The organism is Rhizobium sp. RAF56, from assembly GCF_052113965.1.
GTDB lineage: Bacteria > Pseudomonadota > Alphaproteobacteria > Rhizobiales > Rhizobiaceae > Rhizobium.
In genome coordinates, this window is the sequence record NZ_JBFRDU010000006.1 from 1 (window position 1) to 55113 (window position 55113).

Consider the following 55113-nt stretch of genomic DNA (forward strand, 5'->3'; position numbering starts at 1 on the left):
CGAGCAGGCCTTCTCCAAGATCAAGCACTGGATGCGAGTGGCCCAGAAACGCACCATCGACGAAACCTGGAGGCACATCGGTACGCTCGTCAACACCATCGGATCAGATGAATGCGACAACTATATTCGAAATGCCGGATACGCTTCCGTCAAAACATGAAAGGCTCTAGCGCAATTCCAGGAAAATAGAGCGCAAAGACACAGCAATATCAGGGGCCGCCGGGAGCGGCCTCTTTTTTGTCCGGTGCGTCGGTGGCTGCAGGCGCGTCGGGCATGACGTAGTAGTCGACCCGCCCCTTGGGTGCTGCCGCCATCTCGCCTCGTTCCACGAGCAGATCGCGCGGCGATTGTGGCTCGCGCGCAAGCGGTTTTGCGCCGCCGAGGAGTTCCGCGCCGCCGTCGAGGTCGGGATCGGAGACGCTGATGGGTTGGGACCGCATGGGCTGGTTTGCCTCGGAGGGAAGAAGCGGGGCGCCCGACGGACCCGTTTCGAGGCGGGCGATATCCGGGCTTGCCTGATCGCCGAGCAGGTGTCGCGCCGGCTTCTCGACGTAGAAAGCAACCTTGCGCCGGCCCGCTTGCGTCAGATTGATGCCGTCTGCGGTTCTCAGCCGCACCTGTTGTCCGTTGACGTCCGAGCCGGTGATGACAAATTTGCCGTCCTCATCGGTGAACCCGTCCCAGATATCGACGAACTGGCCGCCGACACTCTCCACCTGGCTGCGATAAAGCTGGTTGAGCTTGGTTGCATCCGCGCTCATCGCCGGCGAATCGAAAGGCGGCAGGCCGACCCAGATCAGCGGGATGTTTTGACCGGTCACCGCCTTGGCGAAGGCCTGGACCCGCGCCTCGTAGGCCATGAACCACACATCCGTGCCGAATTTTTCCTTGAGCGTGTCGTCGATGATCTGCTGCCGGTCGTTGGCGCCGATCATCACGACGACCATGGCGGGCTTCAGCTCGGCAAGCATCTGCGGCAGCTGCTGTTGCCAGTTGTAGTAATCGCGGCGCACTAGGCCGGACGCAACGTTGCCGCGTGCCGCAACCACGACGCCAGGCGAGGCTTCGAAGGCGGCGTCCAACCCGTCGCCGAGGCCACTCGCCAGGAAGTCGCCGACGACAAGGATCGTCTTGGCGTTTTCCAGCTTCTCCACCTGTGGCGGCGTCTCGGGCTGGGTAACGGTCGGACGGGCTGCCACCGCCGCTTGAGCTGGACGCTTGCGTTGCGGACGGGGCACAACGCGGCGCGGCGGCGGCTGTGGCTCGAGCGGAGCATAGGCGGGTTCCCGCCGGCCAAAGAGCAGTTCGAAGAAAGATCGCCGCTGCTGCTGCGCGTCCGCCTGTTCGATCACGCCGGCAAGCAGAAAGCATGAGGCGAGCAACACCTTTGCGATCGAGGTCGTGGTCTTGGCGGGCTGGCGCTTCATCCTGCTTGGTCCGGTTGCGATGCACTGTCTCACGAGGCGCGTCGGCGCTCAACGGGATTGCCGGCGGAAAAACGTTTCCCGCCACGATTGCGTTAGTTGCGGAGCGCCTTTAGGAGCTGCATGGAGGGCTTGCCGTCGCCGGTCAGTCCAAGCCGCTCCTGGACCGCGGAAATCGCCGCCTTCGATCCCGATCCGAAGTCGCCGTCGACCACGCCGTCATAGTAGCCCATCGCCTTCAGACGGGTTTGCAGCTCGAATTTCTGCTTGATGTCGAGTGTACCTTCCGGCCGCGGCCAGGATTGCTGCAGGCCCCCGGCGCCCGAGATGCTGTCGGCCAGAAGGCCGACGGCCAGCGCATAGGTGTCGGCTGCGTTGTAGCGCTTGATGGTGAAGAAGTTGGCCGTCATCAGAAAGCCTGGTCCATTCGCCCCGGCGGGCATCTTCAGCGTCGCGCGGTCGCCGCCGGCGCGGAAACCCTTGCCGCTCGGGCGCTGGAAGCCGAGCGACGCCCATTCGGAGAGCGTGCGGGTCTTGCCTGCCTGGGCGCTGCCGCCCTTCGGCACCACCACCTCGTATCCCCAGGTTCTGCCGGTGTCCCAGCCGTTCTTGGCGAGCAGGTTGGCGGAGGTCGCAAGCGCGTCCGGCACCGAATTCCAGATGTCGCGCCGGCCGTTGCCGTCGGCATCGATCGCATAGATGAGGTAGCTGGTGGGAATGAATTGCGTATGCCCCATCGCGCCTGCCCAGGAGCCCGTCATTTTTTCAGGCGCCACGTCGCCGTTCTGCAGGATCTTCAGCGCGGCGATCAACTGCTTGCGGGCAAAGCCGGCCCTGCTGGGATCGGAATAGGCAAGCGTTGCGAGCGCGCGCGGCACGTAGTGCAGCCGATCTTCCTTGCCCAAAACCGCGCCATAATTGCTCTCCATCGACCAGATGGCGAGCAGGATATTGCGGTCTACGCCGAATTGCCGTTCCAGTTTCTGTAGCGTGGACCCATATTTAACCGCCATTTTACGGCCAATATCGACAGTATATGGGTTAACCCGAGAGTCCACGTAGTCCCAGACAGGGGTGGTGAACTCCGGCTGGGACGTCGCCTTTTCCAGAACCGTCGGATCCGGTTCGGTGACACCGGCGAAGGCGCGTTGATAGGTTGATTTCGTGATACCGCTCCTGGCGGCAGTGTCGTAGAACTTGGAGATCCACTGTTGGAACCCGGCATCCGCATGAGCGTTAGTGGGCGCAAGCCACGACAGGGTGCTGAGGGCGAACGCCAGTGCGATACCGGAGAAGGAGCTTTTGCTGGTCTCATTCATCAGCCGTCGATTCCGTCATTCGAGGATTTCGGTCTGGCGGTGCTTTCGCATCCACCCGCGTCTGATTCTATCGGGACGAAGTCAACAAATTCTTTACCATGTTACCCGCAGGTCGTCATCAGTGGCAAAATACCGACAGCGCCATTCATGACGAGTTCAGGAACGCTGTAACATTTAGAGGGCCAAGAATTAGCAGCGGCTGAAAAACTTTCGGGTTTATCGCGATCTAGAAATCTCTGTATGCCTCAGGAGGAATGTGTGGGACAGCATAAGAAGGTACGTAAGGCGGTATTTCCGGTGGCTGGACTTGGGACGCGGTTCCTGCCGGCGACCAAGGCGGTGCCAAAGGAAATGCTGACGGTCGTCGACAAGCCGGTCATCCAGTACGTCGTCGACGAGGCGATGGAAGCCGGCATCGAGCATTTCGTCTTCGTCACCGGCCGCAGCAAGCAAGTCATCGAAGACTATTTCGACATCCAGTACGAACTCGAGCAGACGCTCAGACAGCGCAACAAAAACGCCGAGCTGACCTTGCTCAACAACTTGTTGCCGGTCGCCGGCACGGCAAGCTTCACCCGCCAGCAGGAACCGCTCGGCCTTGGCCATGCCGTCTGGTGCGCACGTGAGATCATCGGCGAGGAACCCTTCGCGCTGCTTCTTCCCGACATGATCATGCAGGCGGAGAAGGGCTGCATGCGGGGAATGATGGAGCTTTACGACGAGAGCGGCGGCAACGTCATCGCGGTCGAGGAATGCGATCCGTCGCAGACGCACAAATACGGCATCGTCGGCGTCGGCGAGGCGATCGGCTCGGGCTTTAGAATTACCGAGATGGTGGAAAAGCCGGCCAAGGGCACGGCGCCGTCCAACTTCTTCATCAACGGCCGCTACATCCTGCAGCCCGAGATCTTCTCGATCCTCGAACGCCAGGAGCGCGGCGCCGGCAACGAGATCCAGCTGACCGACGGCATGCTGAAGCTTGCGAAGACGCAGGATTTCGCCGGTTACCATTTCAAGGGCGAGACCTACGACTGCGGCTCAAAGGACGGCTTTATCCTGGCCAACGTCGCCTTCGCCCTGTCGCGCGCCGATATTCGCCCGACCGTCGAGGACGGGTTCAAGGCGCTTCTCAAGGCACTGAAATAACACCGAGCGTCGCTTTCTGGCCCTCTTCCCGAACGCGGGGAGAGGGAACTTGCCCCGCTCGGCCATAGCGACTGCCCAGGTGTAGTGACCTCTAGCGCCTGGCTGTCAGGCCGACGCCGGCGCGTAACTGGTGACTGTCGTCGGCGCCGTCGCGTTTCGTCAGTTCGTAGCCGACATTGCCGGTCAGGTCGAGATACCGGTTGATCCCCCAGGTAAATCCGAGAGCCGCATCGTAGACGGTTTCGTCGCCGTAAAGGCTGGTCGTCGCGTAGTCGCGCCAGGTGGTGCCGCCGGTCACCTTTGCGAGCAGGTTCTCACGCACCTCCTGCGAAAGCGTGGTCGTGAGCTGGTAGGCGACGTAGCCGCTTTCGCCTGGCGTCGTCGATGGTTCGACGCTGGTCGAGAAGCCGATGTCGACGTTAGTGCCGCGGTGCGGCGACCAGAAGATATTGCCGTCGACGGTGGGGGAATCGATCGAGGCAAGCCGCCAATCCTCGAAATCCGTGTGCTGGTAGCCGATGCCAAGTTCGCCTCTCAACTTCTCGCCGAGATCGAATTCCACCCCGACCTTGCCGCCATAGGCGTGGTTAGAGCGCGCGTAGCCCGCCGAATCGTGGTCCTCGTCATAAAGAACCCGGCCGAGATCGACTTCCACGAAAGGGATCAACGCCGGCGACATCTCGTAGCCGATGCGGCCGCGCCAGGTGCCGGCCGTCTGGTCGCGATCGCTGAGCGTGACCGTGGTTCCGTCCGAAAGCACGGCGTCCGAATAGATGGTGCGTACCAGCCCCACCGCCGTTGATCCGCGCAACAGGCCGAAGTCGCGCTCGAGCGAGGCTCCGGCATCGAACTCGTTGACGCCCGACTGCTTTTGCGCGCCGGCAATCGCGTTCGGATCGTCCGTATCCTCGCGGTAGAAGCGATAGCCGGCGGTCAGGTGTGCCGTCGTGTCGGCGGGAAGATCCAACCGGAGATCTGCGTCAAGATTGACGGTCGGCTGTTCCTCTCCGGAGCCACTGACATTCTGTTGCCAGACGCCGTCACCGATGATCGTCAGGGCGTGCCGCGACCAGTCGGACGTCAGCGTACTGCGCAGATCGGTCTGCAGAAACGTACGGTCGTCGCGGTCGCTGCCGGTGCGGTTGTTTTCGGCGTTGTAGGACTGGTTGATCGAGGGTTTCAGCGTGAAGCTGCCGAGGCGTATGCCCTCCGCTTCGGCGCGGTCGGGATCTTGGCGGCCCCTCAGGCCGTCGACACCGGTCTCGCGCAGGTTCACCCGCCGAATGTCTTCGTCGAGGATCGAACCCGTCGTCTCGCCGTAGAACCGCAGCGGCGTGTTGAGGGGAGCCTCATCTGCAGCATCCGTGGCCGTCGTTTTCGCCGCCGCTGTCCTTTTGGCAACGTTGTCGGCGCCGGTGTTCGCATAGGGGTCGGCTGTTGCCGAGCCTGTATTGCTGCTGCCGGATTGCGCAAACGAAGGCACCGCCAGCAGAGCATAGCCAAGAGCAGCCGAGGCGGCATATGCCGTCAGCCTAAGGGGGCGCCCGCCCGCCTTGTCTCTCTTCCTGCCCATCCGTTCCTGTCCGGCATGTTTATAGTTAACTCAACCTAAAGCGATGTGGTTAACGCTTCGTTGCCCGGCGCAATGGCGCCGTATCGGAGAGCACCGCGCCGGCGCGTTCACGGATTTGGCGCATTTTGTGTTCCTAATATTGGCACGGGCAGACCGCGAGGTATTCGCGCATGGACAGTTTTCAAGAAAAGCGTTAACGCTCGGCCATGAACAAGAGAGCTGTCAAACTGATCGAAAATAGCGCCATCGAGTCCGCGATGCGGACGATCGAGACCGAACGGCGAGGTTTGGAAGCGCTGGAGCGGGCGCTTGCCGACGGGCTGGCGGTTCCTTTCGCGAAGGCAGTGGAATTCATCGGCAAGAGCACCGGGCGGGTCATCGTCACCGGCGTCGGCAAGAGCGGCCATATCGGCGCCAAGCTTGCCGCGACGCTGGCATCGACCGGCACCCCGGCCTCCTTCGTCCACGCGGCGGAAGCCAATCACGGCGATCTCGGCATGATCGGACGCGACGACGTCATCATCGCCATGTCGTGGAGCGGGGAAACCGCCGAGCTCAAGAACCTCGTTTCCTATTCGCGCCGCTTCACGATCCCCTTGATCGCCATCACGGCCGGCGAGACATCGACGCTCGGCCGCGAGGCCGATGCGGTGCTGCTGCTGCCCAAGGCCGATGAGGCCTGCCCGCACGGACTGGCGCCGACCACCTCGACACTGATGCAGCTTGCGATCAGCGACGCGCTCGCCATCGCCCTGATGGAGGCGCGGGGCTTCACGGCCGGCGATTTCCATGTCTTCCATCCCGGCGGCAAGCTCGGCGCGAGCCTTACCCATGTCGGCGATATCATGCATACCGGCGACAGTATCCCGCTGGTCGCGCTCGGCACCGCCTTCACCGAGGCGATAACCGTGCTTTCGCGCGGGCGTTTTGGCTGTGTCGGCGTGCTGGACGAGGACGGGCGGCTTTGCGGCATCGTCACGGAAGGCGACATGGCGCGCAACCTGTCGCGCAATCTCGCCGAACTCGATGTCGACGATATCATGACGCGGACGCCGAAGACGATCAAACCGACGGCGCTGGCGACCACGGCGCTCGCACTTCTCAACCAGCACAACATCTCGGCGCTCATCGTCACCGACGAGGACCGCAGGCCGATCGGGCTCGTGCATTTCCACGACCTGCTGCGCATCGGCGTCGCCTGACGAAAAACTGCGTCGCACTTTTCCTGGAATTGCTTAGGAAGCGGCTTCCACCGTCAGGTCGCGGCCGTTGCTGGCGATGATCCTGACGCGGGTTCCGACCGGAAGATCCGGCCCCATAACCGACCAATAGGTGTCATCGAGGCGGATGCGGCCTCGCCCTTCGGCAATCGGCTCCTGCAGCGTTGCGGTGCGCCCCACAAGGCTGGCGCCGCGCTGGTTGAGGAAGGGTTCGTCCGATGTTGTGTGGCTGCGGTAGACGTAGCGTCGGCCGAGTACGGCGAGGATCACCGCAAGCCCGGCAAAGAGCAGCATTTGCAGTTGCCAGGTCCAGAAGACCTGGTGCCATAGCGCGATCGTCACGGCACCGACGATCACTGCCGCGAGACCGATCCAGACCAGGAAGAACCCGGGCACCATCATCTCCGCCGCCAAAAGCGCCATGCCCACCACCCACCACGTCCACGGACCAAGCGCGATGATCAGGTGCATCAGCATAGGTCAGCTTCCTCGGTGCGGCGAAAGGGGATTGATGGGAGGCGTCGTGCGTGCGTTGGTCTGGCGCGCGGGCCGCTCGGCATTTCCGCCGTCGCCGAAGACCTCACGGGCCAGCGCGCCGATGCCGCCGAGCGAGCCGAGGATTGCAGAGGCTTCCATCGGCATCAACACGACCTTGGAATTCGGAGCCGAGCCGATCGCCGACAATGCTTCGGTATAGCGCTGCGCGACGAAGTAGTTGATCGCCTGTACGTCGCCGTCTGCGATCGCCTGCGAAACCATGTGCGTTGCCTTGGCTTCGGCTTCCGCCAGACGTTCGCGCGCCTCGGCGTTGCGGAAGGCGGCCTCGCGCTGGCCTTCGGCCTGGAGGATCGCCGCCTGCTTGGCGCCTTCGGCCCTTAGAATCTGGGCGTTGCGGGCGCCCTCGGCTTCGAGCACCAGCGCGCGCTTTTCGCGCTCGGCCTTCATCTGGCGCGCCATCGCATCGACCAGGTCTTTCGGCGGCTGGATATCCTTGATCTCTACGCGCGTGACCTTGATGCCCCAGGGGCCGACCGCCTCGTCGACGACGCGCAGCAGCCGCTCGTTGATTGTATCGCGGTTGGACAGCAGTTCGTCGAGGTCCATCGAGCCCATGACGGAGCGGATGTTCGTCATCGTCAGGTTGAGGATCGCATTTTCCAGATTGGAAACCTGATAGGCGGCCTGCGCGGCGTTCAGCACCTGGAAGAACGTCACCGCATCCGCCGAGACGCTGGCATTATCCTTGGTGATGACTTCCTGCGTCGGAACGTTCAGCACTTGCTCCATGACGTTCATGCGAGCGCCGATCTTCTCGATGAACGGCAGGATCAGGTTGAGGCCGGGTTCAAGCGTCCGCGTATAGCGCCCGAAGCGCTCCATCGTGTAGCGATAGCCCTGCGGTACCGTCTTCACCCCGGCGAAAAGCACGAGAATGACGAAGATGACGAGCGCGATCACGACGATGTCGAAACCAGTCGGAACCATCAAAAGCCTCCACAGCAGAAGGCGCGTTCGCGCCGAATGTGCTTGTCATATCAGACGTGGGAGCTTCGCGCATCGTTTGCAACACATGCCCGAAAAAAGCGTTAATGCAATCCTTGGGCCCAGCCCTGCAATTCGCGGCGGACGACGGTTTCGAGCACCTTCATGCCGTCGGCGCTGTCGTTGAGACAGGGGACATGGGCGAATTTTTCGCCGCCGTTGTGATGGAAGGTCTCGGCGGCCTGACCGGCGATTTCTTCCAGCGTCTCGAGACAGTCCGAAACAAATCCCGGGTTCATCACCGCGATCCGCTTCACGCCGTCCCTGGCGAGCTTTTCCACCGTCTTGTCGGTATAGGGTTGCAGCCATTCCTCCGGTCCGAAGCGCGACTGGAAAGTGACGATCAGCTTGTCTTCGGAAAAGCCGAGGCGCTTGCGCAGCAGACGCGCGGTCTTCATGCAATGACAGTAATAGGGGTCGCCCTTGTCGAAATAGGACTGGGGAATGCCGTGGAACGAGGTGAGGATCACCTCCGGTTCCCAGTCGAGCGTCGCAAGATGCCGGGTGAGCGAGTTAGCCAGCGCTTCGATATAGGCCGGATCATCGTGATAGGGCGGCACGGTGCGCAGCGCCGGCTGCCAGCGCATGGCCAGCAGCGTCTGAAACGCCTTGTCGTTGACGGTGGCCGTGGTCGCGGCGGCGTATTGCGGGTAGAGCGGGAAGAGGAGGATCCGATCGCAGCCCGCCTGCTTCAAAGCCTCGATGCGCGAGGCGATCGAGGGCTGGCCGTAACGCATGGCCCAATCGACGACGACGTTCGAGAGGTCGCCGAGCGCTTGCGTCATCAGTTCGGCCTGGCTGCGGGTATAGGTGCGAAGGAAGCTTTCGTTGCGCTCCTTGTTCCAGATCAGCTCGTAAGCCTTGCCGACCTTCCTTGGCCGGGTATTGAGGACGATGCCGAAGAGGATGGGATACCACTTGAAACGCGACCATTCGATGACGCGCCGGTCGGTCAGGAACTCGCGGAGGTAGCGACGCATGGAGGTGTAGTCGGTGCCGTCGGGCGTGCCCAGGTTGACGAGAAGCACGCCGACTTTGCCGAAGTTGACCGAGGGGTGTGCAGCCGGCGCGGCGGAGGATTCTGTCATCGGATTGGGTTCCCAAGCATTGCAACTGTTCGCGCCCTTAGTAGGAAGAAAAGCCGGCTCGGGAAAGCCCGAACCGGCTTTTCAAGCGAGGCATATTGTCCCTCAAGCATATTGCCGAAGAAAGCGGAGCGTTTTCGCACGGCATCATGCTCCACTTCTCTGACGCGGATGGAGACTTTAGGTCGATCCGACCTAAAGTCATCCTGATCTAGCGCGCAGGGATCTGCAATTCGCGTCCGACTATCAGCCGGTGCGGGTTCACGTCGTGGTTTGCTGACGCCAGTTTGCGCCAGAGCGTTGCGTCGCCGTAGAAGTGTTTGGCGAGGTCCCAAAGCGTGTCGCCGGCGGTGACGACGTGCGTTGTCGGCGTAGCCGCGGGCGTCGGTGCGGCCGGCGTTGCCGCGGGCGCTTCTGTCGTCGTCGCCGCCGGAGCCGTTGCCGCGGGAGCCGGGGCGGTCGGCTCGGTTGCCGGCGGCGCGGCTGGTGCCGGCGTGGCGGGCGGCGTTGCCGTCGCGGGCTGCTCGTTGGCCGGAACGACCTGCTTGTCTACCGGCTGGGAGGTTGCTGCACCTTCCGTCGCGGCGGCCGCCACGGCGACTGCGGTCACGCGGCCATCGATGTATGGCTTGTAGGGATTGTGGGCGGCGAGATAGTCGGCGACGACGTTTTCCAGGTCCGGGCCGTAATCGTAGGCATTCTTGCCGTTCTTGGCGAAGATCGAGTAGCCGTCGCCGCCGGCGCGCATGTAGTTGTTGCTGACGACGCCATAGGCCTTGGCTGGATCGAGGGGCACGAAATTGTCGCCGTCCTTCACCTCGACCGAGACGACCCGGCTGCCGGCCGGCTTCGACTTGTCATAGGTGAAGCGGATGCCGGCCACCTGCGGGAAGCGACCGGCACCCTCCTCGATCTGGCCGAGGCCGTTTTCCAGTGCGGCGATGATATCGGCGCCGGTCAGCTGGAACGTGGCCAGGGTGTTCTGGAAGGGGAGAACGGTCAGGACCTCGCCGACCGTCACGTCGCCGCCGTCGATCGAAGCGCGCAGGCCGCCGCCGTTCTGGATGGCGATGGCGACCCCCTGTCCCTTCGCCCGGTCGAGCATGGCGTCCGCGACGAGATTGCCCATGGAGCATTCCTGCATCCGGCAGACCTCGCGGGCGCCTTCGATCGGCGCTTCCGTTTTGCCGATCACCTTGCTGCGCAGTTCGGCGATCGGCTTTGCCAGTTCCGCAATTCGGGCGGCCATGGTGGGATCCGGTTCGACGGAGGCGTCGAGCAGAATGGGATCGCCCTTGGCCGCCTTGGCCACGCCCTCGTCGTCAAAGGTGACGACGACGTCGCCGAGATACTTGCTGTATGAGGCGGCGGTTACCACCGGCACCTTGTAACCGCCGGGGTTGTCGACCATGGTCGGGTAGGGGCCAGCCGCCTTCGGGTCGGTATTCGAAAGCAGCGTGTGCGAGTGGCCGCCGACCACGACGTCGATGCCGGGAATCTTCGCGATCGTCTCCATGTCGCGCGGATAGCCGACATGGGTCAGCGCGATGATCTTGTTGACGCCTTGCGCCTTCAGCGCATCGACTTCGGCGTTGATCGCCGCCACGTCGTCGGTGATTTTCACATGCGGACCGGGCGAGGAGAGTTCCGGCGTCTCGTTGGTGACGGCGCCGACGATGCCGATCTTCTGGCCGCCGACGTCAAGCACGATCGAACGCTTAATGCGGTCGCCGAGCGTGGATTCCGAATCAGTCTGGACGTTGGCGGTCACGACCGGGAATTGCACCTTCTCGAGGAAGGGCGCGAGGGCCTTCTCGCCGTCATCGAACTCGTGGTTGCCGACGGTCATGGCGTCGAACTTCATGTCGTTCAGGAACTCGGACTCGGCTGCGCCTTTATAGGTCGTGTAGAAAAGCGACCCCTGAAAATTGTCGCCGGCGTTCAAGAGCAGAACGTTCTTGCCTTCCAGCGCCTTCCGGCGCTGGTCGATCTCGGTTTTCAGCCGCGCCGCGCCGCCGAAACATTCCTTCTTGGCTTCTTCTTCGGCCGAGCAGGTCGAGTCGAATTTATTGATCGATTCGATGCGGGAATGAAGATCGTTGATATGCAGGATGTTCAACTCGTAGTCGGCGAACGCCGCGCTGACGTTGAGCGCCAGCGTCGATAGGGCCAAAATACCGAGCCCAAGAGAGTTCCTCATTGCTTTCCCCTTTGCCGTGACGGTCCTGACGTCCCCAGTTGCACATTATGCCTTGCAACAAGTCATACGTGCCTGTCTGCGCCCGTTCAAGGTTAACCGGCTTCTATTGCGAAAGGTTGTCGCGGTGCGCAAATTTCCAAGGGGTAAAGAACAGAAAAGCCTGTGAGCGGGGAGCCTCTGAGCTGAGCAGTTCTTTTGGGCTAAAAGACCTCAACTTTCGCTCCCTCATGGTCGGGCTCGACCCGGCCACCCATAAGGTGTTGGAAAGTATGGATCCTCGGGTCAAGCGGGATCGAGTATGACGGAAGCTGCAAACGAGCTCCGGCGACCGCTAGCTGCGGCGGAGCGAAAACTGGGAGCCGCTGTCCGACGTGCAGTTCAGCTGGTTGGTGTTGACAAGCGCGCAGTTGACGAGGGAACTCGTGCGCTTGACGTTCGAGTAGAGGTTGATCTGGATAACCCCCCCTGGCGCCGTCGTGTAGGATCCGGACGCCATCTGCGTGTTCGTGCCGTCGGTGGTGCGGGTCTGGAACTGTCCCCCGGAGAAGGTCGACAGGAGACCGTTCGGATCGGCCCAGTTTCCCTCGACCGTCGTCGGCGCGGGCTGCGACGAAACCGGCTGGGGCCTCTGTCCTCCGTCGATGCAGGCGCTCAGCGCGGCTGCGGCGGCGAAAAGGGCGAGGCTGGTTTTGATCTTCATGAATCGTCTCCGCAATAAGAATTGGCATGCGCCGTATGATTTTTCGAGAACATGGAGCGCTCCTTGGTCGAAAACAAGGCTTAGACGTGCGTGAAGCGACTTTATCCCGCCGGCGTAGCAAAAATGCCCGCACTGTCGCGCGGGCATTTCGAAATCGAAGGTTTGTTTAAGTTCAACGAACGAGAATGTTCTTGAACTGCCACGGATCCTTGGTGTCGATGTCCTCGGGGAAGAGGCCCGGACGACCGTCGAGCGGCGTCCAATCCGTGTAGTGGCCCTCGACCGGGCCGAGATAAGGCAGCTGCACTTCCAGGCAGCGCTTGTAGTCGACCTCGTCGGCCTCGACGATGCCGGCCTTCGGGTTTTCCAGTGCCCAGACCATGCCGGCGAGAACCGCCGAGGTCACCTGCAGGCCGGTCGCGTTCTGGTAGGGGGCGATGCGGCGTGTCTCTTCGAGCGACAGGCGCGAGCCGAACCAGTAAGCGTTCTTTTCGTGGCCGTAGAGCAGTACGCCGAGTTCGTCGACGCCATCCTCCAGCTCGTCTTCGTCGAGAACGTGATGGACCGGCTGCGCGGTGCCGCCGTTGCCGAACATCTCGTGCAGCGACAGAACCGCGTCGTTGGCCGGATGGTAGGCGTAGTGGCAGGTCGGGCGGAAGGTGACTTCGCCGTCCTTGTCGCGAACGGTGAAGTAGTCGGCGATCGAGATGGACTCGTTGTGGGTGACGAGGAAGCCGTATTGCGGGCCGGGTGTCGGGCACCAGGTGCGAACGCGGGTGTTCGCGCCGGGCTGTTCGAGGTAGATAGCGGCCTGGCAACCCTTCTTGTGCTTCTTGGCGTTCTTCGGCATCCATTGTTCATGGGTGCCCCAGCCCAGCTCAGCCGGCTGCAGGCCTTCGGAAATGAAGCCTTCGACGGACCAGGTGTTCCAGAAGACGTTGAGCGGCTTTGGATGCTTGGTGCGCTGGGTGTCGCGCTCGGCGATATGGACGCCCTTGACGCCGACCTTCTTCATCAGCTTCGCCCAGCCTTCACGGTCGTGCTGGTCCGGCTCTTCAAACTTCACGCCGATCTCGTTGGCGAGGTTCACGAGCGCCTGCTTGACGAACCAGGAGACCATGCCGGGGTTTGCGCCGCAGGTCGAAACGGCGGTCGCTCCCCCGGGGTTGCGCGCCTTTTCCTTGCGCAGCGTTTCGCGCAGCGCGTAGTTGGTGCGGTCGGCATTCTTCATGCTCTTGTCGAAATAGAAGCCGAGCCAGGGCTCGACAACCGTGTCGATGTAGAGCACGTCGAGCTTGCGGCAGAGCTTCATCAGGTCGACCGAGCCGGTGTCGACCGAGAGGTTCACGCAGAAGCCCTGGCCTCCGCCCTGGGTCAGGAGCGGCTTTAGCAGCTCCTTGTAGTTGTCCTTGGTGACGTGCGCCTGGATATGCTTGACACCGTGCTGGGCGAGAAGGTGCGCTTCGTCGGCGCGCGGGTCGATGACGACCATCCGGCTCTTGTCGAATTTGAAATGGCGCTCGATCAGCGGCAGGGTGCCGCGACCGATGGAGCCAAAGCCGATCATCACGATCGGACCGGTAATTTCGGCATATACCGGATGGGTTTCTTCCGTCATTCTTTTCTCCTTCGAAGGGCAGGACGCCCTTCGTGTACAAAATTTAGATGAAGCTTGCGCGAAAACACAAAAGTGACCGGTTCCTAAGCACAAAATCCTGTCACAATAAAGGGCCGGTGCGCGACTGAGCCTGCGTTCAGGCGCGATTGGCTCGTGATAGTTACCCGGCTTGACAGATCACCTGCGAAGATGGTCTCGAGGCCGCAGGCAAAAAGCCTGCCTCAGTCCTTCAACTTCTCCAGCCCCTCGACGACCGTCGTGATTGCAACTTCCGTGATTTCATAACGGGCGACACCATGAACGGTGAAGGGATCGGCTGCCACATAGGCTTCGACCTCGGCCCGGTCTCCGGCTGAAAGGATCAGGCCGCCGGTGCGCGGGACCTTGCGGCCGGAGGCGAGGAACCATCCGCGATCATAGCCTTCCTTTACCCAGGCCATGTGCGGCTCCATATACCTGTCGGCTTCTTCGTTTGCCTTGAGGTAGGTGAGGGAGAGGATGAGCATCTGGGGATCCTTCGTCGACGTCCGTTTGCATTTCGACGCACCCGGATAGCGCATCGGTCGGGCATAATCCATAATGTCTTCCTAATCTTCAGTCATACAGACGCTGTTTGGTTTTCACACGGGCCTGATTGAGCATGATGATAGACTTGTCGGAGCGGCTGGCCGCGCTGCAGTGTGTAAGTTCGGTTCTGGTTGCGCTCTACGACGAGGGAGATCGGTTGCGCTTTGCGAACGCCGCATTCCGCAGCGCCTTCGCGTTGGAAGAGACGGAAACGCCCCTGTGGAGCGAGCTGATGCGCCGCAACACGTCCGCCGGAAAGGGCACGATCATCCGCACGAACGAGTTTGAAACCTGGCTGGTGTCGGCGCAATCGCGTCGCGGCAAGCTGCCCTTCAGGGCTTTCGAGACCGATCTGGTCGACGGGCGGTGGCTGTGGATGACGGAAACGGTCGACGAGCGCGGCTGGATGCTGTGTATCGCCAGCGACATAACACACATCAGGGCGAACGAGCGGGATCTGCGCCAGGACCGCGACCATGCCGTCAGGGTATCGCAGACCGACGAACTGACCAGCATTTCCAATCGCCGTTTCATGATGGCGGCGCTGGAAAATCTCGTGCTGCGCGATCCCGACGCCAATCCCGGGCGCGGCTGCGTCTGCATCATCGACCTCGATTTCTTCAAGCGGATCAACGATCAGCTCGGCCATCACGCCGGCGACGCGGTGCTGATCGATTTCGCCCGCCGCGTGCAGCCGCTCCTGCGCCGGCGCGACAGTTTCGGGCGCATCGGTGGCGAGGAGTTCATGCTGATCCTGCCCGACACGTCGCTCGCTCAAGGGGAAATGGCCATCGAACGGATCTTGCATGCGGTGCGCCGTGCCCGGCCTCTCGATACGGCGCCGGAATTCTCCTATACCTGCTCGGCGGGCCTCGTCGAACTACGCCCGGGCGAGACGGCACGAGAAGTCTCCTGCCGCGCCGATGCCGCACTCTATGACGCCAAGCAGAACGGCCGCGACAGGCTCAAGATCGTGGCTTAGAACGCAATCCGGACGGAAAACCGCATCGCGCTTTTTCACTAGTCGCCGGCAAGCTTCGCTTCGATCAGCCCGCGCAGCGAGTTCCCGACGAACAGCCGGCCGCTTTCCAGTTCGTCTTGGCCGATCCTGCTGACGCGCGCCTTGCGCTCGCAGATCAACTCGGTGCGCAGCACGCCCGCAAGCAGGCCGCATGCGATTGGCGGCGTGCGCAGCACACCGGTTCCGTCATCCAGAAAAAGGGATGTGATCGTACCTTCGCAGGCCTCGCCGCGCTCGTTGAGCATGAGAACTTCATCCGCCTGCTCCGGCGAATATTCCGCCCGCGCCGCCTCGTATACGCCGCGGCGGGTCGTCTTGAAACGCAGCAACTTGTTTGCGGAGTGAAGCCGCGTCTTCGCGATGCGGACGGTCCAGATCGTACCCGCTGCAAGCGGTGCGAACGGCGCCGTCGTCACATCGACGCGGCCTTCGGCGTCGGCTGTGAGCCTTAGCCGCAATGGGCTGCTCGCGGCCGCGACGGCTTGCTGAAGTCTTTCCAAAGCGTCGGGTGGCGGGCGGAACCCCAGGCGACGAGCCGAACGCTCAAGCCGCGCCAGATGCAGCCGCAGCCGCACAAATCCGCTATCCGGGTCCCAGCGCAGCGTTTCGATCAGCGAAAAATCGGTCAGCGCGCGATCCATTGGTCCCCCACCGCGAAGCGCGCCTTCAAGAGGCATTCCTCATACTCCGCCTCCGCCGTGGAATCATAGACGATGCCGCCGCCGACGTTGAAGACGGCCCGGCCGTTCGCAAACAGGCTAATGGTCCGGATAGCCACCGAGAAGCGCATCGCGCCTGATGGAGCGATCATCCCGATCGCGCCGCAATAGGCATCGCGTGGCCCGGTCTCCAGTGCATGAAGGATTTCCATCGCCCGCAATTTCGGCGCGCCGGTGATCGAGCCGCATGGGAAGAGGGCTGTGAGAATGTCGCCGATCGTAACGTCAGGCAGAAGTTTTGCCTGCACGTGGCTCACCATCTGGTGGAGGGTCGGGTAGGTCTCGATCTCGAAGAGTTTCGGCACATCGAGCGTGCCGACCGCGGTGATGCGCGAAATATCGTTGCGCAAGAGGTCGACGATCATCCGGTTTTCGGCCTGCGTCTTGATATCCTCGCGCATGGCCGCGACGATCGCCAAGTCTTCCTCCGCGTTCTCGCCGCGCCGGGCCGTACCCTTCATCGGATGCGTCTCTATATAACCGGCTTCGTCGGTGCGGAAGAAAAGCTCCGGCGAGCGTGAGAGAACGACCGGCCCGATGCCGAGATCGACATAGGCTCCGTATTTGACCGGCTGACGCTCGATCAGCGACCAGAAGTCACAACGCGGGTCGCCGCTCCAGTCAGCGGTGATCGGCATCGTCAGGTTCGCCTGATAGCAGTCGCCCTGACGGATATGCCATTGCAGCCGCTCGAAGCGCTCCTGGTATTGTTCAAAGTTCCAGCCGGCCCGCGGCTCGCGCAGGAATTCGCCGCGTGGACGTTGCGCCGGTGGTTGCGCCAGCGGATGGCTTTCGGGCGCCGGCCCCTCAAAGACGCCGAAGCAGAGTAGCGGCGTGTCGCGGCCGACTTCCGCGAACGCTTGAAGCTTCTTCTCGAACACGTAGCCCGCCTCGTAGGAGAGATAGCCGGCGAGCCATTTTCCGGCGGCACTTGCGGCCTGCATCCTGTTGAAGCAGGCCAAGACATCCGCGGGATTATTGGCGACGATCAACTCCGACGGCTCGGCGAACAGCATCACCTGGCCGCTCGTGTCGTCCCGGAAAAGTATGTGACGGATGCCGTCGGCCATTCGCGTTCTTTGTTTTGCCGTCATCGAGAGGGCTGGGAGGCAAGCGCGTTCACGCGTCGCTATCCAGCGCCTCCAGTTCGTCAATGAGCCCTTCCAGCATCGACAGACCCTTGCTCCAGAACGACGGATCGGTCGCGTCGAGGCCGAAGGGCTTCAGGAGTTCGGAGTGGTGCTTGGTGCCGCCAGCCTTCAGGAGATCGAAATACTTGTCCTGGAAGCCTTTTTCGGCGTTCTGGTAAACGGCATAGAGCGAGTTCACCAGGCAGTCGCCGAAGGCGTAGGCGTAGACATAGAAGGGCGAGTGGATGAAGTGCGGGATATAGGCCCAGTACGTCTCGTAGCCTTCCGAAATCCTGATCGCCGGCCCGAGGCTCTCCGACTGTACCGAGAGCCACAGCTCGCCGATGTCGTCCGAGGTCAGCTCGCCGGATTTGCGCGCGGTGTGCAGCTTGCGTTCGAATTCGTAAAAGGCGATCTGGCGCACGACCGTGTTGATCATGTCCTCGACCTTCTGGGCAAGCATCGCTTTGCGCTCGCGCTTGTCGGTAGTGCGCTCCAGAAGCGCTCGGAAGGTCAGCATCTCGCCGAAAACGGAGGCGGTCTCGGCAAGCGTCAGCGGCGTCTGGCACATCAGCGCGCCTTGCCCACCGGCCAGAACCTGGTGCACGCCGTGCCCGAGTTCATGGGCGAGCGTCATCACGTCGCGCGGCTTGCCCATGTAGTTGACGAGCACATAAGGGTGAGCGGAGGGGACGGTCGGATGAGCAAAGGCGCCCGGCGCCTTGCCCGGACGAACCGGTGCATCGATCCAATGCTCGTCGAAGAAGCGCTTGGCGATCGCGGCCATCTCCGGTGCGAAAGCGCCATAGGCGGCGAGCACGGTTTCTCTGGCCTCGGACCAGGGAATGAGCGCGGTCGGCGTCTCCGGCAGCGGCGCGTTGCGGTCCCAGTAGTTCATCTGGTCCATGCCGAGCCACTTCGCCTTCATCTTGTAGTAGCGGTGCGACAGGCGGGGATAGGCATCGCGCACGGCTGCCGCCAGTGCGTCGACCACCTCGCGCTCGACACGGTTGGCCAGATGGCGACTGTCGGCGATATCCTCGAAACCGCGCCAGCGGTCGGAAATGTCCTTGTCCTTGGCGAGCGTGTTGGTGATCAGCGTAAAGACGCGGATGTTCGCCTTGAAGGTTTCGGTAAGGGCTGCCGCCGCCTTGCGGCGCAGTGCTTCGTCCGGCTCCTGCAGCATCGTGAGGGCGACTTCCAGCGGCTGCTTCTCGCCGTCGATTTCGAAGCGCAGTTCCGCCATGGTCTCGTCGAAAAGACGATTGAAGGCGGCCGCGCCGGTCATCGATTTTTCGAGGAAAAGCTGCTCCAGCTTGTCGTCGAGCTGGTAGGGCTTGTCCAGACGCAGATCCACGAGCCAGGGCCGGTAGTGCGCAGTGCCGGTATCGTTCGCCATGGCGGCATCGATCACCGCATCGTCGATGCGGTTGAGCTCCAGGGGCAGGAACAGAAGATGCGCGGCAAAGTCGGTGAGCTTGGCCTGCGCGTCGCCGTAGAGCTTGCCGTTGACGGGGTCTGTCGTGTTCGAAAAATAGGTAAGCCCGGCAAACGAGCCTATCCGCCCCATGACGTCTTCCAGCGCCTCGTACTCCCTGAGCGCCGCGCCGATGCCGCCTTCGCCGGTCTTCGTCGCCGCGTCCGAAAGTTTGCCCTTCCATTTCGTCTCGAAGGCGATCGCGGCCTTGCCGGCCTTTTCGATGTCGCTGACGAAGGCCGTGGAGGTGGCGGAGGGATAGAGGTCCTGCAACTTCCAGACCGGAAGCTCGCCGAGCTCCGCGCCGCGCTCAGCCGTGGGCGAGCTTGCGGAAAATGTGAGGCGGGAGTGGAGCAAGTTGGGGCGCATCGACGGTGTTCCTCTGCTTTATGAAACGGCGCACGAAATAGAGCCTGAAGGCGGCGCACGACGATGGATCTGTCGCTGTTGTCCTCCGCGTCCTGCCTGATCTGTGTCTATTCGGCGCGAAGGGTAGCCGCAAGAGGGCGAATCGAAGTGGAAAGCACCGGTCTGGCACGGAATCAGCGATGCATAAATTACTAAAATGCAATTATTTCTCAAAACAGGATGTTCAAGCCTTTCTGCCAGGGTCCACGCTTAAGGTTCGCAAAGTGAGGCACCGATGACCCCATCTAGTAATGCCAAGGCAGGCGCCCAGGTTTTGATCGTCGAGGATGATCCGGTTCAGCGTCGTCTCCTGAAGAACGCAGTCGAACGATATGGTCACATGGCCTATGTCGCGGAAAACGGCCGCGTCGGCCTTGACGTGCTGAAGCGCAATGCCGGGCGGATCAACGTCGTCGTGCTCGACCTCATGATGCCGGAGATGAACGGCATCGAATTCCTGCAGGAGCTGCATACGACAGGCGTCGATATCCCGGTGATCGTTCAGACGGGCCAGGGAGGCATCGAGACCGTCGTCCAGGCCATGCGTCTCGGCGCGTTCGATTTCGTCGTAAAGCCGGTGTCGCCGGAGCGGATCGCCGCCGCGATCGCCAACGCGTTGAAGCTCGACCAGCGCGAAGCCAAGGCGCGGGCGGGCCGCAAGGTCCGTGCAGGCTCGGTCGGATTCGATGATATCGTCTCGGCAAGTCCCGCGATGATGCGCGTCATCGATCTCGCCCGCCGCGCCGCCCAGTCGAACATCCCGGTCGTTCTCGAAGGCGAGTCGGGCGTGGGCAAGGAACTCGTCGCGCGCGCCATTCAGGCGGGCAGCGATCGTTCCGGTCGGCCTTTCGTCACGGTCAACTGCGGCGCCATTCCGTACAATCTCGTCGAGAGCATTCTGTTCGGCCACGAGAAGGGCGCCTTCACGGGTGCCGCCGAGCGCCACGTGGGCAAGTTCATGGAAGCCGACGGCGGCACGCTCTTCCTCGACGAGATCGGAGACCTGCCGCTCGATGTCCAGGTGAAGCTGCTGCGCGCCGTGCAACAGGGCGAGATCGAGACCGTTGGGGCACGCATGCCGCAGAAGGTCGATGTGCGCCTGATTTCAGCCACCAACAAGGATCTGATCGAAGAGGTGAAGGCCGGCCGCTTCCGCGAGGACCTCTATTACCGCCTGAATGTCTTTCCGATCACCATGCCGGCCTTGCGCCGCCGCAAGGAGGACATTTCCTATCTCGTTCGTGTCTTCGTCGACCGCTTCTCCGCCGAGCAGAAGATCAATCCGCCGCTCGGGATCAGCGCCGATGTCATGGCGTTGCTGACGGCCTATGACTGGCCGGGCAACATCCGCCAGCTCGAGAATACGATTTTCCGCGCCGTTGTGCTGGCCCAAGGGCCGGAACTGACGGATGGCGACTTCCCGCAGATCGCGGCGCAGGTGCCAGGCTACCTAAGCGTCGAGCGGCTGGCGCTGGTTGCGGATCATGTGTCGCCCACGCAAGTTCAACCGGCTACAATACCGGTCGCCCAGCTCTCGGCTCATGAGATGCCCCAGGCGCCGCAGCCGACGGAGGCGGCCAAGCCCTCGGTGCCGGACAATATCATCGTCAGCACCGGTCCTTCCGGCGAGGTGCGCAAGCTTGCCGACGTGGAGCAGGAACTCATCCGATTCGCGCTCCGATTCTATCGGGGGCAGATGAGCCAGGTCGCGCGCAAGCTCGGGATAGGCCGCTCGACTCTTTACCGGAAATTGAAGGATTACGGCATCAATCCAGAAGATCCCCACAAACACGCGGCATAAGGGTTCTCGTTAACGGTTAGGCAAGTATGTTCTGTTACCCCTCGTAAAGATCTTGTTAGTACATCGTTCACTATGTAATAAGCGGTTGAACGCCTGTGGCATTTTTGCCATGGTGTCACCGCAATTGTCAGCCATTGGGAACACGATGCGACATTGTCTGTCGGATGGGGACTAAGAATTGCTGGATCAGAATGGGAAACCCAAGCGTAGCCGCTTGAGCTGGCGCTCCGTGTGCGCCCAGATATGCGGCAAGCTGGCCAAAACCACTGTGGTTGGCCTGCTTGCGGCAGCCGTTTCCACTCCGGTTTTCGTAGGGTCGCCCTCCGAGGCGGCTGGCGAAACGCGCAGTCTGAAGATCTACTACGTCCACACCGGCGAAAAAGCCGTCATCACCTACAAGCGTAACGGCAAGTTCGACCCGCGCGGTCTTGAGCAGCTGAACCGCATCCTACGCGACTGGCGCAAGAATCAGCCGACGAAGATGGATCCTCGCCTCTTCGACCTGATCTGGGAAGTCTACCGCGAGAGCGGTTCGCATGAATTCATCAATGTCGTCTGCGGCTTCCGTTCGCCCGAAACCAACGAGATGCTGCGCACGCGCACCTCTCACACCGGCGTCGCCAAGAAGAGCCAGCATATGCTCGGCAGGGCGATGGACTATTATATTCCCGACGTGAAGCTGACCAAGCTGCGCGAGATCGGCATGAAGCTGCAGGTCGGCGGCGTCGGCTATTATCCGAGCTCCGGCTCTCCCTTCGTCCACATGGACGTCGGTGGCGTGCGCGCCTGGCCGCGCATGGACCGTCAGCAACTGGTGCGCCTCTTCCCGGATGGCAAGACGATGCATATTCCGGCCGACGGCAAGCCATTGCCGGGCTACCAGCAGGCGCTCGCCGACTACAAGCGCCGCATGGCGTCCGACGATATCCAGATCGCAAGCGCTTCATCGACCAAGCATCGCGGCTTCTTTGCAGCCCTCTTTGGCGGCGGCGCCGACGAGGACGAGGATAATTCCGATAGCGATTCGCCGGCAACGACAACGGCTGCGGCTCCTGCTGCGCCGGAAGCCAAGCAGCCGGAGGAGGCAGCGCCCGCCGAAACGCAGCCCGGAACGCAGATTGCCAGCCTGAACGCGCCGGTTCCGCTTGTGCGCCCGGCATTGGGTGGCCAGTCGGCAGGCAGCGATATGGCTTCCGCCCTGGTATCGCCGACGCATAGTGCCGCTCAGGAAGCGCTTGCCGCCGCCCTTCCGGGAGATGAACAGACCGCTGAGACGCAGCCCGCCGATCTTAAGGGCCTCAGCATTCCGGTGCCGTCGCTGCTTGCCGACCGCGCCAGTGGCACGGAAGTCGCATCCGCCGATCCAGGTGCCGCCAGCATGACGGACCAGCTGGTCTCCGTACCGGTTCCGGCCGAGCGCCCCGCGCTTGCCGAAAAGCTGTTGGCGGCCGCCGAGGCCGAGCCTGAGGCAGCGGACGACGCCGCCGACCAGAGCAACATGCTTTCGCCGGCCATCGTTGCAGCACTTGAACAGGGCCGCGGCGACGAAAACGTATCGGCTGAAGCGCCCGTTCCCGCAAGCTCCGCCGTCGAGGCCATCAACGCTGCTGCTCCCGCCAAGACGCCGGCGTCGCGCTCCCTGCCGACGCAGATGGCTGCCCTTGCACCCCCGACCGATGGCCGGATGCGCTTCAACGACGCCTTCAATCTGGTGGCACCACAGGTCGCCGATACCGGCATCGCGGTCGGCCAGCCGGCAAAGGGCGGACGTCCGAACAAGCAGGACGCGCAGCTCGCCGACGAATCGCGCGCGACCGTTCGAACCGAGCCGAAGCTGACGCAAAAGATCATCTCGCAATGGGCGCTGACCAATGCCCGGATGGAGACGGTGGCAAAGCCCGTCAAGGCGCCGCGGTTCGTCAGCCCGACGCTCAGGATCCAGCCGACGGCGGTCTACACCAACGGCTTCACGACGAAGACGGCTTCGATCGACGCAGAACGCTTCAGCGGTTCAGCCGTGAACTTCATGGCAGTGAAAAAATTCGACGCAGTCCAGTAGCAGCGATCGATCAGGTCGCAAAAATAAGAAACCGCCGGAGCGATCCGGCGGTTTTCGTTTGTGCGGAAGAATGGGCTTTCGGGCTCAGCCTTCCGGCGGCGTTTCGATCATGCCGAGGGCGTGCAGGTAGGTGTCGAGGATAGCGTCCTCTTCCATGCGCTCTTGCTCGTCCTTCTTGCGCAGCACGATCACCTTTTTCAGGATCTTGGTATCGAAGCCCATGCCCTTGGCTTCGCCGTAGACGTCCTTGATGTCGTCGGCGATGGTCTTCTTTTCTTCTTCCAGCCGTTCGATGCGCTCGACAAAAGCGCGAAGCTGATCGCGGGTGACGCCATGTGCATCAGACATCGGTATCTCCTGAATGATGTGAGATTTGAATTTGGTCGGGCCGATGACCTGCCGCGAACGGCGCCGAACGTCAAGCGGGTTTGCACGAAGTTTAGTTATTCTTTCGGCTTGTTCCGTTCAAATTCGGCCTTTTGCACAGGATTGGCTTCCGTCTGGTGCAGCGTCTTCCAATCCTCGTAAGGCATGCCGTAGACAATCTCGCGCGATTGATCCTTGGAAAGGGTCATGCCCGCTTGTTCGGCTGCCTCGAGATACCAGTTGGACAGGCAGTTGCGGCAAAAGCCCGCGAGGTTCATCAGGTCGATGTTCTCTACGTCGCTGCGTTCGCGCAAATGTGCGACAAGCCTGCGGAAGGCGGCCGCTTCGAGTTCGGTCTTCTGTTCGTCGCTGAGCATGGTCATCGTTTCGTCTCCTCGGGCCCCGGATAGGGGCCGGTGCGCGACGGATGGATCTCGTAGGCATGCAGCGCCGGGTCGGCGTTGATCGCGGAAAAGATCGGTGCCAGGCGCTCGGCCCATTCAGCAATGCCGCGCTCGTCGGCGATCAAATCCTGGCGGACTTCGAGAAGTGCATGCGGAATGCCTTTGACCAGGCAATGCCTATACATGGTGTCGCCGCGCAGCGCCCCATCATAGGGCTCGTTGTCGCCGATCACCAGATCTGGATATTCCCTAAGCTTTGCCAGGAGCGGGCGGACGGCGCGCGGGTCGCTGTCCCACAGCACGCTTGCATGCCAGGGCCGCGCTACGCCCTTCCAGGCCGGTGTGAACGAGTGGAGCGACAGCACCAGCGGCGCCACGCCGCTTGCCGCCGCAACCGCCGCAATCTTATCGGCGACCGCCTTGTGGTAGGGGCGATGGAAGCTTTCGATCCGGCTCGCCCACTCTTCATCGGAGATCGGATGATTGCCCGCGATGATGGCGCCATCGGAAATCTTCATGATCAGCGTCGGGTCGTCTTCGCCGCGGTTCGGGTCGATCAGCAGCCGGGAAAAGCCGCCAAGCACCGCGGGCACGCCGAGTATCGCCGAAAGTCTGCGGCAAAGACCTTCGATGCCGATGTCATAGGCGATATGACGCGCGAACGCCGTTTCGGGAAGGCCGAGCCGGCCGTATCGTTCGGGCAGACGGTTCATGGCGTGATCGCCGAGAATGATCATGCCTTGGTCATGATTGCCGGATAGGACGTGATGCGATTCGAAGTTGTTCATTGAGGGTGCCGATGCTGCATTTCAGCTTCAGGCTTGATGACACGAGCGGCCAAACCGTGCAAGTTGGCCCGCGCGGCGGCGTCCTTTTGTCCTTGTACTTCGTCTCCGTGAAAGCAATATAATCGATTAGAGTTGCGTTGACATTCGCTGGACGACAGCGCAAGAAGACGATGCAACGAGCAACCGTGGAGCCCATTGGAAACCGTGTTCAGCCGATTAGCACCAAGTTTCGTTAAGCGGTTGAAGCCGCTTGCCCGTGCATCCGTTTTCATCTTTGGTGCAGCCTCGCCGTTTCTTTTGCCGAATGCCGCGCATGCCGATTTCCGTGTCTGCAACGGGACGCAGAACCTCGTCGGCGTCGCGATCGGTTACCGCGCCAAGGAGGGCTGGGTCACCGAAGGCTGGTGGCAGGTTCCGGCGACGACTTGCGCCACGCTGATCGAAGGCCCGCTTCAGTCCCGTTACTACTACCTCTACGCGGAAGATGCCGCTCGCGGAGGTCGCTGGACCGGCAATGTCGACATGTGCGTGGCGGAAAACGAATTCAAGATCGTCGGTGTGAAGGATTGCTACGCCCGCGGCCACCAGAAGATGGGATTCAAGGAATACGACACAGGGCGCCAGGCAAGCTGGATGGTTCAGCTTTCCGACACCCCTGGCAGCCAGGAAAGCCAGAATTGATGAAGCGCAACCGCAAAGTCAAAATCCTCGCCACGCTCGGTCCCGCCTCCTCTGACGAGGCGATGATCCAGAAGCTGCACGAGGCCGGAGCCGATCTCTTCCGCATCAACATGAGCCATGCCAGCCACGAGGTGATGCGCACGCTTATCCAGCGCATCCGCGCGGTCGAGGCGCGCTGCGGTCGTCCGATCGGCATTCTCGCCGACTTGCAGGGACCGAAACTGCGCGTTGGCAAGTTCACGGACGGCAAGGTCGAGTTGAAGGCGGGCCAAACCTTCACGCTCGACAGCAACGAGGCTCCCGGCGACGGAAACCGCGTCTTTCTGCCGCATCCTGAAATCCTGGAATCGGTCAAGCCGGGTCACCGCCTGCTGATCGACGACGGAAAGCTGATGCTGCGCGCCGAAAAATGCGACGGCAAGAGCATCGTCACGACGGTCGTTTCCGGCACTAGGATTTCCGACCGCAAGGGCGTCAGCCTGCCCGATACCCTGCTCGGCGTCGGCGCTCTGACCGACAAGGACCGCGTCGATCTGGATGCGGTGCTCGCGACCAACGAGGTCGACTGGGTTGCACTTTCCTTCATTCAGCGGCCGGAAGACCTGGCCGAAGTCCGCAAGGTCGCGCGCGGCCGCGTCGGCCTGATGTCGAAGATCGAAAAGCCGCAGGCGGTCGAACGCATCGAAGAGATCATCGAGCTTTCCGACGCCCTGATGGTGGCGCGCGGCGATCTTGGGGTCGAAATGCCCTTGGAATCAGTTCCTGGCATCCAGAAGCAGCTCATCCGCGCCTGCCGCCGTTCCGGCAAGCCGGTCGTCGTCGCCACGCAGATGCTGGAATCGATGATTTCCTCGCCGGTGCCGACGCGCGCCGAGGTTTCGGACGTCGCGACCGCCGTGTTCGAGGGCGCGGATGCGGTGATGCTGTCGGCCGAGTCCGCGTCGGGGGACTATCCGGTCGAGGCCGTGTCGATGATGGCGTCGATCGCCAGCACCATCGAGCGCGAGCCGCATTATTCGGGCATCATCTACGCACAGCGCCCGCAGCCCGAAGCGACCGGCGCCGACGCCATATCGCTGGCCGCCCGCCAGATCGCGGAGACGCTGAAGCTGTCGGCGATCGTTTGTTACACCTCTTCGGGCACGACCGGCCTTCGCGCTTCACGCGAGCGCCCGCAGGTGCCGATCATCGCGCTGTCGCCGATCATCCAGACGGCGCGCCGGCTTTCGGTGGTTTGGGGCCTGCACTGCGTCGTCACCCATGACGCGACCGATCTCGACGACATGGTCAACCGCGCCTGCCGCATCGTCGCCTCGGAAGGTTTCGGCAAGCCTGGCGACCGCATCATCATTTCCGCCGGCGTGCCGCTCGGAACGCCCGGTGCGACCAACATGCTGCGCATCGCCTATATCGGCTCCGACGGCCAGAGCGGGATCTGAACCGGCCGACCCGGCGGCTAAGAAACGAAGCTCGCTCCTTGACTGGTGCGAGCTTTCAAACCTCTGAACAAACTCTGACGGTTACCAGGACTGCGCCGCCATCCGCCGTCGCCCCGGACTCGATCCCCGGGTCCACGGCGCGCAAGTCCTTGCGCGCAAAGGCTCTTTCGCGCCGCCGACGCGACGCGGCTGGATCCCGGCTGAAGGCCGGGACGACGGAGAGAACGGGCAGCACGGCCTGCAAAGATGAAGGGGTGGCCTCAGGGATGGCGGCCGTCTAGCGCCGTCTTGAACATGCCGGCCTCGACGTTGCCGCCCGAGGCAACCACGATCACCGAATCTCCTTCGACACTCTCCCGGTGAAAGAGGGCTGCTGCGAGCGCCACGGCGCCGCCGGGCTCGATGACGATCTTGAGGCGCGTGAAGGCGAGCGCCATGGCATCCAGGGCCCGGGCGTCGGTGACCGCGATGCCGGAGCCGCACAGCCGCTTCATGATCGGAAAGGTGATGTCGCCCGGCTGCGGCGTGATGATCGCGTCGCAGATCGAGCCGGTCATCGCGGCGTTGCGCTCGATCTTTCCCGAGGCGAGCGATCGCCGCGTGTCGTCGAAGCCGGCGGGTTCGCAAGGGCGGGCGCGCAGACCCGGCGCCTTTGCTTCCAGCGCCAGCGCGATGCCGGAGGTCAGTCCGCCGCCGCCGCAAGGCACGAGCACATCGGCCGTGTCGATCCCGACCTCCTTCGCCTGCTCGGCGATCTCCAGTCCGACCGTACCCTGGCCGGCGATCACCAGCGGCTCGTCGAACGGTTTGATCAGCGTCAGGCCTCGCTCGCGCGACATCCGTTCGCCGATCGCGTCACGGTCCTCGCTAATCCGGTCGTAGAGCACCACTTCGGCGCCGAAGGCGCGGGTGTTTTCGATCTTCAAGGCGGGCGCATCGGTGGGCATGACGATGACCGAGGGCACGCCGTGAAGCTTTGCCGCAAGCGCAACACCCTGGGCGTGGTTGCCCGAGGAAAACGCAATGACGCCCCTGGCGCGCAGCGACGGTTCCAGAGCGGAAACCGCCGACCAGCCGCCGCGGAACTTGAACGAGCCGGAATGCTGCAGGCATTCGGCCTTCACGTAGAGACGTCGCCCGGCGATCTCGTCGAGGAACGGCGACGAGAGAAGCGGTGTCAGCCGCTCATTTCCGGCAAGCCGCCCGCGGGCGGCCTCGATCATTGCGAAATCAACCATTCGTAGCGCTCCTGGCTAAACAAGTTTCCTCTCATCCTTAAAGCGCTCGTTGCATCGATGAAACAATCACTTTGTCGCCGTGACATTGTCGGCTGCCGGCCAGGAGACGTGACCGACCCGATAGGTTTCGGCCCCAACGCGTACATCCAGCGGCGGCGGATATGCCCACAGCCGAAATCTCATCAGCGTCCACGTCGTCGGCTCGAAACCAGCGACGGAGGCAAGCGTTCCGCCGACGCCGGCGATTTCCTCTTTCGCGCGGTCGGTTTCCTGGCGGCGCAGGGCGGCGAGATCGGAATATGGGGTGATCGCGGTGATCTCGCGGGTGGCGAAACGCGCCTGACGTGGATCGACCCCAATACCGGCGTGCCAGACAACCCAGGTCTTTACCTGCGGCCAACCGAAGGCCTCCGTGACGGCGACGAAAGGCGGACCGCATAGAAAGTCGCTCAAACCTTCGTGGTTCTCCCAGACGTAGAATGGTGCGTAGAGGTTTTCGCGGCCGCCGGTCGCTGTGTCGTCCGCGACAGCGTACAGATACGCCTTGAAGCCGAGGCCGGGGAACCGGTCGAGCAGCGGCCCCTTGTCACGGATTCGCCGTTCGATGATCGACATGTCGTAGTCGGCGGGCAAGGTGAATCGGTATTGCATCGCGATCATGACGCGCTCCTTTCCGGTAATCATGACTTCGGTCACAGCATCTGGGCGAGGCCGTTGCCGAACGACCAGTCCTCGCGGGCGGCGGTGGTGATCGTCACCAAGACGTCTTCGGGTCGAAGGCCCGGCGCTTCGGCGAGCAGCTCCGCAAGTCTGCGGTAGAAGGCCTGCTTGACCTCCGCCGAGCGCGGCTTGCCGGTCGTTATATCGAAGAAGACGAAGTCGTCCGAGCGCGGCCCGGCGAGATAGTCGCGGTCGAAGATGAGCTCGTCTGCTTCCAGCTGGTGGAACACCTGGAAGCGATCGGCAGGCGGGACGTCGAACGTCTCGATCATGGCACGATGCAGACTGTCGCCAAGTGCCTTCAGATATTGGGGCGACTTGCCGCGGCGAAGGGAGATGCGGGTGATGGGCATGATGGCCTCGCAAAGAGTGGTTGACCACTATTTCATAGCGCGGGATAATCATCCCGAAAATCAGATAATATGGTACGTACAATCCCGAAATACAGGATGATCATCATGAGCCGCCTGCTGTTCGATCTGGATGTGCTGCGCAGCTTCGTCACCGGCGTCGAACTCGGCAGCTTCGCAAAGGCAGCCGATCGCGTCGGTCGTTCCACCTCGGCCGTCAGCGCGCAATTGAAGAAGCTGGAGGAGCAGGCGGGAACGCCGATCTTCCGAAAGGCGGGGCGCGGGCTGGCGCTGACGGAGGCGGGCGAGACCATGCTTACCTATGCCCGCCGTCTTCTCGATCTTAACGACGAGGCTGCCGTCGCCATTCGCGGTGGCGAACTGGAAGGCTGGGTGCGGCTCGGCTTGCAGGAGGATTTTGGCGAGACGCTGCTGCCGCAGGTGCTCGGCCGCTTTGCACGCGCCCATCCGAAGGTCCGGATCGAGGCTCGCGTGGTGCGCAATGCCGAACTGGTCGAGCGCGTGACCTCCGGCCGTCTCGATCTGGCACTCGCCTGGAGCAACGGATACCAGAGCGCGCATTGCGAGCGGATCGCCGAGGTGCCGATGTGCTGGGTGGGACCGGCGGAGGCGTTTACCGGCTGGCGGGCGGACGGCGGCGAGCCGTTACCGCTCTCGGTGCTCGAGGCGCCTTGCCTGTTGCGCGACGCGGCGACGCGAGCGCTGGATCATGCCGGCATCGCCTTTCGGATCGCCTTCGTGAGCCCCAGCCTCGGCGGCCTGTGGGCAGCGACCGCAGCCGGGCTTGGTATCACCATCCGCACACCGCTGGGATTGCCGGATAAGGTTCGTCGGCTCGACAGCGATCGCAGCGGCCTTCCTCTCCTGCCGAAGCTGGATCTCGTTCTCCATCGCGCCGAAGCCGAACCGGAGCCGGCAGCGCGCCGGCTTGCTGCAATCATTGTCGAGAGTGTGAAAGGCGCCGTTCAAACGCTCCCACGCGACGAAAATGCCGACTTGGAACCGGCCTAAAGAAGCTTATGCGTGCGCGCCGCTTTGGCTAGGGATGAGCGGCGATGATGCGCTCTTCCGCATCGCGTGCCATGCCGGCGAGGTCTCTCGGCAAACCGGACAGGTGCTCGATCGCGGCGATCGCCACATCCGTCGCGACATAGTCGGGCTTGTGCCCGAGATTGCGGATGGTGACGAGTTCCGCGCTCGCTATGTCGCGGGCAAGGCCGTGCGAGTGCAGGTGTGCCAGGACGATGTCGTCGCTGTCGCCGGTGATGATCACGGTCGGTGCGGTGATGCTGCGATAGGCCGGCGCCTCGGAAGACACATAGGCGAAGAGATTGGCGACATCGGCCGCGTTGTGCCGAAACGTGCGCGGCCGCAGCACCAAGGCGGGTGCCGTCGCCTCGACGTAGCCGGCGGGGCGGGGGTTGGGGGAAAAGATGTTCCGGGTACCGGTTTCCAGCCGCCGCAGGCCGAGGGGGACAACCAACAGATGGCTGAACAGCCAGCCGAGGAAGGGTGTGGCGGCAAGCCTATAGTACCAGTCTATGCCGCCAGGCCAGGGATGCGTGGCGGGTGAAAGGAAGAGAAGCCCCGCGGTCTTCTGTGGATGGCGCACGCCGAAGGCCGCCGCGATCGCACCGCCGAAGGAGTGGCCGACGATGATCGCCCGTTCGATGCCGCGCTTCTCCATCAGTCTCGCGATCGCATCGGCCTGGCCGGACGGCAGCGCATTTTCGCGCCCGCCGCGCTCCGAATAGCCATGGCCCGGCCGGTCGACGAAAAGCATTTCGGCGCGGTCTTTCAGCGGTCCGGCAAAGGCTTCGTATTGGTCCCGCAGATTGCCGCTGGCGCCGTGAATGAACACGAGCGGCGGCAGGTCGGCGCCGGGCGGCGCTGGCAGGTGAGCCGCGTTGAGCCTGAGCCCGCCGACGTCGGTCAGCTCGCCGATGTTAGGAAAGCGCCGCTCGATGGCGTGGGCCTTGCAGGCCGAGTAGCCAATGAGGAGAACGAAGGGGGCAAGGGCGAAAAGAAGAACGGTCATCAAGGTATGGTCGCAGTTCAGTCGATCGATCGGTGGAAGGGACCGGCGCTGGCTTTACGCAATTCCGGACTTAAAACCGCGTCATACTTCTCCTGGAGTTGCTCTAGATAGGGTTGCCTGCAAGTTTGTCGGTCAGCGTGTCCACCTGCTGCTGCGCGCTGCGGTCGGAGGGGTAGATCTCCAGAAAGCGCTGCCAGGCCTTGAGCGCGAGTTCGTCATTGCCGTTTTCGCTCAAGATCGCCGCCATGCCGGCAAGCGCTCCAAAGTGCCGGGGCTCCAGCATCAGCACCTGGTTGATGTCCTCCATGGACTTTCGATAGTTGCCGAGGGCGTAGTTCAACGTGGCCCGGCGGTTCCAGCCTTCGATGTAGTTGGGCTTGAGGGCGATCACCTGATCGAGGAAGTCGAGCGCTGCGGCGTTGCGCTTTTCAAGGATCGCCTTGTCCGCCCACTGCATCAGGAGGTTGATCGTGGCGCTGCCCGAATCGTTCCAAACCTCGCGAATTTGGTCGGCGATGACATTCGCCTGTTCGGCATCGCGTTCGCGCCTCAGCGCCGTGAAGAGATCATCTAGATGCTGCTTGGGGGAGGTCGCCGCATCCTTTTGCTCGACCGGCGCCGGATCGTCCGCGGCGGCGGGAGTGGGGAGACTGGCGAAGAGGGCGAGCACGATCGGTAGAACCGATCGCATGGAAACAAAAATGCGCATGGCGGGAATAGTATCCCGCCATGGTCGAAGATCAAAGAACATTAGCGTGAGGCCGGCAACGCAGGTGCTTCCGGCAGGTCGCGCGCCAGCGGGCAAGCGCCCGGGCGCAGCGAGCCGATCAGCCCTGACGTGCCTTGAAGCGCGGGTTGAGCTTGTTAATGATGTAAACGCGGCCCTTGCGGCGAACGAGGCGGTTGTCGCGATGACGCGCCTTGAGCGACTTGAGCGAATTCTTGATCTTCATTTTCCTGATCCGTGATGTTTTGGGGGAATGTCACATTCGCCCGTATCTTCTGACAATCAAAAGCGCGCTCGGGGCGCGCTCTTTAGGTTGGGGAGCAAATACCCCGTCACTTGGCGCATGTCAACCGCTCGCCGGGGCTTTTTCCCGGCATATCCCGCCCGAACGTCAGTGCCGGGACTTGAGTTCGGTGACGTGACCCATCTTGCGGCCGGGCCGTGCTTCGGTCTTGCCGTAGAGGTGCACTAGCACGCCGTCGCGCTTCAGCCAATCCGGGACGCTCAAGATATCGTCACCGATCAGGTTCTGCATGACGCAGTCGGAGTGGCGCGCGGCATTTCCGAGTGCCAGGCCAGCGACGGCGCGGATATGCTGCTCGAACTGCGAGACGACGCAGGCCGCCTCCGTCCAGTGGCCTGAGTTATGCACGCGCGGCGCCATTTCGTTGGCGATCAAGCCCCCGTCGGCAAGCACGAAGAATTCGATGCCGATGACGCCGACATAGTCGAGCGCGGCAAGGATCTTTGCGGCTGCGTCGCGCGCGGCCGCGGCCGTGGCGTCGGAAATGGTGGCGGGAACCGTCGAGGTGTGGAGAATGCCGTCGCGGTGGACGTTTTCGGCGGGATCGTAGCAGGCGACAGCGCCATCGGCGCCTCGCGCCGCAATAACCGAAATCTCGCGCTCGAAGGCGACGAAGCTTTCGAGAATAAGCGGCACGCCGCCAAGTGCCGCATAGCCGCCGGCCGGGCTGTCCGCTGACGAACGATAGACGCGCTGCCCCTTGCCGTCATAGCCGAGGCGGCGGGTCTTCAGGACACCCTTGCCGGAAAAGTCCGCGAGCGCCGCTTCGAGATCGGCCTGACTGCCGACGGCATGAAACCGGGCGGTCGGAATGCCGCAGCCGTTGATGAAGCGCTTTTCGGTAAGCCGGTCCTGCGCCATCGCCAATGCCTTCGGCGGCGGGAAGACGGGCACGTCTTCAGCAAGACGCTCGGCCGCCAACACCGGCACGTTCTCGAACTCGTAGGTGACGATATCGGCGGAGCGGCCAAGTTCGGCGAGTGCGGCCGGGTCGTCGTATGCCCCAACAATCTGGCGGTTGGCCACCTGTGCCGCTGGGCAATCGGCCTGCGGCTCCAGAATGACGGTGCGAAAATTCAGCCGCGCCGCGGCCATGGCCAGCATGCGGCCGAGCTGGCCGCCACCGATGATGCCGATCGTCTTTGCGGTCATAGGTCGTCCATGGGGTATTCGGCGACGGCGGCACTCTGGCGCTCTCGCCATTCGTCAAGCCGTTCGGCGAGATCTTCATCGCTCAGCGCAAGGACCGCGGCCGCCAGCAGGGCCGCGTTGACCGCGCCTGCCTTGCCGATGGCAAGCGTGCCAACGGGGATGCCCGCCGGCATTTGCACGATCGACAAGAGACTGTCCTGACCCGACAGTGCGCGCGACTGCACGGGAACGCCGAAGACCGGCAGCGGCGTCATCGATGCCGCCATGCCGGGCAGGTGGGCCGCACCCCCGGCGCCGGCGATGATGACCTTGAAGCCCTCGTCGCGTGCGCTCTTGGCGAAATTCACCAGGCGGTCAGGCGTGCGATGCGCCGAAATGATCCGGGCGTCGTAGCTGATCTCCAGCGTTTCCAGCGTGTCGGCGGCATTCTTCATAGTCTCCCAGTCGGACTGGCTGCCCATGATGATGGCGACTGGCGGTCTTTCTGTCATCGTCGTCGCGTCCGTTTCTTCAGGCGATGATGTCGGGAATGATCTGGTCCTCAAGCTTGCTCAATCTATCCTTGATGCCCAGTTTCTTCTTCTTCATCCGCTGGATGCGCAGCGCATCGCAGCCGGTCTTGATCATGGCATTGATGGCGGCATCATAATCCTCGTGCTCTTGACGAAGGCGCGCCACCATCAGCCTTACCTCCGCCTGTTCCTGGTCGGCCATGTCCTGATCCCCGAAATTGCCCTTAAACATATTGTCCGCCTGCGCTCAAATTCCGCAAGCTCCTATCACCAAATAGGTGTAACGGGAAGTTATACTCGATCACGAATTTGCCCCGCAGCCGCCATGTTTTGGCCTTCGACAACCGAAGGATACTATGGCACACTCTTTTGGTTGACACCTTGAACCCCGGCGATGGATGGCCGGGGAAGGTAAGTGGAAGGAAGGGTCAAATGACTGTTGAAGCTCATCTTGAGTCACTCCAGAAAAAGCATGTCGCTCTCGAGGAGGAGTTGCATAGCGCGATCTCGTCACCCTCCGTCGATGACGGCGAAATAGCTGAAATCAAGCGCCGCAAACTTCGCGTCAAGGACGCAATCCAACGTCTTAAATCTTCGGTGCACTGAACCTGGAGTGAATGCGGTCGCAGGCCACCAATATTCTGGTGGAGGAGGAAGAAAACCGAACGGAGCGTTCTCCCGAAGAGCCAGTGATCGTTTCCATTAAACCTGACGCGCCAACTTGACGATGTGAGCAGTAAAAGTTGGCGCAGCCCTCTTTCAAGCAAGGCTCAAGAGCCCGCTATCTCCCCCAAAATCCAAGCTTTTGAAAACTAAGCCCAGAACTGGTCCAGCCAGAGGTTAAGCTTGTCGAATCCGCGGCTGTTGACCGCATAGATGCGCTTCGTTCCCTCCGACGTCACCGAGACCAGATTGCTGTCGAGCAACGCCTTGAGATGTTGTGAGACGGCGGGGCGGCTGATCGGCAGGCCCTGTGCAAGTTCGTTGACCGTCTTTGGAGCGCGCCGCAACTCCTCCAGCAGATACCGCCGGTTCCGGTCAGCTATCGCAGCAAAGGGGTCCGTGTTGGGCATGCGGCAGAAGCTACGGCAAACCCCTTCGGGCGGCAAGTCAAATTGTGCAGCGCAATGTGAACCAGGCGGGCCTTCTCGCCGCCGGCGTCGGCGTTTTTAGGCGCTTCGGCCCTTGTCAGCGGCGGCCGGGCGCACTACTCACAACATACCAGCGGACCGGCCCTCCCGAGCCTCCGCCATTCCAATGGATACCCGCATGAGCGAACCCCAAAACCGTTGCCGTCTCGTCCTCGTCGTCCCTGACATGGCAGACGCCGAAGAACAGTTGAAAGCGGTCGCGGATGCGCTGCGAGGTGGCGACGTCGCCTCGGTGATCGTCCCGCAATACGGCCTGGACGACGGCGCCTTTCAGAAGCGCGCCGAAAAGCTGGTTCCGGCAATCCAGGACGCCGGTGCCGCCGCATTGATCGCCGGCGACAGCCGCGTGGCGGGCCGCGTCAAGGCCGACGGATTGCACGTGACCGGCGGGGGCGCGGAGCTGGCCGAAGCCGTCGAGAAGTTTACCCCGAAGCTCATCGTCGGCGGCGGCAACGCCACCGATCGCCACAATGCGCTCGAGATCGGTGAAGCGCGGCCGGACTATGTTTTCTTCGGCAAGCTCGACGGCGACATCAAGCCCGAGGCGCATCCGAAGAATGTGGCGCTCGGCGAATGGTGGGCGTCGATGATCGAGATCCCCTGCATCGTCATGGGCGGAACGGATGCGAAATCCGTCCTCGATGTCGCGCTTTCCGGATCGGAGTTCGTGGCGCTGCGATTGGCTGTTTTCGGCGAGCCGGCATCGGCAGCGTTGGTCGTCGCGGAAGTCAATGCGTTGCTCGACGAAAAAGCGCCACGGTTTAAAGATTGATATCGCGGCATGTCTCTCCGGTCCCGCTCCTTCCTTCCGTTTCTGACGACAGCGCTCGTCCTTGGCCTTACCGTTTCGCCGCTGAGTGCGCTTGCTCAGGCTGGCGCGGGTAAACCGCCCCTGCAATCAGCCGAGCCCGATCAGTCGGCGCCCGACGAGGTCGAACTGCCGCCCGCTCCCCCTCAAGCCGAAGAGAATGTATTGACGCGGGCGCCGGATGCCGAGGCCGGCGCATTCAAATCCGAGCGCTTCGGGGCTGGCGAGACGAAAGGCCCCGAGGGCGGCGCTGGCGCGGCGCCGAAACAGGGCGACAAGGTTCAGCCCTCCGAGGGCGTCGGCGTCTTCGACCGCATGGGCGCCACACTTCCCGACCTTCCGCCGGAAAAGGATTACAAGGGGCCCGTCGACGACGCCTACGGCGCGTTTCAGCGCGGCTACTATCTGACCGCGTTTCAAAGGGCGCTGCCGCGCGCTCAGCTTGGGGATCCGGCGGCGCAAACGATGCTGGCGGAGCTGATGGCTCAGGGGCTGGGTGTCAAGCGCGATACGAAAAATGCGGCCTTTTGGTACCAGAAGGCCGCCGAAGGCGGAAACGAGACCGCCATGTTCAAATACGCTCTCATCCTCATGGAAGGGCGAGATGTACCGCGCGACCGCAAGAAGGCCGACGAATGGATGCGCAAGGCCGCCGATGGCGGAGAACCTTCGGCGCAGTTCAATTGGGCGCAGATCCTGGTTGCCGACAATCCGGGCGTGAAGGGGTTGCAGCTCGCGCTTCCCTATTACGAGAAGTCCGCGGAGCAGGGCATCGCGGATGCGCAATATGCGGTGGCGCAGATCTATCTCAACGTCGAGAACGTGCCGAAGGAAAAGAAGGCTCTGGCGCGCATGTGGCTCGCCCGGGCCGCGGCCGCCGGCTATGACACGGCCCAGCTCGACCTCGGCCTCTGGCTCGTCAGCGGCGTCGGCGGCAAGGCGGATATGGAGGCGGGTTTCAACTGGATGCGTATCGCCGCCTATCGCGGCAATGTCGTTGCCCAGAACAAACTCGCTCACCTCTATATCAATGCCCTCGGCACTAAGCAGGATCCCGTCGAGGCAGCAAGATGGTACGTGATCTCGCGCCGCGCCGGCCTGAAGGACGCGGAACTCGAAGATTTCTATCTCGGGATAGAAGACTACCAGCAGAAGGCGGCGATCGAGGCTGCCAATAAATTCCGCCGCGCCCATTGAGCGCTTAAGCGTAAAAAACCCAAAGACCATAGGACTGGCCACGCGATCTCTTTTTGGGCGAGATCGCTCGCAGCTTGCTCGCGTGTGTTGTGCCGCGGTCGATTGCGCTCGAGATTATGGGCCGGTGGTATTTCTCGGCAACGCTCTCTGCCGAAGTTATAACTACATGAGGCCCCAGCAATATTAGAATAATAACTTACTTTATACGAAAATATCCAGGTAATAAATAATAGTTGAAGTGTAATCCGTCTTTACCTCCCTTCAATTCCACGGTGTGAATCCTTTTATTACTCCTTAATTTTAGATATTTGTATGGGGACGGCATGGAATCGACTGATAATCGCTTGGAATGTATTTTATTATTGTCGAATATCCGAATCATTTACATTTCTGATATTAGCGCGAGTATTGTTTCGAGGTTTGCTTCCTTTCACAACGAGGCAAATCCATGAATGCCAAGCTACTGACCGTCGAGGATTCCGCGAGCCTCCGGTTTACCACGAAAGTGACGCTCACCGACGCCGGCTACGAGGTCGCTGAAGCGGTCAACGGCGCCGAGGGCTTGGAAATGGCAAGGAGCGGTGACTACGACCTTGTCGTCACCGATCTGAATATGCCTGTCATGGACGGCCTGACGATGATCGAGGAACTCAGGAAGTCCCCTGCGCATGCCGGCCTTCCGATCGTCTTTCTTACCTCGGAGTCGGACGCCGATCTCAGGGCGCGTGCCAAGGCCGCCGGCGCCTCCGGCTGGGTGACCAAGCCGTTCGATCCCGACAATCTCGTCAAGGTCATCAATAAGGTGCTTGGAAGATGAGTGCAGCGGATCCCATTGCGGTCTAGCGCCGCGGCCGCGCCATCCTGTCGCGGCGACAACGGGTGCGCGTGGCATGCTCAGGATCAGGCAAGATTTTAAGCGAAGCGCGAGCGGATCGGCGGGCTCTCCAGGGCGTGCCAGGCGCGCACTTCGTCTCAGATGCCGTCTCCCCTTGAAATTCGCGTGATTTTGTGGTCTTGAGGCCGCCAATCTTTTTCGCGCTGCTAAATCTCGCTCAGCCGGCGACCGTTTCCCGGTTTGACCGCGCCATGCATATCGCCCAAGGAAAACCAATGGCCCGCTCCGCTCTTCTCAACGTCATGGTCCAGGCTGCCCTCAAGGCAGGCAAGTCGCTTAGCCGCGACTTCGGCGAAGTGCAGAACCTGCAGGTCTCGGTCAAGGGACCGGGCGATTTCGTCAGCCAGGCCGACCGCAAGGCCGAGAAGATCATCCGCGACGAGCTACTGAAGGCGCGTCCGACCTATGGCTTCCTCGGCGAGGAGAGCGAGGAGATCAAGGGCACCGACGGCGCGCATCGCTGGATCGTCGATCCGCTCGACGGCACCACCAATTTCCTGCACGGCATTCCGATCTTCTCCGTGTCGATCGCGCTTGAGCGCAATGGCGAGGTCGTTGCCGGCGTCGTATTCAATCCCGCGACCGACGAGCTCTACACCGCCGAGCGCGGCGGCGGCGCCTTCCTGAACGACCGGCGCCTGCGCGTCGCCTCGCGCCGCGTTCTGTCCGACTGCGTGATCGGCTGCGGCGTTCCGCATCTGGGCCGCGGCAATCACGGGACGTTCCTGGTCGAACTGCGCCATGTGATGGGCGAGACGGCCGGCATTCGCCGTCTAGGCTCGGCAGCCCTCGATCTCGCCTTTGTCGCAGCCGGTCGCTTCGACGGCTTCTGGGAGACCGGTCTCTCGGCCTGGGACATTGCCGCCGGCGTGCTCCTCGTGCGCGAGGCGGGCGGTTTCGTGTCCGATTGGAACGGCGGCGTCGACATGCTCAACACCGGCGCGGTCATCTGCGGCAACGACCACATCCACAAGGCGCTCGCCGAGGTCATCAAGCGCCCGATCCCGGCGCGCTGAGGCAGGCTAACCCGCGAAACTCGCTGGTCGAAACAGGCTGTTGCCAACGCCTGTTTTGTAGCGTTAGACCCTTCAATTCGGCTTAATGTTGCTCTACTGTCCGCCTGCGGAAACTCCGGAGGCTGCGGAATTTATGGAAAATGTGAGACTGACGGATATCGGCTCGTCCGACAATTCGCCGAATAACTATGCTTACAAGCTTTCCAGCCCCATGGCTTTCTTCTGGACGATGGTGCTCTTCCTCATCATCGTCGGCTTCATCGCAGCAATCCTGTTCCGCCAGGGAAAAGAAGCCTTTATGCACAATCCGGGCCTCAATGGCCTGATCCTCGGCGTTCTCGCCGTCGGCATCATCCTCGTTTTCAGCCATGTGCTGCGCCTGCGCCCGGAAGTACGCTGGTTCAACTCGTTCAGGGCGGTCGGCAGCGCCGACAAGGTGGGCCGCGAGCCGCGGCTGCTCGCGCCGATGCGCGCGCTGATCGGCACCCGCAAGGGGATGCTGTCGACCGCAACCTTGCGCTCCATTCTCGATTCCATCGCGACCCGCCTCGACGAGGCCCGGGACACCTCGCGCTACCTGATCGGCCTCCTCGTCTTCCTCGGCCTGCTCGGCACCTTCTGGGGCCTGATCGGTACGATCGGCTCGATCAACCTGGTCATTCAGTCGCTCGACGCCGGCTCCGGCGGATCGGGTGATATCCTGAGCGCGCTCAAGGAAGGCCTGGCGGCACCGCTCGTCGGCATGGGAACGGCCTTTTCTTCCTCGCTGCTTGGCCTTTCCGGATCGCTGATCCTCGGCTTCCTGGACCTGCAGGCGGGTCGCGCGCAGAACCGTTTCTATACGGAGCTTGAAAACTGGCTCTCCTCGGTGACCGATGTCGGATCCGATATCGCTCCCGTGCTCGATCCCTCCTCGACAGGCTCGCCGGAGGATGTGCGGGCCCTTTCGGAATACATGCGCAGGCTTGCCGAGGACGGCACCAGCGGTCAGCGTTCGGTCGCGGCGATGGCGAGCCTTGCCGAAGGCATTCAGGGCCTTGTCAAGAACATGCGCAACGAGCAGCAAATGCTTCGCGACTGGATCGAGGCGCAACAGGAAGAAGCAAAGACCATGCGCCGAACGCTCGACCGCCTCTCGGATCGCATCGGCAGTATCGAAAAGACCGGGGGCAAATAAGCCATGGCGCTCGCGCGAAACCGCCGCACGCAGAGGACGGTGGATTATTGGCCGGGCTTCGTCGATGCGCTCTCGACGCTTCTGATGGCCATCATGTTCCTGCTGACGGTGTTCGTCATCGGACAGTTCATCCTCAGCCGCGAGATATCCGGCCGCGACGAGGTGCTGACCCGGCTGAACAGCCAGATCAACGAACTGACCCAGGCGCTCGCGCTCGAAAAGAGCGGCAAGCAGGACCTCGAGGATTCGCTTGCGAACCTGCAGGCGTCGCTGTCGGTCGCCGAAAGCGAGCGCTCGCGCCTTCAGACCCTGCTCGACAACGGCACCGGCAACAGCCAGGCTGCGACGCAGCGCGTCACGGCGCTGACGCAGCAACTGGACGACCAGAAGCAGGCAAGCACCCGTGCGCTGAGCCAGGTCGATCTTCTCAATCAGCAGATCGCCGCCCTTCGAAGCCAGATCGCGGCGATCGAGGTGGCGCTGCAGGCCTCCGAAACCAAGGATCAATCGTCGCAGACGAAAATTGCCGATCTCGGACGTCGCCTCAACGTGGCGCTTGCGCAGCGCGTGCAGGAACTCAATCGTTACCGCTCGGATTTCTTCGGGCGCTTGCGCGAAATACTCTCCGATCGTGACAATATCCGCGTGGTCGGCGACCGCTTCGTCTTCCAGTCGGAAGTGCTGTTCCCGTCGGGCGGTTCTGACCTCAATCCGGACGGCCAGGCCGAGATGGTCAAGCTTGCGGCAGCGCTGCTCGACGTCGCCAAGGAGATCCCACCGGAGATTACCTGGGTTCTGCGCGTCGATGGGCATACGGACAATGTGCCGCTTTCCGGCACGGGCCGCTATGCCGACAACTGGGCGCTGTCTTCGGCGCGCGCCATTGCCGTGGTGAAATTTCTGATCGCGCAAGGCGTTCCCGCCGACCGGCTGGTCGCGGCAGGCTTCGGCGAATTCCAGCCGATAGCGCCGGGCGAGACGCCTGAAGCCCGGGCCACCAATCGCCGCATCGAGCTCAAGCTGACCGAGAAATAACCTTTCCTTACGAATACCGGACGAAAAGCCGCTCTACATTTTTTCCTGAAAGAAGCCAGCTGCCGCTTCATGACGAAGCGGACTGCAGATGGCTTGCGCGCCGAGCTTGCAGGAAGCGGCGCACCGGGGCGCTCTCGCTGAGGCCGATGGCGCGATCGTAGGCGGCGATAGCGCGCGGGCTATCCCCCGCCTCGGCGAGCAGATGGGCGCGGACTGCCCAGTACGGCTGATAGGCGCGCACATCACCATCATCGAGCCGATCGAGGGCTGCAAGTCCAGCTGTCGCTCCCAGCGCACGGCCGACAATCGCTGCCCAGCTGGTCAACGCGCCGACGGTCGCGCGGAGCGCGACGAGACCTTCGTAGAGCGTTACCAATGCCGCCCAGTTGGTCGTTCCGGTCCGCGCCCGTTCCGCATGTACGGCCTGGATGGCTGCATGGCACTGGAAGGGGCCGAAGCGATTGAAGGTTCCTGCGTGCCTCAGGAGAGCATCGGCTTCGGCATTGAGTACGCTGTTCCAGAGTGTGGTGTCCTGTTCCTCCAGGGGAACGTAGTCGCCGTTTTCGTCGCGCCGCGCCGCGCGCCGCGCTTGGGAGTAGAGCATCAGCGCCAGGAGGCCGATCGCTTCCGGCTCGTCGGGGAGAACGGCGATGAGCGCGCGCCCGAGCCAGATGGCCTCCTCCGCCAGCGCATTGCCGCTGTCGCTCTCGCCATCGAGCCCGTCCCAGGCGAGGCCATAGGCGGCATAGATCGCGGAGAGGACGCCCTCGAGCCGTTCGGGCAGGTGTTCGCGCTCCGGAACCGCAAAGGGAATGCCGGCATCGCGGATCTTCGTCTTGGCGCGCACCAGGCGCTGCCCCATGGCTTCCGGCGCCACCAGAAAGGCGGACGCGATATTGCGAGCCTGCAAACCGAGAACGGTCTGCAGCATCAGCGGCGCATGCAGTGCGGGATCGATGGCTGGATGCGTGCATGCGAACATCAGCTTCAGACGGTCGTCGGGAAATGCCTGGCCCGCCGCGTCGTTCATGCGATCCTCCGCTTCTTCCAGTGCGAGGCGCACCACGGGCACGGCCGCCCTGCGCGTCTGCCGCCGGCGGGCTTCGTGCGCGAGATTGCGTCGTGCGGCGACCAGCAGCCATGCCTGCGGGCTATCGGGGACGCCGCTTTCAGGCCAGACGCGCAGTGCCGCGGCAAGCGCCTCGGACAACGCGTCCTCGGCAGCCGCCACATCGCGGTTGCGCACCGCGAGATAGGCGATCAGCTTGCCGTAGGATTGTCGCGCCGCCTGTTCGGCAGCGCGGTGCGCATCAAGGTTCATCGCGTCGGTCACATGGGCAGAAGTGGGCGAACCTCGACCGAGCCGCGCTCGGTGACGGGAACGCGAACCGCCCATTCGAGAGCGGCGTCGATGTTCGGGACTTCAAGCAGATAGAAGCCGCCGAGCTGCTCCTTGCCGTCGGGGAAGGGGCCGTCCTGAACCTCGCGCTTGTCGCCTTTGACCCTGACGATGGTCCCGGTCTCGGGTGCCTGCAGCCCCGCGCCTCCGACCAGAACGCCGGCCTGCTGCAAGGCAGCCGTATAGGCAGTCCAGCCGGCCCTGTAGCGAGTGCCTTCCGGCGAGTCGTTGCGAAGGGCGAAGTCTTCCTTGGATTCCCGAACGAGTATGGCGTATTTCATCGCAGATCTCCTGATCGCTTTAGACTGATGACAACGCGGATGATTGTGGCGATCTTGGCTGTAAAGCCAGCGCTTCGCAATCTGCTCCGCGGACCGGCTGTCATCCCGATCCGACACAATGAGCCATGAGCCTTAGCGATTTCGACATGGCCGATGAAAAATCATGAATAGCGACGCCGGCGAGTTGCGACGACGTTTACGTGTGCGTAAGGTCAGGGGTGAAGCTGGGGAGGTTCTGCATGGATTGCGATGTGCTGGTGATCGGCGCGGGGCTGGCCGGGCTCGTTGCGGCAGCGGAGGCCGCCGACCGCGGGCGGCGCGTCGTCGTTGTCGACCAGGAGGGCAAGCAGAGCCTCGGTGGTCAGGCGTTCTGGTCGCTCGGCGGACTTTTTTTCGTCGATAGCGCCGAGCAACGGCGCACCGGCATCCGCGACAGCCTCGATCTCGCCAGACAGGACTGGCTGGGTTCCGCCGGCTTCGACAGGGCGGAGGATTATTGGCCGCAACGTTGGGCGGAAGCCTATCTCGATTTTGCCGCGGGCGAAAAGCGATCATGGCTGCACCAGCAAGGCATGCGTTGGTTTCCGGTCGTCGGCTGGGCGGAGCGCGGCGGCGGGCTGGCACACGGCCACGGCAACTCCGTGCCGCGCTTTCACCTAACCTGGGGGACGGGGCCGGGCGTGCTTGCCCCCTTCATCCGCCGCGCCCGCGAAGCGGAGGAGAAACGACAGCTGACGTTTCTCTTCCGGCATCAGGTGGACGAGCTGATCGTCGAAAGCGGCGTGGTCTGCGGCGCCTATGGAACGGTGCTCGAGGCCGACACCGCCGAGCGCGGCAGGGAAACGGCGCGCAGCGCCGTCGGCGCGTTCCAGATCAGGGCCGGCGCGACGATCGTGACCGCCGGCGGCATTGGCGGCAACCACGATCTCGTTCGGCGCAACTGGCCCGTCGCCCGTCTCGGTCCACCACCCGGGTTCATGGTTGCCGGGGTGCCCAAGCATGTGGACGGACGCATGATGGGCATCAGCGAACGGGCAGGCGGGCGCGTGATCAACGGCGATCGCATGTGGCACTACACCGAGGGCCTGAAGAACTGGGATCCGATCTGGGACAATCACGGAAGTCGCGTCCTGCCTGGTCCCTCGTCGTTCTGGTGCGACGCCGATGGCAACCGCTTCCACGCTCCCGCCATGCCCGGCTTCGATACGCTCGGAACCTTGAAGGAGATCCGCAAGCGCGGGCACGAGCACAGCTGGTTCATCCTCACCAAGGCGATCATCAAGAAGGAGTTTGCGCTCTCGGGCTCGGAACAGAACCCGGATCTGACGGGCAAGAACATTCCGTTGCTGCTGAAGCGCTTGGGCAGCAATCCGCCCGGGCCGGTACAAGCCTTCATGGATCGGGGCGAGGACTTCATCGTCCGCGGCACGTTGGAAGCGCTGGTCGAGGGGATGAACGACCTTGCGAGCGAGAACCGGTTGGATGTCGCGCATCTGCGCGGCCAGATAGAAGCGCGCGATCGGGAGATCGCCAACGCCTATTCGAAGGATGCGCAGGTCACCGCGATCCGCGGCGCGCGCAACTATCTCGGCGACAGGCTGATGCGCACGGCCAAGCCCCATCGCCTGCTCGATCCCAAGGCTGGACCGCTGATCGCGGTCAGGCTGCACATCCTGACGCGCAAGACGCTCGGCGGTCTGGAATGCGATCTTTCAGGAAGGGTTATGACAAAAGGCGGCAGGCCCGTACCTGGCCTCTACGCCGCCGGCGAGGTTGCCGGTTTCGGCGGTGGCGGCATGCACGGATACAACGCGCTTGAAGGAACGTTCCTCGGCGGCTGCATCTTTTCCGGAAGGGTGGCCGGCCGCGCCGTCTAGAGCGATTTTAGCCGGGTGAGGCGGCGCCGGAGCGCCGCCCTCAAGCCCTCAATCTTTGGTGTCGTCGACGACATCAGCGCCGGGCGCGTTCTTCTTGATGGATTCGATCGCGCTCATGGCGGAAGCCTTTGCCTTGTAGCCTTCCGATCCGAACATCGATTCACCGTTCGATGCCTTGAAGCGGAAGCGAAACTCTCCGGCCTTGTCTTTGTATACTTCAAATTTATACATTCAGACTTCTCCTTGGAAGCGCGTGTTGCGCGGATAACATCTTGCAATTTATCGCAAGTCGCCAAGCATTGCTACTGCACTGCCCCCCGCCTGGGCAAGCCGAAGCCTTCCCCCTCATGCCGTTGTTTCTGGCGTGTTTTGCTTCAAGTGAAATAGGAGAAAATCGACGCGAACTTGTTTGCGATGTAAGGCGCGAAGAGCACCAAGCCGGCGTAGAAGAACTGAGTGATGTTGCCGAGTTCGGGAACTTGTCCGGTCACTACGAAACGGTTGAGATAGGCAAGGCCGAAGCCGATGTAGAGCATCAGGATGGAGATCGTGCCGACGAGCGCGATGACGCGGCTGGAACTCGCCCGCAGCGTCGTGACCATCACCGTCTGCACGGTCGTTGTGGCTGGCGCGCCGGGTGTCGGCGGTTGCGCGGGCGCAAGGATCGGCACGCCGTCATTCGTCATCTGGCTGAGTGTCACCTCTTCGGAAAGTGCATCCGTCAGCGACCAGCCGGTCGCTCGGCGTAGCGAGTGATAGCACAGCAACAGCGCAAAGACCGTGATGGCTGCGATGAACGTCACCAATGCATATGCGAAGGCCTGAGAGCCGACATAGGCTGTCGCTTGAGCTGCGGCTGCATTTTCCATGACTTCCCCTCCTGATGGTCAGGTCGACGGATACGCCCGTCGAGAAAATCGACAGGGCGTTCTAAATCATTGAAACTGCGCTTGATCCTACGCTTTTATCGCAACTGATATAAGATGCGCGTGCGGGCAAATTCCTTTGTCCCGCCGATCCGTCGATGACAGGGCTAATTCACCACCGCCAGACGCTCGACGCCGGCGTCGAATTGCAGCCGCGCCAGCTTGGCATAGATGCCGCCATGGCGGATCAGGCTCTCATGGGTGCCTTCTTCGACGACGCGGCCCTGATCGAGCACGAGGATCCGGTCGGCCTTGAGCACGGTCGCCAGCCGATGCGCGATTACGATCGTCGTGCGCGTTTCCATGAGCCTGTCGAGCGCCTTCTGGACGAGTGTCTCGCTTTCGGCATCGAGAGCCGAGGTTGCCTCGTCGAGAAGCAGGATCGGGGCATTCTTGAGGATGGCGCGGGCAATCGCGATGCGCTGGCGCTGGCCGCCCGAGAGCATGATGCCGCGCTCGCCGACCTCGGTGTCATAGCCTTTCTCGAGCCGTGAAATGAACTCGTCGGCCTGGGCGGCGATCGCGGCGGCACGCACGTCTTCGCGGGATGCCCCGGGACGGCTGAAGGCTATGTTGTCGTGGATCGAGGATGCGAAGATCGTCACGTCCTGGGGCACGATGGCGAGCCTGTCGCGCAGTGCCTGCGGAGAGACGAGGCGGGCGTCAACGCCGTCGATCTCGACCCTGCCTTGCTGCGGATCATAGTATCGCAGCATCAGCGAAAAGATCGTCGTCTTGCCGGCGCCCGAGGGGCCGACGATCGCCACGGTTTCGGCCGGCTTTATATCCAGCGAAAGGCCGTGCAGGGCGGATCGTTCGGGGCGCGACGGGTAGAAGAAGTGAACGTCGGCGAAGGTGACGCGTCCTTCGGCCGGCAGCGGCAGAGGGAGCGGATCGGCGGGAGCGGCGATCGGCGAAACTTCGACCAGAAGCTCGCCGAGGCGATCGGCTGCACCTGCTGCCTGCGACAGCTCCCCCCAGACCTCCGAAAGCGAGCCGAGCGAGCCGGCGGCGATGACCGAATAGAGCAGGAACTGACCAAGCGTTCCCGCCGACATCGTGCCGGCCAGAACGTTCTGGGCACCGACCCACAGAACCGCGACCACGCTGCCGAAAACGAGGCTGATGGCAAATCCGGTGAGCAGCGAGCGCGAGGTGATGGCGGAGCGGGCTGCCTCGAACGCGTCCTCGACCGCGGCGCCGTAGCGGCTGGAGGCGGCCGCTTCTGCGTTGAAGGCCTGCACGGTGCGAGCCGCGGCAATCGTTTCGTTGGCGAAGGCCGACGCGTTTGCGAGCGTGTCCTGAGCGGCGCGCGAGCGCTTGCGGACCGTGCGGCCGAAGGCGACGAGCGGAAAGACGATGAGCGGGATGGCCAGAAGCACGATGCTGGAAAGCTTCGGGCTGGTGACGATCATCATGCCTACTGCGCCGAGACACAGGATGAGGTTCCTGAGCGCCACGGAGGCCGTCGCACCGACCGCGGACTTGATCTGCGTCGTGTCGGCCGTCAGCCGCGAGACGATCTCGCCCGAATGGTTGACGTCGAAGAACGAGGGAGAAAGCCGCGTGACGTGATCGAAGACCTCGCGGCGCAGGTCCGAGACGATGCGCTCGCCGAGCGTGATGACGAAGTAGTAGCGCATGGCGCTAGCGACCGCGAGCACGATGGCCATCACCATCAGCATGACGAAATAGCTGTTGATGAAAGAGCTGTCGGCCTGCGAAAAACCGTGGTCGATCATCCGCCTGACGGCGAGCGGCAGGGCAAGCGAGGTGACTGCCGCGACCGTCAGCGCCGTCAGGGCGCCCGCGACCACGCCGCGATAGCGCTTGAGATACGGCACGAGCCTGCCGAGCGGCCGGATGGATCTCGTCGTTTTAGCTTCCGTCTGTTCCGTCTCGGCCAACCGTCGTTCCTCATCAACTTATACGCCGCGCCGCCGCTTTTGCCGGCGCGAGACCACTTCTGTATGCGCACTGCCACCCTTGCCTGGGTTGAGCGCGAAGGCACTTGTTATCCTTGCGGCCTTCATGTATAGGCACGGCATCTTAATTGGAAGCCGTGGCCTTCATCGGTCTGCGGCTTCATTTATTCAATCGGTCCGGTTGCCGCAATGGCTTGCGACAAATGGACCCTGGCCTGGCAGGAAGATTGTTATGAAGGCGAACATCCACCCCGAATACCACGTCATCAAGGTTGTCATGACCGATGGCACCGAATACGAAACCCGCTCGACCTGGGGTTCGGAAGGCGCCGTCATGAACCTCGAAATCGATCCGAGGTCCCATCCGGCATGGACCGGCGGCAACCAGCAGCTCATGGACCGCGGCGGTCGCCTGTCCAAGTTCAACAAGCGCTTCGGCGGCCTCGGCCTCTAATCGCTGCTGCGACAGATTTCAGAAAGGCCCGGCTTCGTCCGGGCTTTTTTATTGTCCGCGCTAAAGACCGTTTCCGTTTTTCTTCGAAACACGGAAGCGGTCTATCTATTTGTTTTGACGCAATTCCGGACGGAAAACCGCGTCGCACTTTTCCTGGATTTGCTGTAGCACGACAAAAAAACCGGCCGTGCATGGCACGACCGGTTCGGTGATTGTTCGATTGTCGCTTAGACTTAGCTGAGCCCGAAGGCCGTCTGCAGCAGGTTGAGCTGCGCCTTGACGCTGTTCTGGTTGTCCGGAACCATCGGAGTTTCGTCCGGCCGATAGATCTCGCGGTCGAGCAGGGCGACGCGGTTCTGCAAGCGGATGGAGCGGTCGATCAAATCGCGGAAGGATTCGGGAAGGTCGTTCCAACCGGGCGCATTGCGATCGACGTTGAAGCCGTCAAGGCGCACCTTGGTCTTTTCGGCGACCACCTGATCACGCGACATTTCGCCGTTGTTGACGGCGCGCTGCAGGAGCAGCCACGAAGCCATCTGCATGAGGCGCGTCGTCAGGCGCATCGATTCGGCGGCGTAGAGTACGGACGCCATGCGCGGAAGAACTTTCGAGGCGGCGCGACCCTGCCCGTCAAGGTAACTTGCGGTTTCTTCGACCAGCGCCATGCCTTCGGAGTAAAGGGCCTTGAATTGCGAGGACGATGCAGCACGTCCCGCGAAGCTAATCGTGTTCAATCCAAGTTCCGACATAAAAGCAATCCCTGTTCACGCATCACTTTTGTTCAGGTAACGCCGGCTTGGCGAATATGTTTCGCGCTGGCGCCTTCTGTTGCACTTGAACATGGTGTTTCTAGCTGAAAACCGCAAGGCGTTTCTTAAGGAAGGGTTAATCTCCACAGTTTCATTGGAGGACCCGAAAAACGCAAAAAGAGAGCCGCAAAGGCGGCTCTAAAGGTAAAACAGGGAGAAAATCAGACCAATTCGCCAGGAATGGTGAAACTGTCTGAGTCCAGATAAAATCCGGATGAACCAAGTAATATGTCGTAAAGCTTAATATATCGTTAACGGTCATTTCCGGGCTGTGCCGGATATGCGCAAAGAGCGCGGCGAGGCCATATTCGCGCGTCAGCTGCGGAACAGATTCTCGGCAGCGATTCGCCCGGAGGCCTTCCTTGTGGCTTCCTCTTCCAGCCGGGTGATTTCTGCCTGGAGCAACGCAATGCGCGCTTTCAGCTCATCGACTGAAAGCAAAGCGAGGTCGCTGCCGATCTCGTGTGCGATCGGCTTCTTCGGGCGGTCGTCGTCGAACAGGCTCATGGCGCATCAACTCCCTTCAGCTGTATTTTACCGCAGGATCGTCCTGTTCGGAAAGCTGTTCGCCGCGGTTGGCAAGCGACATGCTCTCCGGCGTGATCATCTGGGAAGTGGCGGTGGGGATCGTCGTATAGGCATCGCGCGCGCCGACGGCTATGGGTGCGCGACGCCGGCTGCGGAAGAGCGCGTAGGTGGTGATCATGACATGCGCGAGCGCGGTGACGAAGAACAGTGCGTAAGGCCCCGCATAGGTCATGACAGGACCGCCGACGGTCGGGCCGATGATCGTGCCGATTCCGAAGAGCAGCAGCAGTCCGCCGGAGACTTTGACGAAATCTTCCGGGGCGGCGTAGTCGTTGGCGTGGGCGATCGTGATCGGATAGAGCGTGTTGGCGGCGGCGCCATAGACCACGACGAGGCTGATCAGGAAATATGGGCTCGCAGGCTTCAGCAGGAAGATCAGCAGGCCCGCGGTCGCCGCGACCAGCGCCATGGCGGCAAGCACATGACGGCGGTCGATCCGATCCGACAGGCGGCCCGCGGGCAGCTGCATGACAGCGCCCGCGAAGATGGTGAGGCTCATCATCAGCGCGATCTCGGTTTCCGGCAGGCCGGCGCCCGCGCCGAAGACGGCGCCGAGCGTGCCGTAGGCGCCGTTGGCAATGCCGACGAGCAGAATGCCCCAGCAGGAAACAGGCGAGTTGCGATAAAGCGCCGGTAGGTCGAGCTTGACGGCCTTGAGCGGTTGCGGCGAGGCGGCGGTCGAAAGCGTCGTCGGCAGCATCGCCACGCAATAGCAGATGCCGCAGATCATGAAGAGGTAAGGCGTGTGGATATCCGAGAACGGCACCATCATCTGGCCGGCAACGGAGCCGAGCAGCGTAATGCCGATGTAGAGCGAGAAGATCGCGCCACGGCTTTCGTTCGTGGCACGCTCGTTCAGCCAGCTCTCGATGATCATCGAGGTGCCGGCCGTGCAGAAGCCGGTGATGGCGCGCAACACGACCCAGGCGGTCGGATCGACGATTATGCCGGTCAACAGCGCGATGATGGCGATGATCGAAATGAAGCCGGAGAAGGCGCGCACATGCCCGATGCGCCGCACCACTTTCGGCGCGGTGAAGCAGCCGAGCACGAAGCCGGTCGCCCAGGTCGTGCCGAGCAGGCCGAGCGTCGTCGTCGCATAGCCTTCGGCGGTGCCGCGCACGGGCAAAAGCAGGCCGTGAAGGCCGTTGCCGATGAACAGGAAGAGGGTGCCGAACAGGAGGGCGAGGACGGGCAGAAGGTTTCGGTTCATTTCGTCACTCTCGGCTGTTTCCGCTTAAAAAAAAGATAAGGTGGCGGCAAATGCAGGCGACCGTTGCTTGTGGCACCGATAGTCTTTAACGGCTTGAAGTGCTTGTCTGTTGGCGTGCAAAAATGTCGGTCCTATGGCCGAACTCTTATAAGCGGAAATGATGGGGAAGGTCATGACGAAACTGATAGCGGTGCTTCTGCTGCTCGCCATGGCCGTGCATATCGTCAAGCCCCTCAATCTGCCGGGATTGAGGCGACGAATGGATTTCTGGCGGATCGCCTTGATTGCGTTCGCGGTCTGGACCGTCGCGCTGGTGATCAACGAGACGTTCTAGAGAGCGATTCGCCCGCTCATGACATCGACAGAGCGTCCTGAAATCACGACGCTTACCACCTGTCCTTCAGCCTTTCGAACGGCGATCTCGATGATGCTGCGGCGACCCATCTCCACCCCCTGCTCGATGCGGATTGCCACGTCCGCATCCGCCTGCGGCAGCAGCGAGACGAGGTAGGCGCCGAGCGCCGCCGAGGCGCTGCCGGTTGCCGGATCCTCCATGACGTTGTCGAGCGGCGCGAACATTCGGGCGCGAATGTCCCAGGGACGTTCCGGGTCGCGAGCGTAGAGAAACAGCGACACGTCGCTTTCGTGCAGGGCGGCCGCTTCGGTAAAGACGGCAAGGTTCGGTCGAGCACTACCCAGATCCTCGATCCCATTCACTTCCGCGAAAACGAAGGGCAGCCCAACGGAGGCGAATACCGGCGCATGCGTTGTGTGGCGGATAGCGGCTGGATCGATCGAGGCGCAACGGGCGACGAGATCGCCGGCGACCTTGGCGCCGATGGTCAGCGGCTTCGGTGCCTTGATCGCGGCGCCAACGACTTCGCCGCCTTCGCGAAGGAGGTTGACTTCCACCAGCCCCGCTTTCTCCTCGAAACGCAGCGTGTCGCCGACCGGACGCCCGAAAAGCGTGGGCCGGCGCCCGAGCACGTAGGCGGTTCCGACATTGGGATGTCCGGCGAAGGGCACCTCCGTCGTCGGCGTGAAGATGCGGACCCGCGCATCGTTGCGAGAATCCTCGGGCGGCAGAACGAAGGTGATCTCGGAATAGTTGAACTCAGCGGCGATCAGCTGCATCGCCTCGTCGCTGATCCCGCGCGCGTCGGTAAAGACGGCAAGCGGATTGCCAGCGAAACGGACGGAGGTGAAGACATCGACGGTGACGTAGTCGGCGAGCATGGCGATCTCCAGGCGAGATGAGCGGAGGCGCCACTTTCATGCGCGCGGCGCGGCATGCAAATCTAAAATTTGTAGCGGTGACAATTCCCTCTGGTCGAAAGCTCGCGCAACCGGGCTTTCCTGTTCTTGAGGGTCGAAGGCTTGCGCTCACGCCGCCTTTTCGAGTTCCTTCTTCCAGCTGCCCTTAGCGGCCAGATGGTTCATCTCGGCCCGATGCGCAAAGGCGCGCTGGCCGGCGGCGACGTTTTCCTTCTTGCCGCCCCATGCCTTGATGGCCATGTCCTGAAGCGCGCGGCCATAGGAGAAGGTCACATGCCAGGGCAGGCTGAAGCCGGTGTTGATGGCGGAGAGGTGGGCTGTCGCCTCCTCGTTGGACTGGCCGCCGGAGAGGAAGGCGATGCCGGGCACGGCCGAGGGCACGGTCTGCCTTAGCACTTTGACGGTGCGCTCGGCGACTTCCTCGACCGACGCCTTGCGCGCCTTCTTGCCGTCGATGACCATGCTGGGCTTCAGAATCATGCCTTCAAGCTGGATGCGCTGTTCCGCCAGTTCCTGGAACACCGTCTGCAGCACGAAGCGGGTGACGTCCTCGCTGCGCGCGATGTCGTGCGTGCCGGGCTCACCATCCATCAGCACCTCCGGCTCGACGATCGGCACGATCTTGGCTTCCTGGCAGAGAGCGGCATAGCGGGCGAGCGCATGGGCGTTCGCCTTGATCGAGCCGTAGGTCGGAAGCTTGTCGGAGATTGCGATCACCCCACGCCATTTGGCAAAGCGGGCGCCTGCCTCGTAGTACTTCGCCAGGCGCTCGCGCAGCCCGTCGAGGCCTTCCGTGATGGTCTCGCCAGGGAAATAGGTCATCGGCTTGGCGCCGGTATCCACCTTGATGCCCGGAATGCTGCCGGCGGCGCGGATGATGTCGACGAAGGGTGTTCCGTCGGCCGCCTTCTGGAAGAGGGTCTCTTCATAGAGGATGACGCCGGAGATGTACTTCTTCATCGCATCGTCGGTGCGAAACAGGAGCTCGCGATAGTCGCGGCGGCTTTCCTCGGTGGAAACGAGATCGATCGTGTCGAACCGCTTCTTGATCGTGGCGGTCGATTCATCGGCTGCCAAAAGGCCTCTGGCGCCCGCAACCATCTTTACCGCAATGTCTTCCAGTCTTTCGCTCATGTCTCGTTCTCCCAGGCGATTTCGGTCAGGAAAGCAATAGTCAAATCGGCGATAACAGAAGTTGTTTAGGAGTGAAATGGCGGCTTAAGTCTTTGAAACGATTGAAATCATTTCAAACGTTTGAAACTTCTGGACGTAATCTTAGCACTTACCAAAAGACCGCGAAAGCAATCGCTTTCGCGGTCTGATGCAATGTCATTCGAACATCTGAGACATCATTTCCGCGCGCTCAGAACGGCGACGCCCGGAAGCACCTTGCCTTCCATCCATTCGAGGAAAGCGCCGCCGGCGGTCGAAACGTAGCTGAAGTCGTCGGCGACGCCGGCATGATTCAGCGCCGCCACGGTGTCTCCACCGCCCGCAACCGAGGTGAGCTTGCCGGCCTTGGTGCATTCTGCCGCGTGTCTTGCGGCCGCGACCGTCGCCGCATCGAATGGCGCGATCTCGAATGCGCCGAGCGGTCCGTTCCAGACAAGGGTGGCCGCGCGCGAGATCCATGCATTCACGGTCTCGACGGATTTCGGTCCGACATCAAGCATCATGGCGTCGGCGGGGATCTGATCGACGCTCACCACCTCGTTGGGGGCATTTGCCTTGAATTCGCGCGCCACGACGCCGTCCTCGGGAAGAACGATGGCGCAGCCGGCCGTCGCTGCCTCGATCATGATCTGCTTGGCGGTGTCTGCAAGATCATGCTCGCAGAGCGACTTGCCGACGTTGACGCCGCGAGCGGCGAGGAAGGTGTTGGCCATGCCGCCGCCGATTACCAGCGCATCGACCTTCTTCACGAGGTTCATCAGCAGGTCGATCTTGCTCGACACCTTCGCGCCGCCAACGATCGCGACGACCGGACGTGCGGGATTACCGAGGCCTTTCTCCAGCGCTTCGAGCTCCGCCTGCATGGTGCGTCCGGCATGGGCGGGCAGGTGGCGGGCAAGACCTTCCGTCGAAGCGTGCGCGCGGTGCGCGGCCGAAAAGGCGTCGTTGACGTAAAGGTCGCCATTGGCGGCGAGCGTCTTGATAAACTCGGCGTCGTTCTTTTCCTCAGCCTTATGGAAACGGGTGTTTTCGAGAAGCAAGATATCGCCGGCCTGCATCCTGGCGATGGCGTCCGCTGCCGGCGCGCCGATGCAATCGGGCGCGAAGGAGACAGCGTGGCCAAGTACCTTTTCGACCGCGGGCACGATCTGCTCGAGAGAGAATTCCGCCGAGGGGCCGTCCTTCGGGCGACCGAAATGGGCAAGCAGGATGACCTTCGCGCCCTTCTTCGACAGTTCCAGGATCGTCGGGGCGACGCGTTCGATGCGTGTGGTGTCGCTGACCTTGCCGTCTGCCACCGGCACGTTGAGATCGACGCGCACAAGCACGCGCTTGCCTGAGATGTCGGAAAGGTCGTCGAGGGTCTTGAAGGCTGGCATGGGGATATTCTCTCGTTGGTCAGCTTGGGTGGCCGAACATACTACGGATAATGGCAGACGCAACAGCGCCGGCGCATTCAAAAACAACGGGCGGGGAAGGCTGTAACGCGTTAAGGGAGTTACATAATTTCGAACGTTTCCGACAATTGTCCGACCCGCCCTCAGGCGTCGTTTTTTCCGGCATCCGAGGCGGTGGAGGACGCGTCACGGCGATGCTTGCGCCGCTTGGCGTATCTGTCGCGGAAGCGGTCGACGATATCGTGGATGTTCATGAAGATCGGCAGCCGGGTCGCGGCATCCACCGCTTCGAGCGACATGCCGACCGATTGGATATGGTCGTTTTCGTCGAGATCGCGCACGATGAGAATGAGGGATCCGAGGCGGACGCGATCGGCATAGTCGGCCTTGCCGCCGAGGCGGTGGCGCATCAGCTCGGCGATCGTCATGTGCTTCTCGTGCTCGGCGAGCAGGCCCGGCCCGTAGGCCGCGTCGAGATCGGCCGCGGGGCGCAGCGGCGAGATCGCAAACGCGCCGAAGAATTCCGCATCCTCCGGATCGACCGCCGCACGGCTTGCAAACAGGCGGTCGAGCAGGCGCGAATAGCTGGGGGCGATGAAGAGGTAGACGAGGTCGTTTTCCCTGAGACGGCCGGCATATTGATAGCGCATCGATTTGCCGTCACGCACGATCAGCGACGGCATCGCCCAGCGGGGAATCCGCTCTCCGCGCAGCACCGGGCTGTCCTTGACCACGCGGTAGGACAGGAGCTCGTGGTTGACGGCGCCG

General features: G+C 62.3%; 56 protein-coding genes and 1 pseudogene (1 of these 57 only partly in view). 19 read left to right on the forward strand and 38 right to left on the reverse strand.

All coding sequences use genetic code 11. The features are described from left to right. Positions 1-160: pseudogene (locus AB4048_RS06420) on the forward strand (IS630 family transposase); the annotation flags it as partial. A 49-nt stretch (positions 161-209) separates the two neighbouring features. On the opposite strand, the gene AB4048_RS06425 reads toward AB4048_RS06420, so the two are convergent. Continuing rightward, positions 210-1427 carry an SGNH/GDSL hydrolase family protein gene (locus tag AB4048_RS06425; RefSeq protein ID WP_442201097.1) on the reverse strand — a complete coding sequence of 406 codons (1218 nt, stop codon included), beginning with the start codon at positions 1425-1427 and terminating at the stop codon, positions 210-212. Between the two features lie 92 nt (positions 1428-1519). Then, entirely contained in the window at positions 1520-2743 is a 1224-nt protein-coding gene (locus tag AB4048_RS06430; RefSeq protein ID WP_442201098.1) for a lytic murein transglycosylase, read from the reverse strand. Positions 2744-3001: 258 nt separating this feature from the next. On the opposite strand from AB4048_RS06430, the gene galU reads away from it, so the two are divergent. Then, a complete protein-coding gene (galU, locus tag AB4048_RS06435; protein WP_442201099.1) occupies positions 3002-3889 on the forward strand; it encodes a UTP--glucose-1-phosphate uridylyltransferase GalU in 888 nt (295 codons plus the stop codon). 91 nt (positions 3890-3980) lie between these two features. On the opposite strand, the gene AB4048_RS06440 is transcribed toward galU, so the two are convergent. After that, positions 3981-5462 (reverse strand): outer membrane beta-barrel protein, encoded by a 1482-nt coding sequence (locus AB4048_RS06440; RefSeq protein WP_442201100.1) that lies wholly within the window; start codon positions 5460-5462, stop codon positions 3981-3983. A gap of 206 nt (positions 5463-5668) precedes the next feature. Here AB4048_RS06440 and AB4048_RS06445 point away from each other — a divergent pair, with 206 nt between their 5' ends. Beyond that, a complete protein-coding gene (locus AB4048_RS06445; protein WP_442201101.1) occupies positions 5669-6664 on the forward strand; it encodes a KpsF/GutQ family sugar-phosphate isomerase in 996 nt (331 codons plus the stop codon). A 33-nt stretch (positions 6665-6697) separates the two neighbouring features. On the opposite strand, the gene AB4048_RS06450 is transcribed toward AB4048_RS06445, so the two are convergent. The 7 genes from AB4048_RS06450 to AB4048_RS06480 all read right to left on the reverse strand — a co-directional run bounded on the left by AB4048_RS06450 (position 6698) and on the right by AB4048_RS06480 (position 14333). Next, positions 6698-7159, reverse strand: coding sequence for an NfeD family protein (locus tag AB4048_RS06450; RefSeq protein ID WP_442201102.1), 462 nt, complete (start codon positions 7157-7159; stop codon positions 6698-6700). A gap of 3 nt (positions 7160-7162) precedes the next feature. Then, positions 7163-8167: an SPFH domain-containing protein gene (locus tag AB4048_RS06455; RefSeq protein ID WP_442201103.1), complete on the reverse strand. Its 1005-nt coding sequence runs from the start codon at positions 8165-8167 to the stop codon at positions 7163-7165. A gap of 101 nt (positions 8168-8268) precedes the next feature. Then, positions 8269-9312 carry a ferrochelatase gene (hemH, locus tag AB4048_RS06460; protein WP_442201104.1) on the reverse strand — a complete coding sequence of 348 codons (1044 nt, stop codon included), beginning with the start codon at positions 9310-9312 and terminating at the stop codon, positions 8269-8271. A 208-nt stretch (positions 9313-9520) separates the two neighbouring features. Beyond that, a complete protein-coding gene (locus tag AB4048_RS06465; RefSeq protein WP_442201105.1) occupies positions 9521-11509 on the reverse strand; it encodes a 5'-nucleotidase C-terminal domain-containing protein in 1989 nt (662 codons plus the stop codon). Positions 11510-11840: 331 nt separating this feature from the next. Then, positions 11841-12209 (reverse strand): hypothetical protein, encoded by a 369-nt coding sequence (locus tag AB4048_RS06470; RefSeq protein WP_442201106.1) that lies wholly within the window; start codon positions 12207-12209, stop codon positions 11841-11843. A gap of 172 nt (positions 12210-12381) precedes the next feature. Further along, positions 12382-13827, reverse strand: coding sequence for a homospermidine synthase (locus AB4048_RS06475; RefSeq protein ID WP_442201107.1), 1446 nt, complete (start codon positions 13825-13827; stop codon positions 12382-12384). Between the two features lie 221 nt (positions 13828-14048). Next, a complete protein-coding gene (locus AB4048_RS06480; RefSeq protein ID WP_442201286.1) occupies positions 14049-14333 on the reverse strand; it encodes a YciI family protein in 285 nt (94 codons plus the stop codon). A gap of 137 nt (positions 14334-14470) precedes the next feature. Between AB4048_RS06480 and AB4048_RS06485 the strand changes: the two genes are divergently transcribed. Then, complete coding sequence (locus tag AB4048_RS06485; protein WP_442201287.1) at positions 14471-15376, forward strand: diguanylate cyclase domain-containing protein; 906 nt, start codon at positions 14471-14473, stop codon at positions 15374-15376. A 38-nt stretch (positions 15377-15414) separates the two neighbouring features. On the opposite strand, the gene AB4048_RS06490 is transcribed toward AB4048_RS06485, so the two are convergent. From AB4048_RS06490 to AB4048_RS06500, 3 genes are read right to left on the reverse strand one after another with little or no spacing between them, the layout of a single operon-like run. Then, positions 15415-16056 (reverse strand): aminotransferase class IV family protein, encoded by a 642-nt coding sequence (locus tag AB4048_RS06490; protein WP_442201108.1) that lies wholly within the window; start codon positions 16054-16056, stop codon positions 15415-15417. Beyond that, positions 16041-17204: an aminodeoxychorismate synthase component I gene (locus AB4048_RS06495; protein WP_442201109.1), complete on the reverse strand. Its 1164-nt coding sequence runs from the start codon at positions 17202-17204 to the stop codon at positions 16041-16043. The genes AB4048_RS06490 and AB4048_RS06495 overlap by 16 nt, the downstream gene beginning before the upstream one ends. A 49-nt stretch (positions 17205-17253) precedes the next feature. Further along, positions 17254-19110 carry a M3 family oligoendopeptidase gene (locus AB4048_RS06500; RefSeq protein ID WP_442201110.1) on the reverse strand — a complete coding sequence of 619 codons (1857 nt, stop codon included), beginning with the start codon at positions 19108-19110 and terminating at the stop codon, positions 17254-17256. Between the two features lie 274 nt (positions 19111-19384). Here AB4048_RS06500 and AB4048_RS06505 point away from each other — a divergent pair, with 274 nt between their 5' ends. Both AB4048_RS06505 and AB4048_RS06510 read left to right on the forward strand, forming a co-directional pair. Continuing rightward, entirely contained in the window at positions 19385-20950 is a 1566-nt protein-coding gene (locus AB4048_RS06505) for a sigma-54-dependent transcriptional regulator (RefSeq protein ID WP_442201111.1), read from the forward strand. Between the two features lie 178 nt (positions 20951-21128). After that, entirely contained in the window at positions 21129-23009 is a 1881-nt protein-coding gene (locus tag AB4048_RS06510; protein WP_442201112.1) for a DUF882 domain-containing protein, read from the forward strand. A gap of 84 nt (positions 23010-23093) precedes the next feature. Here AB4048_RS06510 and AB4048_RS06515 read toward each other — a convergent pair whose 3' ends face one another. The 3 genes from AB4048_RS06515 to AB4048_RS06525 all read right to left on the reverse strand — a co-directional run bounded on the left by AB4048_RS06515 (position 23094) and on the right by AB4048_RS06525 (position 24567). Beyond that, on the reverse strand, positions 23094-23357 hold the full coding sequence (locus AB4048_RS06515; RefSeq protein WP_442201113.1) for a DUF2312 domain-containing protein: 264 nt from the start codon (positions 23355-23357) through the stop codon (positions 23094-23096). 95 nt (positions 23358-23452) lie between these two features. Continuing rightward, on the reverse strand, positions 23453-23758 hold the full coding sequence (locus tag AB4048_RS06520) for a DUF1244 domain-containing protein (RefSeq protein ID WP_442201114.1): 306 nt from the start codon (positions 23756-23758) through the stop codon (positions 23453-23455). Then, the gene (locus tag AB4048_RS06525) at positions 23755-24567 is read right to left on the reverse strand and encodes an N-formylglutamate amidohydrolase (RefSeq protein ID WP_442201115.1); all 813 of its coding nucleotides are present in this window, start codon (positions 24565-24567) and stop codon (positions 23755-23757) included. The genes AB4048_RS06520 and AB4048_RS06525 overlap by 4 nt, the downstream gene beginning before the upstream one ends. 195 nt (positions 24568-24762) lie before the next feature. Here AB4048_RS06525 and AB4048_RS06530 point away from each other — a divergent pair, with 195 nt between their 5' ends. After that, the gene (locus AB4048_RS06530; protein WP_442201116.1) at positions 24763-25248 is read left to right on the forward strand and encodes a DUF1036 domain-containing protein; all 486 of its coding nucleotides are present in this window, start codon (positions 24763-24765) and stop codon (positions 25246-25248) included. Then, complete coding sequence (gene pyk / locus AB4048_RS06535; RefSeq protein WP_442201117.1) at positions 25248-26687, forward strand: pyruvate kinase; 1440 nt, start codon at positions 25248-25250, stop codon at positions 26685-26687. The genes AB4048_RS06530 and pyk overlap by 1 nt, the downstream gene beginning before the upstream one ends. A gap of 260 nt (positions 26688-26947) precedes the next feature. Here the strand turns inward: pyk and AB4048_RS06540 are convergent, their stop codons facing one another. The 3 genes from AB4048_RS06540 to AB4048_RS06550 all read right to left on the reverse strand — a co-directional run bounded on the left by AB4048_RS06540 (position 26948) and on the right by AB4048_RS06550 (position 28998). Beyond that, entirely contained in the window at positions 26948-27925 is a 978-nt protein-coding gene (locus AB4048_RS06540) for a threonine ammonia-lyase (RefSeq protein ID WP_442201118.1), read from the reverse strand. 66 nt (positions 27926-27991) lie between these two features. Beyond that, positions 27992-28585, reverse strand: coding sequence for a DUF4865 family protein (locus AB4048_RS06545; RefSeq protein ID WP_442201119.1), 594 nt, complete (start codon positions 28583-28585; stop codon positions 27992-27994). A gap of 32 nt (positions 28586-28617) precedes the next feature. Beyond that, entirely contained in the window at positions 28618-28998 is a 381-nt protein-coding gene (locus tag AB4048_RS06550) for a tautomerase family protein (protein WP_442201120.1), read from the reverse strand. 105 nt (positions 28999-29103) lie between these two features. Between AB4048_RS06550 and AB4048_RS06555 the strand changes: the two genes are divergently transcribed. Further along, on the forward strand, positions 29104-30027 hold the full coding sequence (locus tag AB4048_RS06555; protein ID WP_442201121.1) for a LysR substrate-binding domain-containing protein: 924 nt from the start codon (positions 29104-29106) through the stop codon (positions 30025-30027). Positions 30028-30055: 28 nt separating this feature from the next. Here AB4048_RS06555 and AB4048_RS06560 read toward each other — a convergent pair whose 3' ends face one another. From AB4048_RS06560 to AB4048_RS06585, 6 genes are all read right to left on the reverse strand, one after another. Next, the gene (locus tag AB4048_RS06560) at positions 30056-31057 is read right to left on the reverse strand and encodes an alpha/beta fold hydrolase (RefSeq protein WP_442201122.1); all 1002 of its coding nucleotides are present in this window, start codon (positions 31055-31057) and stop codon (positions 30056-30058) included. A gap of 100 nt (positions 31058-31157) precedes the next feature. After that, complete coding sequence (locus AB4048_RS06565) at positions 31158-31772, reverse strand: hypothetical protein (RefSeq protein ID WP_442201288.1); 615 nt, start codon at positions 31770-31772, stop codon at positions 31158-31160. 109 nt (positions 31773-31881) lie between these two features. Next, complete coding sequence (ykgO, locus tag AB4048_RS06570; protein WP_037069952.1) at positions 31882-32007, reverse strand: type B 50S ribosomal protein L36; 126 nt, start codon at positions 32005-32007, stop codon at positions 31882-31884. Positions 32008-32172: 165 nt separating this feature from the next. Further along, positions 32173-33237: a 5-(carboxyamino)imidazole ribonucleotide synthase gene (locus AB4048_RS06575; protein WP_442201123.1), complete on the reverse strand. Its 1065-nt coding sequence runs from the start codon at positions 33235-33237 to the stop codon at positions 32173-32175. After that, a complete protein-coding gene (gene purE, locus AB4048_RS06580) occupies positions 33234-33728 on the reverse strand; it encodes a 5-(carboxyamino)imidazole ribonucleotide mutase (protein ID WP_442201124.1) in 495 nt (164 codons plus the stop codon). The genes AB4048_RS06575 and purE overlap by 4 nt, the downstream gene beginning before the upstream one ends. A gap of 19 nt (positions 33729-33747) precedes the next feature. Then, positions 33748-33951: a YdcH family protein gene (locus tag AB4048_RS06585; protein ID WP_442201289.1), complete on the reverse strand. Its 204-nt coding sequence runs from the start codon at positions 33949-33951 to the stop codon at positions 33748-33750. Positions 33952-34181: 230 nt separating this feature from the next. Between AB4048_RS06585 and AB4048_RS06590 the strand changes: the two genes are divergently transcribed. Continuing rightward, positions 34182-34355 carry a YdcH family protein gene (locus tag AB4048_RS06590; protein ID WP_442201125.1) on the forward strand — a complete coding sequence of 58 codons (174 nt, stop codon included), beginning with the start codon at positions 34182-34184 and terminating at the stop codon, positions 34353-34355. A 206-nt stretch (positions 34356-34561) separates the two neighbouring features. On the opposite strand, the gene AB4048_RS06595 is transcribed toward AB4048_RS06590, so the two are convergent. Continuing rightward, the gene (locus AB4048_RS06595; protein WP_442201126.1) at positions 34562-34822 is read right to left on the reverse strand and encodes an ArsR/SmtB family transcription factor; all 261 of its coding nucleotides are present in this window, start codon (positions 34820-34822) and stop codon (positions 34562-34564) included. Between the two features lie 196 nt (positions 34823-35018). On the opposite strand from AB4048_RS06595, the gene AB4048_RS06600 reads away from it, so the two are divergent. The 6 genes from AB4048_RS06600 (at position 35019) to AB4048_RS06625 (ending at position 41028) form a co-directional block, all read left to right on the forward strand. Beyond that, positions 35019-35672, forward strand: coding sequence for a thiamine phosphate synthase (locus AB4048_RS06600; protein WP_442201127.1), 654 nt, complete (start codon positions 35019-35021; stop codon positions 35670-35672). Positions 35673-35681: 9 nt separating this feature from the next. Continuing rightward, positions 35682-36905, forward strand: coding sequence for a sel1 repeat family protein (locus tag AB4048_RS06605; RefSeq protein ID WP_442201128.1), 1224 nt, complete (start codon positions 35682-35684; stop codon positions 36903-36905). A gap of 448 nt (positions 36906-37353) precedes the next feature. Continuing rightward, positions 37354-37722 (forward strand): response regulator, encoded by a 369-nt coding sequence (locus tag AB4048_RS06610; RefSeq protein ID WP_442201129.1) that lies wholly within the window; start codon positions 37354-37356, stop codon positions 37720-37722. A gap of 293 nt (positions 37723-38015) precedes the next feature. Next, complete coding sequence (locus tag AB4048_RS06615; RefSeq protein WP_442201130.1) at positions 38016-38816, forward strand: inositol monophosphatase family protein; 801 nt, start codon at positions 38016-38018, stop codon at positions 38814-38816. A gap of 133 nt (positions 38817-38949) precedes the next feature. After that, a complete protein-coding gene (locus AB4048_RS06620; protein ID WP_442201131.1) occupies positions 38950-39993 on the forward strand; it encodes a flagellar motor protein MotA in 1044 nt (347 codons plus the stop codon). A 3-nt stretch (positions 39994-39996) separates the two neighbouring features. After that, positions 39997-41028 (forward strand): peptidoglycan -binding protein, encoded by a 1032-nt coding sequence (locus tag AB4048_RS06625; protein WP_442201132.1) that lies wholly within the window; start codon positions 39997-39999, stop codon positions 41026-41028. A gap of 67 nt (positions 41029-41095) precedes the next feature. Here the strand turns inward: AB4048_RS06625 and AB4048_RS06630 are convergent, their stop codons facing one another. Next, positions 41096-42349, reverse strand: a complete 1254-nt coding sequence (locus AB4048_RS06630; protein WP_442201133.1) for an RNA polymerase sigma factor — start codon at positions 42347-42349, stop codon at positions 41096-41098. Between the two features lie 8 nt (positions 42350-42357). Further along, entirely contained in the window at positions 42358-42708 is a 351-nt protein-coding gene (locus AB4048_RS06635) for a YciI family protein (RefSeq protein ID WP_442201134.1), read from the reverse strand. 239 nt (positions 42709-42947) lie between these two features. On the opposite strand from AB4048_RS06635, the gene AB4048_RS06640 reads away from it, so the two are divergent. Continuing rightward, positions 42948-44585 carry an FAD-binding dehydrogenase gene (locus tag AB4048_RS06640; RefSeq protein ID WP_442201135.1) on the forward strand — a complete coding sequence of 546 codons (1638 nt, stop codon included), beginning with the start codon at positions 42948-42950 and terminating at the stop codon, positions 44583-44585. A 48-nt stretch (positions 44586-44633) separates the two neighbouring features. Here the strand turns inward: AB4048_RS06640 and AB4048_RS06645 are convergent, their stop codons facing one another. The 3 genes from AB4048_RS06645 to AB4048_RS06655 form a co-directional block, all read right to left on the reverse strand. Continuing rightward, complete coding sequence (locus tag AB4048_RS06645; protein ID WP_442201136.1) at positions 44634-44816, reverse strand: YegP family protein; 183 nt, start codon at positions 44814-44816, stop codon at positions 44634-44636. Between the two features lie 143 nt (positions 44817-44959). Next, entirely contained in the window at positions 44960-45454 is a 495-nt protein-coding gene (locus AB4048_RS06650; RefSeq protein ID WP_442201137.1) for a hypothetical protein, read from the reverse strand. A gap of 164 nt (positions 45455-45618) precedes the next feature. Beyond that, the gene (locus AB4048_RS06655; RefSeq protein ID WP_442201138.1) at positions 45619-47418 is read right to left on the reverse strand and encodes an ABC transporter transmembrane domain-containing protein; all 1800 of its coding nucleotides are present in this window, start codon (positions 47416-47418) and stop codon (positions 45619-45621) included. Between the two features lie 250 nt (positions 47419-47668). Here AB4048_RS06655 and rpmE point away from each other — a divergent pair, with 250 nt between their 5' ends. Further along, on the forward strand, positions 47669-47890 hold the full coding sequence (rpmE, locus tag AB4048_RS06660) for a 50S ribosomal protein L31 (RefSeq protein ID WP_442201139.1): 222 nt from the start codon (positions 47669-47671) through the stop codon (positions 47888-47890). Between the two features lie 233 nt (positions 47891-48123). Here rpmE and rcdA read toward each other — a convergent pair whose 3' ends face one another. From rcdA to AB4048_RS06675, 3 genes are all read right to left on the reverse strand, one after another. Beyond that, complete coding sequence (gene rcdA / locus AB4048_RS06665; RefSeq protein ID WP_442201140.1) at positions 48124-48639, reverse strand: protease adaptor protein RcdA; 516 nt, start codon at positions 48637-48639, stop codon at positions 48124-48126. Between the two features lie 375 nt (positions 48640-49014). Then, complete coding sequence (locus AB4048_RS06670) at positions 49015-49206, reverse strand: DUF1192 domain-containing protein (protein ID WP_442201141.1); 192 nt, start codon at positions 49204-49206, stop codon at positions 49015-49017. A gap of 16 nt (positions 49207-49222) precedes the next feature. After that, positions 49223-50500: an MFS transporter gene (locus AB4048_RS06675; protein ID WP_442201142.1), complete on the reverse strand. Its 1278-nt coding sequence runs from the start codon at positions 50498-50500 to the stop codon at positions 49223-49225. Positions 50501-50672: 172 nt separating this feature from the next. On the opposite strand from AB4048_RS06675, the gene AB4048_RS06680 reads away from it, so the two are divergent. Then, positions 50673-50834 carry a hypothetical protein gene (locus AB4048_RS06680; RefSeq protein WP_442201143.1) on the forward strand — a complete coding sequence of 54 codons (162 nt, stop codon included), beginning with the start codon at positions 50673-50675 and terminating at the stop codon, positions 50832-50834. Here AB4048_RS06680 and AB4048_RS06685 read toward each other — a convergent pair. The 4 genes from AB4048_RS06685 to AB4048_RS06700 all read right to left on the reverse strand — a co-directional run. Next, positions 50831-51736, reverse strand: a complete 906-nt coding sequence (locus tag AB4048_RS06685) for a PhzF family phenazine biosynthesis protein (protein WP_442201144.1) — start codon at positions 51734-51736, stop codon at positions 50831-50833. The two genes, AB4048_RS06680 and AB4048_RS06685, sit on opposite strands and share 4 nt — an antisense overlap. A 147-nt stretch (positions 51737-51883) precedes the next feature. After that, positions 51884-52909 carry a class I fructose-bisphosphate aldolase gene (locus AB4048_RS06690; RefSeq protein ID WP_442201145.1) on the reverse strand — a complete coding sequence of 342 codons (1026 nt, stop codon included), beginning with the start codon at positions 52907-52909 and terminating at the stop codon, positions 51884-51886. Positions 52910-53124: 215 nt separating this feature from the next. Beyond that, positions 53125-54327, reverse strand: coding sequence for a phosphoglycerate kinase (locus AB4048_RS06695; RefSeq protein WP_442201146.1), 1203 nt, complete (start codon positions 54325-54327; stop codon positions 53125-53127). A 161-nt stretch (positions 54328-54488) separates the two neighbouring features. Continuing rightward, positions 54489-55113 carry the 3' end of a potassium/proton antiporter gene (locus tag AB4048_RS06700; RefSeq protein WP_442201147.1) on the reverse strand. 1226 nt of this gene lie beyond the right edge of the window, so the window shows 625 of its 1851 coding nt (coding positions 1227-1851); the start codon falls outside the window, past its right edge; it ends in the stop codon at positions 54489-54491.

Bases quoted from the DNA above. Each gene is read 5' to 3' on its own strand.
- AB4048_RS06675 (WP_442201142.1), bottom strand. From the start codon at position 50,500: ATGAACCGAAACCTTCTGCCCGTCCTCGCCCTCCTGTTCGGCACCCTC.
- AB4048_RS06575 (WP_442201123.1), bottom strand. From the start codon at position 33,237: ATGACCGCAAAGACGATCGGCATCATCGGTGGCGGCCAGCTCGGCCGC.
- AB4048_RS06610 (WP_442201129.1), top strand. From the start codon at position 37,354: ATGAATGCCAAGCTACTGACCGTCGAGGATTCCGCGAGCCTCCGGTTT.
- rcdA (WP_442201140.1), bottom strand. From the start codon at position 48,639: ATGTCGGAACTTGGATTGAACACGATTAGCTTCGCGGGACGTGCTGCA.
- AB4048_RS06585 (WP_442201289.1), bottom strand. From the start codon at position 33,951: ATGGCCGACCAGGAACAGGCGGAGGTAAGGCTGATGGTGGCGCGCCTT.
- AB4048_RS06495 (WP_442201109.1), bottom strand. From the start codon at position 17,204: ATGGCCGACGGCATCCGTCACATACTTTTCCGGGACGACACGAGCGGC.
- AB4048_RS06445 (WP_442201101.1), top strand. From the start codon at position 5,669: ATGAACAAGAGAGCTGTCAAACTGATCGAAAATAGCGCCATCGAGTCC.
- AB4048_RS06520 (WP_442201114.1), bottom strand. From the start codon at position 23,758: ATGACCATGCTCAGCGACGAACAGAAGACCGAACTCGAAGCGGCCGCC.
- AB4048_RS06600 (WP_442201127.1), top strand. From the start codon at position 35,019: ATGAGCGAACCCCAAAACCGTTGCCGTCTCGTCCTCGTCGTCCCTGAC.
- AB4048_RS06465 (WP_442201105.1), bottom strand. From the start codon at position 11,509: ATGAGGAACTCTCTTGGGCTCGGTATTTTGGCCCTATCGACGCTGGCG.
- AB4048_RS06475 (WP_442201107.1), bottom strand. From the start codon at position 13,827: ATGACGGAAGAAACCCATCCGGTATATGCCGAAATTACCGGTCCGATC.
- hemH (WP_442201104.1), bottom strand. From the start codon at position 9,312: ATGACAGAATCCTCCGCCGCGCCGGCTGCACACCCCTCGGTCAACTTC.
- AB4048_RS06540 (WP_442201118.1), bottom strand. From the start codon at position 27,925: ATGGTTGATTTCGCAATGATCGAGGCCGCCCGCGGGCGGCTTGCCGGA.
- AB4048_RS06500 (WP_442201110.1), bottom strand. From the start codon at position 19,110: ATGCGCCCCAACTTGCTCCACTCCCGCCTCACATTTTCCGCAAGCTCG.
- AB4048_RS06645 (WP_442201136.1), bottom strand. From the start codon at position 44,816: ATGTATAAATTTGAAGTATACAAAGACAAGGCCGGAGAGTTTCGCTTC.
- purE (WP_442201124.1), bottom strand. From the start codon at position 33,728: ATGACAGAAAGACCGCCAGTCGCCATCATCATGGGCAGCCAGTCCGAC.
- AB4048_RS06625 (WP_442201132.1), top strand. From the start codon at position 39,997: ATGGCGCTCGCGCGAAACCGCCGCACGCAGAGGACGGTGGATTATTGG.
- AB4048_RS06550 (WP_442201120.1), bottom strand. From the start codon at position 28,998: ATGCCCATCACCCGCATCTCCCTTCGCCGCGGCAAGTCGCCCCAATAT.
- pyk (WP_442201117.1), top strand. From the start codon at position 25,248: ATGAAGCGCAACCGCAAAGTCAAAATCCTCGCCACGCTCGGTCCCGCC.
- AB4048_RS06490 (WP_442201108.1), bottom strand. From the start codon at position 16,056: ATGGATCGCGCGCTGACCGATTTTTCGCTGATCGAAACGCTGCGCTGG.
- AB4048_RS06485 (WP_442201287.1), top strand. From the start codon at position 14,471: ATGATAGACTTGTCGGAGCGGCTGGCCGCGCTGCAGTGTGTAAGTTCG.
- AB4048_RS06695 (WP_442201146.1), bottom strand. From the start codon at position 54,327: ATGCCAGCCTTCAAGACCCTCGACGACCTTTCCGACATCTCAGGCAAG.
- AB4048_RS06685 (WP_442201144.1), bottom strand. From the start codon at position 51,736: ATGCTCGCCGACTACGTCACCGTCGATGTCTTCACCTCCGTCCGTTTC.
- rpmE (WP_442201139.1), top strand. From the start codon at position 47,669: ATGAAGGCGAACATCCACCCCGAATACCACGTCATCAAGGTTGTCATG.
- AB4048_RS06615 (WP_442201130.1), top strand. From the start codon at position 38,016: ATGGCCCGCTCCGCTCTTCTCAACGTCATGGTCCAGGCTGCCCTCAAG.
- AB4048_RS06455 (WP_442201103.1), bottom strand. From the start codon at position 8,167: ATGGTTCCGACTGGTTTCGACATCGTCGTGATCGCGCTCGTCATCTTC.
- AB4048_RS06505 (WP_442201111.1), top strand. From the start codon at position 19,385: ATGACCCCATCTAGTAATGCCAAGGCAGGCGCCCAGGTTTTGATCGTC.
- AB4048_RS06630 (WP_442201133.1), bottom strand. From the start codon at position 42,349: ATGAACCTTGATGCGCACCGCGCTGCCGAACAGGCGGCGCGACAATCC.
- AB4048_RS06620 (WP_442201131.1), top strand. From the start codon at position 38,950: ATGGAAAATGTGAGACTGACGGATATCGGCTCGTCCGACAATTCGCCG.
- AB4048_RS06480 (WP_442201286.1), bottom strand. From the start codon at position 14,333: ATGCTCATCCTCTCCCTCACCTACCTCAAGGCAAACGAAGAAGCCGAC.
- AB4048_RS06450 (WP_442201102.1), bottom strand. From the start codon at position 7,159: ATGCTGATGCACCTGATCATCGCGCTTGGTCCGTGGACGTGGTGGGTG.
- AB4048_RS06555 (WP_442201121.1), top strand. From the start codon at position 29,104: ATGAGCCGCCTGCTGTTCGATCTGGATGTGCTGCGCAGCTTCGTCACC.
- AB4048_RS06635 (WP_442201134.1), bottom strand. From the start codon at position 42,708: ATGAAATACGCCATACTCGTTCGGGAATCCAAGGAAGACTTCGCCCTT.
- AB4048_RS06470 (WP_442201106.1), bottom strand. From the start codon at position 12,209: ATGAAGATCAAAACCAGCCTCGCCCTTTTCGCCGCCGCAGCCGCGCTG.
- AB4048_RS06545 (WP_442201119.1), bottom strand. From the start codon at position 28,585: ATGATCGCGATGCAATACCGATTCACCTTGCCCGCCGACTACGACATG.
- AB4048_RS06670 (WP_442201141.1), bottom strand. From the start codon at position 49,206: ATGAGCCTGTTCGACGACGACCGCCCGAAGAAGCCGATCGCACACGAG.
- AB4048_RS06430 (WP_442201098.1), bottom strand. From the start codon at position 2,743: ATGAATGAGACCAGCAAAAGCTCCTTCTCCGGTATCGCACTGGCGTTC.
- AB4048_RS06425 (WP_442201097.1), bottom strand. From the start codon at position 1,427: ATGAAGCGCCAGCCCGCCAAGACCACGACCTCGATCGCAAAGGTGTTG.
- AB4048_RS06640 (WP_442201135.1), top strand. From the start codon at position 42,948: ATGGATTGCGATGTGCTGGTGATCGGCGCGGGGCTGGCCGGGCTCGTT.
- AB4048_RS06690 (WP_442201145.1), bottom strand. From the start codon at position 52,909: ATGAGCGAAAGACTGGAAGACATTGCGGTAAAGATGGTTGCGGGCGCC.
- AB4048_RS06595 (WP_442201126.1), bottom strand. From the start codon at position 34,822: ATGCCCAACACGGACCCCTTTGCTGCGATAGCTGACCGGAACCGGCGG.
- ykgO (WP_037069952.1), bottom strand. From the start codon at position 32,007: ATGAAGATCAAGAATTCGCTCAAGTCGCTCAAGGCGCGTCATCGCGAC.
- AB4048_RS06605 (WP_442201128.1), top strand. From the start codon at position 35,682: ATGTCTCTCCGGTCCCGCTCCTTCCTTCCGTTTCTGACGACAGCGCTC.
- AB4048_RS06515 (WP_442201113.1), bottom strand. From the start codon at position 23,357: ATGTCTGATGCACATGGCGTCACCCGCGATCAGCTTCGCGCTTTTGTC.
- AB4048_RS06525 (WP_442201115.1), bottom strand. From the start codon at position 24,567: ATGAACAACTTCGAATCGCATCACGTCCTATCCGGCAATCATGACCAA.
- AB4048_RS06590 (WP_442201125.1), top strand. From the start codon at position 34,182: ATGACTGTTGAAGCTCATCTTGAGTCACTCCAGAAAAAGCATGTCGCT.
- AB4048_RS06440 (WP_442201100.1), bottom strand. From the start codon at position 5,462: ATGGGCAGGAAGAGAGACAAGGCGGGCGGGCGCCCCCTTAGGCTGACG.
- AB4048_RS06650 (WP_442201137.1), bottom strand. From the start codon at position 45,454: ATGGAAAATGCAGCCGCAGCTCAAGCGACAGCCTATGTCGGCTCTCAG.
- AB4048_RS06680 (WP_442201143.1), top strand. From the start codon at position 50,673: ATGACGAAACTGATAGCGGTGCTTCTGCTGCTCGCCATGGCCGTGCAT.